General features: G+C 58.2%; 54 protein-coding genes and 1 tRNA gene (1 of these 55 running past the window's edge). 42 read left to right on the top strand and 13 right to left on the bottom strand.

Annotated elements, in window-relative coordinates; translation table 11 throughout:
* The 21 genes from G547_RS0111615 to G547_RS22710 all read left to right on the top strand — a co-directional run.
* A protein-coding gene (locus G547_RS0111615; RefSeq protein ID WP_027330004.1) for a glycoside hydrolase family 97 protein crosses the window boundary here: on the top strand, positions 1-901 show its 3' end. The gene continues 1,046 nt to the left of window position 1, outside the view; 901 of the gene's 1,947 nt are visible here — the last part of the coding sequence; its start codon lies off the left edge, out of view; the stop codon is at positions 899-901.
* Positions 902-1,005: 104 nt separating this feature from the next.
* Entirely contained in the window at positions 1,006-2,955 is a 1,950-nt protein-coding gene (locus tag G547_RS0111610) for a glycoside hydrolase family 97 protein (RefSeq protein WP_027330003.1), read from the top strand.
* Positions 2,956-3,100: 145 nt separating this feature from the next.
* Positions 3,101-4,276 (top strand): arabinan endo-1,5-alpha-L-arabinosidase, encoded by a 1,176-nt coding sequence (locus G547_RS21165; protein WP_051235315.1) that lies wholly within the window; start codon positions 3,101-3,103, stop codon positions 4,274-4,276.
* 40 nt (positions 4,277-4,316) lie between these two features.
* Positions 4,317-6,221: a family 43 glycosylhydrolase gene (locus G547_RS0111600; protein ID WP_027330002.1), complete on the top strand. Its 1,905-nt coding sequence runs from the start codon at positions 4,317-4,319 to the stop codon at positions 6,219-6,221.
* 659 nt (positions 6,222-6,880) lie between these two features.
* Positions 6,881-10,282, top strand: a complete 3,402-nt coding sequence (locus G547_RS0111595) for a LamG-like jellyroll fold domain-containing protein (RefSeq protein ID WP_027330001.1) — start codon at positions 6,881-6,883, stop codon at positions 10,280-10,282.
* A 127-nt stretch (positions 10,283-10,409) separates the two neighbouring features.
* A complete protein-coding gene (locus G547_RS0111590; RefSeq protein WP_027330000.1) occupies positions 10,410-13,217 on the top strand; it encodes a TonB-dependent receptor in 2,808 nt (935 codons plus the stop codon).
* A gap of 514 nt (positions 13,218-13,731) precedes the next feature.
* Positions 13,732-14,472, top strand: coding sequence for a FadR/GntR family transcriptional regulator (locus G547_RS0111580; protein ID WP_027329999.1), 741 nt, complete (start codon positions 13,732-13,734; stop codon positions 14,470-14,472).
* A gap of 75 nt (positions 14,473-14,547) precedes the next feature.
* A complete protein-coding gene (gene nrdR / locus G547_RS0111575) occupies positions 14,548-15,048 on the top strand; it encodes a transcriptional regulator NrdR (RefSeq protein WP_027329998.1) in 501 nt (166 codons plus the stop codon).
* 4 nt (positions 15,049-15,052) lie between these two features.
* A complete protein-coding gene (gene ribD / locus G547_RS0111570) occupies positions 15,053-16,168 on the top strand; it encodes a bifunctional diaminohydroxyphosphoribosylaminopyrimidine deaminase/5-amino-6-(5-phosphoribosylamino)uracil reductase RibD (protein WP_027329997.1) in 1,116 nt (371 codons plus the stop codon).
* A gap of 13 nt (positions 16,169-16,181) precedes the next feature.
* Complete coding sequence (locus tag G547_RS0111565; RefSeq protein WP_027329996.1) at positions 16,182-16,841, top strand: riboflavin synthase; 660 nt, start codon at positions 16,182-16,184, stop codon at positions 16,839-16,841.
* 28 nt (positions 16,842-16,869) lie between these two features.
* Positions 16,870-17,988: a bifunctional 3,4-dihydroxy-2-butanone-4-phosphate synthase/GTP cyclohydrolase II gene (gene ribBA / locus G547_RS0111560; protein ID WP_027329995.1), complete on the top strand. Its 1,119-nt coding sequence runs from the start codon at positions 16,870-16,872 to the stop codon at positions 17,986-17,988.
* A 58-nt stretch (positions 17,989-18,046) separates the two neighbouring features.
* Positions 18,047-18,517, top strand: a complete 471-nt coding sequence (gene ribH, locus G547_RS0111555) for a 6,7-dimethyl-8-ribityllumazine synthase (RefSeq protein WP_027329994.1) — start codon at positions 18,047-18,049, stop codon at positions 18,515-18,517.
* A 2-nt stretch (positions 18,518-18,519) separates the two neighbouring features.
* Positions 18,520-18,972: a transcription antitermination factor NusB gene (gene nusB, locus G547_RS0111550; protein WP_027329993.1), complete on the top strand. Its 453-nt coding sequence runs from the start codon at positions 18,520-18,522 to the stop codon at positions 18,970-18,972.
* 59 nt (positions 18,973-19,031) lie between these two features.
* Complete coding sequence (gene thiL / locus G547_RS0111545; RefSeq protein ID WP_027329992.1) at positions 19,032-19,997, top strand: thiamine-phosphate kinase; 966 nt, start codon at positions 19,032-19,034, stop codon at positions 19,995-19,997.
* Positions 19,997-20,488, top strand: a complete 492-nt coding sequence (locus G547_RS0111540) for a phosphatidylglycerophosphatase A family protein (RefSeq protein ID WP_051235313.1) — start codon at positions 19,997-19,999, stop codon at positions 20,486-20,488. The genes thiL and G547_RS0111540 overlap by 1 nt, the downstream gene beginning before the upstream one ends.
* 49 nt (positions 20,489-20,537) lie before the next feature.
* Positions 20,538-21,188, top strand: a complete 651-nt coding sequence (ribA, locus tag G547_RS21160; protein ID WP_051235311.1) for a GTP cyclohydrolase II — start codon at positions 20,538-20,540, stop codon at positions 21,186-21,188.
* Between the two features lie 238 nt (positions 21,189-21,426).
* Entirely contained in the window at positions 21,427-22,233 is an 807-nt protein-coding gene (gene dapB / locus G547_RS0111530; RefSeq protein WP_027329990.1) for a 4-hydroxy-tetrahydrodipicolinate reductase, read from the top strand.
* A 26-nt stretch (positions 22,234-22,259) separates the two neighbouring features.
* Positions 22,260-23,042, top strand: coding sequence for an endonuclease/exonuclease/phosphatase family protein (locus tag G547_RS0111525; RefSeq protein WP_027329989.1), 783 nt, complete (start codon positions 22,260-22,262; stop codon positions 23,040-23,042).
* Positions 23,043-23,079: 37 nt separating this feature from the next.
* On the top strand, positions 23,080-23,877 hold the full coding sequence (locus tag G547_RS0111520) for a transglutaminase-like domain-containing protein (RefSeq protein WP_027329988.1): 798 nt from the start codon (positions 23,080-23,082) through the stop codon (positions 23,875-23,877).
* Positions 23,878-24,058: 181 nt separating this feature from the next.
* Complete coding sequence (add, locus tag G547_RS0111515; RefSeq protein ID WP_027329987.1) at positions 24,059-25,069, top strand: adenosine deaminase; 1,011 nt, start codon at positions 24,059-24,061, stop codon at positions 25,067-25,069.
* A complete protein-coding gene (locus tag G547_RS22710; protein WP_027329986.1) occupies positions 25,066-26,061 on the top strand; it encodes a hypothetical protein in 996 nt (331 codons plus the stop codon). The genes add and G547_RS22710 overlap by 4 nt, the downstream gene beginning before the upstream one ends.
* 14 nt (positions 26,062-26,075) lie before the next feature.
* Here G547_RS22710 and G547_RS0111505 read toward each other — a convergent pair whose 3' ends face one another.
* Complete coding sequence (locus G547_RS0111505) at positions 26,076-26,654, bottom strand: NnrU family protein (RefSeq protein ID WP_027329985.1); 579 nt, start codon at positions 26,652-26,654, stop codon at positions 26,076-26,078.
* A gap of 59 nt (positions 26,655-26,713) precedes the next feature.
* Here G547_RS0111505 and G547_RS0111500 point away from each other — a divergent pair, with 59 nt between their 5' ends.
* A complete protein-coding gene (locus G547_RS0111500) occupies positions 26,714-27,124 on the top strand; it encodes an MAPEG family protein (protein ID WP_027329984.1) in 411 nt (136 codons plus the stop codon).
* Positions 27,125-27,176: 52 nt separating this feature from the next.
* Here G547_RS0111500 and G547_RS0111495 read toward each other — a convergent pair whose 3' ends face one another.
* Complete coding sequence (locus tag G547_RS0111495; protein WP_027329983.1) at positions 27,177-28,148, bottom strand: calcium/sodium antiporter; 972 nt, start codon at positions 28,146-28,148, stop codon at positions 27,177-27,179.
* Between the two features lie 151 nt (positions 28,149-28,299).
* On the bottom strand, positions 28,300-30,366 hold the full coding sequence (locus G547_RS0111490) for a catalase (protein ID WP_027329982.1): 2,067 nt from the start codon (positions 30,364-30,366) through the stop codon (positions 28,300-28,302).
* A gap of 235 nt (positions 30,367-30,601) precedes the next feature.
* On the opposite strand from G547_RS0111490, the gene G547_RS0111485 reads away from it, so the two are divergent.
* Both G547_RS0111485 and G547_RS0111480 read left to right on the top strand, forming a co-directional pair.
* Positions 30,602-30,832, top strand: coding sequence for a ChaB family protein (locus G547_RS0111485; protein ID WP_027329981.1), 231 nt, complete (start codon positions 30,602-30,604; stop codon positions 30,830-30,832).
* Between the two features lie 85 nt (positions 30,833-30,917).
* A complete protein-coding gene (locus tag G547_RS0111480) occupies positions 30,918-32,156 on the top strand; it encodes a permease (protein ID WP_027329980.1) in 1,239 nt (412 codons plus the stop codon).
* Positions 32,157-32,166: 10 nt separating this feature from the next.
* On the opposite strand, the gene G547_RS0111475 is transcribed toward G547_RS0111480, so the two are convergent.
* Positions 32,167-32,418 carry a DUF2798 domain-containing protein gene (locus tag G547_RS0111475; protein WP_036188261.1) on the bottom strand — a complete coding sequence of 84 codons (252 nt, stop codon included), beginning with the start codon at positions 32,416-32,418 and terminating at the stop codon, positions 32,167-32,169.
* Between the two features lie 123 nt (positions 32,419-32,541).
* Between G547_RS0111475 and G547_RS0111470 the strand changes: the two genes are divergently transcribed.
* Entirely contained in the window at positions 32,542-33,465 is a 924-nt protein-coding gene (locus tag G547_RS0111470; protein ID WP_027329978.1) for a LysR family transcriptional regulator, read from the top strand.
* 36 nt (positions 33,466-33,501) lie between these two features.
* Here G547_RS0111470 and G547_RS0111465 read toward each other — a convergent pair whose 3' ends face one another.
* The gene (locus tag G547_RS0111465; protein WP_027329977.1) at positions 33,502-34,485 is read right to left on the bottom strand and encodes a GGDEF domain-containing protein; all 984 of its coding nucleotides are present in this window, start codon (positions 34,483-34,485) and stop codon (positions 33,502-33,504) included.
* A gap of 376 nt (positions 34,486-34,861) precedes the next feature.
* Between G547_RS0111465 and carA the strand changes: the two genes are divergently transcribed.
* From carA to greA, 3 genes are all read left to right on the top strand, one after another.
* Positions 34,862-36,037 (top strand): glutamine-hydrolyzing carbamoyl-phosphate synthase small subunit, encoded by a 1,176-nt coding sequence (gene carA / locus G547_RS0111460; protein ID WP_211224551.1) that lies wholly within the window; start codon positions 34,862-34,864, stop codon positions 36,035-36,037.
* Positions 36,038-36,118: 81 nt separating this feature from the next.
* A complete protein-coding gene (carB, locus tag G547_RS0111455; RefSeq protein ID WP_027329975.1) occupies positions 36,119-39,340 on the top strand; it encodes a carbamoyl-phosphate synthase large subunit in 3,222 nt (1,073 codons plus the stop codon).
* Entirely contained in the window at positions 39,337-39,813 is a 477-nt protein-coding gene (gene greA / locus G547_RS0111450) for a transcription elongation factor GreA (RefSeq protein WP_027329974.1), read from the top strand. The genes carB and greA overlap by 4 nt, the downstream gene beginning before the upstream one ends.
* An 89-nt stretch (positions 39,814-39,902) precedes the next feature.
* Here the strand turns inward: greA and G547_RS0111445 are convergent, their stop codons facing one another.
* On the bottom strand, positions 39,903-40,205 hold the full coding sequence (locus G547_RS0111445; protein ID WP_027329973.1) for a YhbY family RNA-binding protein: 303 nt from the start codon (positions 40,203-40,205) through the stop codon (positions 39,903-39,905).
* Positions 40,206-40,272: 67 nt separating this feature from the next.
* Here G547_RS0111445 and rlmE point away from each other — a divergent pair, with 67 nt between their 5' ends.
* From rlmE to G547_RS0111405, 8 genes are all read left to right on the top strand, one after another.
* Positions 40,273-40,893: a 23S rRNA (uridine(2552)-2'-O)-methyltransferase RlmE gene (gene rlmE / locus G547_RS0111440; RefSeq protein WP_027329972.1), complete on the top strand. Its 621-nt coding sequence runs from the start codon at positions 40,273-40,275 to the stop codon at positions 40,891-40,893.
* A gap of 101 nt (positions 40,894-40,994) precedes the next feature.
* Positions 40,995-42,941, top strand: a complete 1,947-nt coding sequence (gene ftsH, locus G547_RS0111435; RefSeq protein ID WP_281167771.1) for an ATP-dependent zinc metalloprotease FtsH — start codon at positions 40,995-40,997, stop codon at positions 42,939-42,941.
* A gap of 129 nt (positions 42,942-43,070) precedes the next feature.
* Positions 43,071-43,907 carry a dihydropteroate synthase gene (folP, locus tag G547_RS0111430; RefSeq protein ID WP_051235309.1) on the top strand — a complete coding sequence of 279 codons (837 nt, stop codon included), beginning with the start codon at positions 43,071-43,073 and terminating at the stop codon, positions 43,905-43,907.
* Positions 43,908-43,945: 38 nt separating this feature from the next.
* Positions 43,946-45,283, top strand: coding sequence for a phosphoglucosamine mutase (gene glmM, locus G547_RS0111425; protein ID WP_027329969.1), 1,338 nt, complete (start codon positions 43,946-43,948; stop codon positions 45,281-45,283).
* Positions 45,284-45,459: 176 nt separating this feature from the next.
* Positions 45,460-46,212, top strand: a complete 753-nt coding sequence (gene tpiA, locus G547_RS0111420) for a triose-phosphate isomerase (RefSeq protein WP_027329968.1) — start codon at positions 45,460-45,462, stop codon at positions 46,210-46,212.
* 56 nt (positions 46,213-46,268) lie between these two features.
* Positions 46,269-46,643 (top strand): preprotein translocase subunit SecG, encoded by a 375-nt coding sequence (gene secG / locus G547_RS21150; RefSeq protein WP_036188258.1) that lies wholly within the window; start codon positions 46,269-46,271, stop codon positions 46,641-46,643.
* A 37-nt stretch (positions 46,644-46,680) separates the two neighbouring features.
* Positions 46,681-46,765 (top strand) — tRNA-Leu (locus G547_RS0111410).
* A gap of 145 nt (positions 46,766-46,910) precedes the next feature.
* Positions 46,911-48,146: a tyrosine-type recombinase/integrase gene (locus tag G547_RS0111405; RefSeq protein ID WP_245573470.1), complete on the top strand. Its 1,236-nt coding sequence runs from the start codon at positions 46,911-46,913 to the stop codon at positions 48,144-48,146.
* A gap of 43 nt (positions 48,147-48,189) precedes the next feature.
* Here the strand turns inward: G547_RS0111405 and G547_RS0111400 are convergent, their stop codons facing one another.
* Complete coding sequence (locus G547_RS0111400; protein ID WP_157209849.1) at positions 48,190-48,885, bottom strand: hypothetical protein; 696 nt, start codon at positions 48,883-48,885, stop codon at positions 48,190-48,192.
* 434 nt (positions 48,886-49,319) lie between these two features.
* Here G547_RS0111400 and G547_RS0111395 point away from each other — a divergent pair, with 434 nt between their 5' ends.
* The 5 genes from G547_RS0111395 to G547_RS0111375 all read left to right on the top strand — a co-directional run bounded on the left by G547_RS0111395 (position 49,320) and on the right by G547_RS0111375 (position 52,568).
* Positions 49,320-49,535: a helix-turn-helix transcriptional regulator gene (locus G547_RS0111395; protein ID WP_027329965.1), complete on the top strand. Its 216-nt coding sequence runs from the start codon at positions 49,320-49,322 to the stop codon at positions 49,533-49,535.
* Between the two features lie 233 nt (positions 49,536-49,768).
* The gene (locus tag G547_RS0111390; protein ID WP_027329964.1) at positions 49,769-50,347 is read left to right on the top strand and encodes an AHH domain-containing protein; all 579 of its coding nucleotides are present in this window, start codon (positions 49,769-49,771) and stop codon (positions 50,345-50,347) included.
* Positions 50,344-50,925, top strand: coding sequence for a hypothetical protein (locus G547_RS0111385; RefSeq protein WP_027329963.1), 582 nt, complete (start codon positions 50,344-50,346; stop codon positions 50,923-50,925). Before G547_RS0111390 ends, G547_RS0111385 begins: the two co-directional genes overlap by 4 nt.
* Before the next feature lie 349 nt (positions 50,926-51,274).
* Positions 51,275-51,964 (top strand): inovirus Gp2 family protein, encoded by a 690-nt coding sequence (locus G547_RS0111380; RefSeq protein WP_027329962.1) that lies wholly within the window; start codon positions 51,275-51,277, stop codon positions 51,962-51,964.
* A gap of 97 nt (positions 51,965-52,061) precedes the next feature.
* Positions 52,062-52,568, top strand: a complete 507-nt coding sequence (locus G547_RS0111375; protein WP_027329961.1) for a hypothetical protein — start codon at positions 52,062-52,064, stop codon at positions 52,566-52,568.
* Positions 52,569-52,649: 81 nt separating this feature from the next.
* Here G547_RS0111375 and G547_RS0111370 read toward each other — a convergent pair whose 3' ends face one another.
* The 6 genes from G547_RS0111370 to G547_RS0111345 form a co-directional block, all read right to left on the bottom strand.
* Positions 52,650-53,018, bottom strand: a complete 369-nt coding sequence (locus G547_RS0111370) for a hypothetical protein (protein WP_027329960.1) — start codon at positions 53,016-53,018, stop codon at positions 52,650-52,652.
* A gap of 122 nt (positions 53,019-53,140) precedes the next feature.
* Complete coding sequence (gene radC / locus G547_RS0111365; RefSeq protein ID WP_084645937.1) at positions 53,141-53,650, bottom strand: RadC family protein; 510 nt, start codon at positions 53,648-53,650, stop codon at positions 53,141-53,143.
* A gap of 84 nt (positions 53,651-53,734) precedes the next feature.
* On the bottom strand, positions 53,735-54,616 hold the full coding sequence (locus G547_RS0111360) for a recombination directionality factor (RefSeq protein WP_027329958.1): 882 nt from the start codon (positions 54,614-54,616) through the stop codon (positions 53,735-53,737).
* An 84-nt stretch (positions 54,617-54,700) separates the two neighbouring features.
* On the bottom strand, positions 54,701-55,702 hold the full coding sequence (locus G547_RS0111355; protein ID WP_027329957.1) for a YqaJ viral recombinase family nuclease: 1,002 nt from the start codon (positions 55,700-55,702) through the stop codon (positions 54,701-54,703).
* Positions 55,703-55,793: 91 nt separating this feature from the next.
* On the bottom strand, positions 55,794-56,753 hold the full coding sequence (locus G547_RS0111350) for a DUF932 domain-containing protein (protein WP_027329956.1): 960 nt from the start codon (positions 56,751-56,753) through the stop codon (positions 55,794-55,796).
* A gap of 57 nt (positions 56,754-56,810) precedes the next feature.
* Positions 56,811-57,134, bottom strand: a complete 324-nt coding sequence (locus G547_RS0111345) for a hypothetical protein (RefSeq protein ID WP_027329955.1) — start codon at positions 57,132-57,134, stop codon at positions 56,811-56,813.
* A gap of 280 nt (positions 57,135-57,414) precedes the next feature.
* On the opposite strand from G547_RS0111345, the gene G547_RS0111340 reads away from it, so the two are divergent.
* The coding region (locus tag G547_RS0111340; RefSeq protein WP_027330052.1) for a transposase at positions 57,415-57,671 on the top strand (257 nt) is incomplete at its 3' end.

Below are 57,671 nucleotides of genomic sequence, written 5' to 3'. Positions count from 1 at the left end.
CATCGGCTACGAGCGCATGCAGGAGTTGGTGGACTATGCGGCCTCAAAAGACGTGGGCCTGATTCTCTGGTACAACTCCGCCGGAGGCTGGAACACCGCCCCCTATACGCCCCGCAATAAACTGCTCACCCGAGAGTCCCGCCGAGAAGAGTTTGCTCGGTTGCAAGAGATGGGGGTGCGTGGGGTCAAAGTGGATTTCTTTCCCGGCGACGGGCAATCGGCCATTGCGTACTATCGGGACGTACTTCAGGACGCGGCTGATTTTGAGCTGATGGTCAACCACCACGGTTCCACGCTGCCGCGCGGCATCCAGCGTACCTTTCCCAACATGATGACCATGGAGTCCGTACACGGCATGGAAATGGTGACCTTCTTCCAGGAAACCGCGGACAAAGAACCCAGCCATGCGGCCATGCTGCCCTTCGCCCGCAACGTGTTCGACCCCATGGACTATACGCCGACCGCCTTCAATGACCTGCATAACCCGGAAGTGACTCGCAAAAGTCGCAACGGCATGCAACTGGCCATGCCGGTGGTGTTCGTTTCGGGGCAGACCCACATCGTGGAAACCCCGGATGGCATGGCCAAGGTACCGGAGTATGTGAGGGACTTTTTACGGGATCTGCCCGTCGCCTGGGATGAGTCCCGGCTGTTGAGCGGGTATCCGGGAAAACACGCCGTCTTCGCTCGTCGTTCCGGTGACCGTTGGTACATTGCCGGCATCAATGGTGAGTATGAACCCAAGGTCCTGCAGTTGGACTTGTCATTCATCGGTGAGAAGAAGGGCACCTTGATCACCGATGGCGAGGAGCCACGCTCGTTCCAGCGGCGGGCCGTTGAAGCGGGTCCTCTGGAACTGACGCTGCAGCCGGCTGGCGGCTTTGTGGCGGTATTCGAGTAACGCGCTGCTCTTTCTTTTCTTAAGCGTCCGGCCGTTTGGGGCGGGCGCTTTTTTTATGATGAAGCATACAGTGTGGCCAAACAAAATAATCAGGAGGCAGTAAATTGATACGAATCAGTATGGCGATAGTCGCGGTGATACTCCTCGGCGCTTGTGGTTTGATCTCGCCCGGAAAGGACGATAATGCGTTACGCGCGGTGAGCAGCCCGGACCAGTCGATTGTTGTGGCTTTTGCGCTGGATGAAGAGGGGCGGGCAAGCTACGAAGTTAGCCGCAGGGGGAAGCCAGTGCTGGTGACCTCCTCTCTGGGTCTGGCTCTGAATGATCGTGTATTCACTCGCGATTTGAGCATCGTTTCTGTTTCGGATATTGAGCGAGTGAACGATCACTACACGCTGGTGCACGGCAAGCAGGGTGAGATCGATTATCGGGCCAACCAGCGGACGGTCTCGTTGGAAAACGCTCAAGGGCAGCTTTTGAATATCGTATTTCGTGTGTCCGATGACGGGGTGGCCTTTCGCTACGAAGTAGTGGGTCGTTCGTCCGAGGAAAAACAGGTGGTGGAGGAGTCCACTTCATTCCATTTCCCGGATACCGCCAAAGGCTGGTTGCAACCCATGCAGATGGTCAAAACCGGCTGGAAGCGCACCAATCCCGCCTATGAAGAGCATTATGAAATGGGCGTTCCCGTGGGTACACCGTCGCCCTCCGAGGCCGGATGGGTCTTCCCCGCACTGTTTCAGCAAGGTGACAACTGGGCGCTGATTACCGAGGCGGGTATGGATGGACGTTTTCATGCGTCCCGTCTGCAGGCGGAATCGGCTGGTGGTGAATACCACATCGGCTCCCCGGCGAAGGGAGAAACCACGACGGGAGGGGCGCGTCTCGCCCACGGCACGCTGCCACTGCACTCTCCCTGGCGGGTGATCGCCATTGGTGATCTGGCCACGGTGTTCGAGTCGACGCTGGGGACCGATCTCGCAGCGCCGCGTATCGAGATGGACACCGATTTCGTCAAGCCGGGTTTGGCCAGTTGGAGCTGGGCGTTGCTGAAAGACGACTCGATTACCTTCGACGACCAGAAGCGCTTCGTCGACTACGCCGCGGCTATGGGGTGGCGCTATACCCTGGTGGATGCCGCCTGGGACACCAAGATCGGTTACGAGAAAATGCAGGAACTTGTCGATTATGCGGCGAAAAAGGATGTCGAGATACTGCTCTGGTACAACTCCTCCGGTGACTGGAACGACACCGAGCTGACCCCGAAAAGCGAACTGTTGACCCGCGAGAGCCGCCGCCGCGTTTTCGCTCGTCTTGAAAGCATGGGGGTGAGCGGCATCAAAGTGGATTTCTTCCCCGGAGATGGCCAGTCGGTCATTCAGTACTACATCGATATTCTGGAAGATGCGGCGGACTTCAGTCAGCTTGTGAACTTCCATGGCGCCACCCTGCCGCGCGGCCTGCACCGGACCTATCCGCACTTCATGACTGCCGAAGGTGTCCACGGCTTTGAAATGATCAGCTTCATGCAATCCAGCGCTGACCTTGAACCCAGTCATGCCGCCGCGCTCGTATACACGCGCAACGTCTTCGACCCCATGGACTTCACTCCGACCGTCTTCCATGAGATTCCCAATATCGAGCGAAAAACGACCAACGGGTTCCAGCTGGCGCTACCGGTCCTGTTTGTCTCGGGCATTCAGCACATTGCGGAAACCCCTGAAGGCATGGCGACCGTGCCGGATTATGTGCGGGACTTTATGCGAGAGCTGCCCGGTACCTGGGACGAATCCCGCCTGTTATCCGGCTATCCGGGAAAATACGCGGTTTTCGCCCGCCGCTCCGGCGAGCGCTGGTTTATCGGCGGTATCAATGGGGAGGATGAGCCGAAGACCCTGGCGTTGGATCTGTCATTCATCGGTAAGGCCGAGGGCACTTTGATCACCGATGGCGAGGCGCTACGTTCATTCGAGCGTCGGTCCGTTGAGGCCGGGCCGCTGGAGTTGACCCTTCAGCCGGCCGGAGGCTTTGTGGTGGTATTCGACGTCCTCTGAGGTCTTGGCGCTCCAAAGGTCGCCTCGGCATCGATAATGTCTTCAGAGCCGGGGCGGCTTATTGGTAATACAAATTATCATAGTATATTATAGGTGCACCTGAAGGATCGATAATGCCGAATAATTCAGACGACACAGGTGCTTTATGCGTATCACCCCCCGTTTTTTGTTGACCGCGGCGCTCGCGTTTACCGGTCTTTCCAGCCAGGTTTCGGCGATTGAGCTGACCGGCGTGACCAATGCCCACGATCCTTCCGCTATTGTCCGTGAGGGCGATACCTACTTCTATTTCACGACCGGTGCGGGCATCTGGTACAACACGTCGACCAACCTGACCCACTGGGGCAACTCCGACACCGTTTTTACCGCCGCTACGGCCCCCGACTGGATTGACACTCAGGTGCCTGAAAACCTCGGCAATGATTTCTGGGCGCCGGATGTGATCCGCATGGGCGACTATTACTACGTTTACTACTCGGTTTCGAGCTTTGGTTCCCAGCAGTCCGCTATCGGCGTGGTGCGGACCCCGTCGTTGCTTGAACCCGAATGGGAAGATCTCGGCCCGGTTGTGACATCCCAGGAATCAGACGACGACAACAACGACTTTAACGCGATTGATCCGGCGTTGTTTGAGGACGACGACGGGCGGGTCTACATGACTTACGGCTCGTTTTTCGGCGGCATCGCCCTGGTGGAGATCGACCCGCAAACGGGACTGTTGCTGAATCCAGAGACTGAACCCACCCGCATCTACGCTGGCAACTTCGACGACATTGAAGCGCCCTATCTGATTCGGGAAGGGGACTATTATTATCTGTACTTTAACGAGGGCCGCTGTTGCGACGGCCTGAATAGCACCTACGAAATTCGCGTTGCCTGGTCCGAGAACATCGAGGGGCCCTACACCGGCGCCTATACCATTCTGGAAAACGACACGGGTACCCGCCATGTTGGCCCCGGTCACGTGGGCTTGCTGCGTGAAGGCAGTTGCGAGTATGTGTCCACTCACTACTACGACCGCCAGAGCGAAGGTTTTCCGAGAGTGGACATCCTCGCATTGGGTTACGACGCCAGCGGCATGCCCTTCCTGACGCGGGACTTCACGGTGGGCGAGTGTGCCAACCTCAGCGCTGAGGAGCCGGTGGAGGATGCACCCGAGGAAGAAGAGACTCAGGAACCGGAAGAAGAACCAGCGCCCGAACCCGAACCGGCGACGCCCAGTTCGGGCAGCTCGGGTGGCGGTATGGGCAGCCTTGCGTGGTTCGGCCTTCTGCTGTTGATGGGCCTGCGCCGTACCGGTTTGCCAGCTCGCTCTGAATGAATAAGTAACCATATTGACTAAAAACAGTAAGAGGTAGAGCATGAGAAAGTCTTTACAATATTGGTGGCGCAGCGCAGCGGCGGTCACCCTGGCGACGCTTCTGGTGTCCGGTTGCGCGACCCAGAACGATGCCAATAACGATGAGGGTGACGTCACCTCCCGCGACGGCACCTTCACCAACCCGTTGTTTCCCAATGGCGCGGATCCCTGGCTGGAATACTGGGACGGTAACTACTACCTGACCACCACCACCTGGACCGCTGAACTGGTGATGCGTAAGTCGCCCACCCTGGCGGGCCTGGCCGATGCGACCCCGGTCAACATCTGGTCTGATACCGATCCAGTGCGAAACGCCAACTTCTGGGCGTTTGAATTTCACCGTCTGAAAGGTCCTGATGGCTATCGATGGTACGTCATGTACACCGCAGGTGAGGACGGCACCCTGGACCACCAGCACCTGAACGTGCTGGAAAGCGTGGGGGACGACCCCATGGGCCCCTACGAATACAAGGCATCCATCATGCCGGACCAGTGGAATATTGACGGTACGTACTTGAAGCACGACGGCAAGCTGTACCTGCTGTATTCCCAGTGGCACGGTGACGAGCAACTGAACCTGATCACCGAGATGGAAAACCCCTGGACTCTGAAAGAAGGGTCGCCCAAAACCGTGGTCACCCGTCCTGAGCTGGACTGGGAAATCAGTGGCCGCAAGGTGACCGAAGCGGCGCAGATTCTCCAGCGCCACGGGCGGACCTTCCTGATCTACTCGGCCAGCTACTGCAACACGCCCGACTACAAACTGGGCATGCTCGAGCTGGTGGGTGAGAACCCACTCAACGCCGATCACTGGAAACAGTATCCGGAGCCCGTCTTCCAGCGTGGCAATGGCGTTTACGGACCGGGCCACAATGGCTTCTTTCAGTCGCCCGACGGCACCGAAGATTGGCTGGTGTACCACGGCAACTCGTCCGTGGAGCACGGCTGCAGTGCGACCCGTTCACTCCGTGCCCAGAAGTTCACCTGGAACGAAGACGGCACGCCGAACTTTGGCGAACCGGTGCCCGAAGGCGAGCCGGTCCAGCGTCCCTCTGGTGAAAATGGCCCCTTGGTCACCCGTATTCAGGGTCAGCACTACCAAATCGTGAACGCTACCACCGACCTGTGCCTGGACATCGCCACCGCGCCGGAAGACAACCGCACTCGACAGGCGACCTGTAACCCCAACAACGGCCAGTGGGTGCTGGATCCGGTGACCGACGGCTACTTCCGTATCGCCAATAACCATGACAGCAAGTTCCTGGAAGTGGAAAACTGCAGCACCGGGAACAGCGCCCGTGTGCAGCAAGCGGCCTGGCGCAACAATGCTTGTCAGGAGTGGAGCCTGGAAATGGGCGAGGGCGGTCATAGCGTCATTAGTAACCGCGCCACCGGCAAACCGTTGGCGGTGGCCGGTTGCTCCGCCAACGAGAACCAGTCGGTGCTGCAGCAGAGCACAGACAGTGTTTGCAAACAGTGGCGCCTTCAGCCGATGAACGCGGTGGCGATCATCAGCGAGCAGAGCGGTCGGGTGATTAGCGTTGCCGGAGGCGAGAATAACGTTGAGCAGCACGCCTGGAGCTACGGCGACAACCAGAAATGGCACTTCACGCCCACCGATTCTGGCTACTATGAGCTGAGCCCGGCGGGTGCCGACGACCTCTGCCTTGCGGTAACCGATGAAGCAGTTGTTCCCGGGGCGAACCTGGAAGTCGATGAGTGCGGCACTAAAACCAGCCAGTGGGGCCTGAAGTACCTGAACGGCGGCGCTGTGAGTTTGGTGAACCGCTACACCACCGAGGTGGTGGACTTGGCCAACTGCGGCCTAGCCGATGGCACCAACCTGGCCTTGGGGCCGGACCTGGAAAGCAAGTGCCAGCGGTTCCATCTGCGGGCTGCCGACTAACTAGTCAGTCTGGCGGCAAAAGGGTCGAAAAGCCGGAATCGTCCAGGCTTCTCGACCCTTTTGCTCAGCTTTATTAGTAAAGCTGATGAGCAATGGTGTCTTGTGGCTGGCTCTGGTCGGCCATTTCTGCAAATATCGTATGAAGTAGTAAGAAATCCTTCCCATAAAAGTGATGGATGCTGTTGTGCCCTCTCCCTAATACTATTCATCGCCGGCCCGAACCAGATATCCGCTCTCTGCATCAGCGCTTCCCACCTTAAGTGACTCAGAGTTTCGCCTTGAAGCAGGCTCCCTGAAGGAGGAAGGAGCTGTTTGATGGGCAGTCCATTGATAGCAATTACTGGACCTATGCCTGGGCGTTTGTTGTACGTCTTGATCCTCCCCTTGGTTTGGCTAAAAAAGAGCAGATTGTGGTCTAATTTATATTATAAATATGTAAGCATCTGATTTTAAAGGGAAAATAAACATTTTGGCGAGGCCGTTTCAGGGGGCTTATGTGGTCTTTATGGCTTTACTTGGGAGTATTAATGTGACAATATATTAACATAGTATTATTGTCATACATTATAAGATCAATGATACTTCTATCGAATAAGTATCGGTGCCACCGGTACGTGATTATTGAAATAACAAATAACAACCCATAGAGGTACAACCACATGAAGCGTAAAAGCCTAGTGTTTGTCGCGGGCAGCCTGCTGATTTTAGGTGGCTGCGGTGGTAGCGATGACGGCAAGACCTACACCACTTCTCCCGCTTCGGAGGAGCCCACCTATAGCAAACCTTCTCTATCGAGCGAAGTTGAGCTCAATCAGGAGGGGTCGATTGGCTGGCAGGATATCAGCGTTCATGACCCATCGGTCATTGAGGCGAATGGCCAGTATTACATCTTCGGATCTCACTTGGCGGCCGCAGAATCTGAGGATCTGGTTCACTGGGACGTTTTCGCCGAGCTCACCAGAAATGATTTGGTCGATGAGAGCACGCTGTTTGGTCAGAACTACACGGGCGAAATAGCGGAAGGCATCGCCTGGACCGACGGCTATACCGGAAACTGGGCGGCGGATGTGGTCCAGGCTCCGAATGGCAAATACTGGTTCTATTATAACCACTGCGCACAAACCGAAGCCGAAGGTGGTTGCTGGAACCGTTCCTACTTGGGTTTGGCCGAGTCTGACTCCGTCAAGGGGCCTTACGAAAATAAAGGCATATTTCTGCGGAGCGGCTACCGCACGGCGGCTGAGTTCGAAGAGTTTCCACTCGACGATGGCCAAACGACCTGGGACGGGGCGGTTGATCCCAACGTGATTGACCCGACCGCTTTCTACGATAGAGACGACAATCTCTGGATGGTCTACGGCTCTTACTCCGGTGGCATTTTTGTTTTGGCGATGGATGAAACCACCGGCATGCCCGAAGAGGGGCAGGGCTATGGTACCCGTCTTGTCGGTGGTGACTTCAGAGCCATTGAAGGCGCTTTCGTGATGTACAGTCCGGAAAGCGACTATTTCTACCTGTTCTACTCCGTTGCCGGTTTTGCGGCGAACGATGGGTACAACATCCGCATCGCACGCTCCAGAAACCCGCAAGGTCCTTACATGGACCCGGCTGGTAACAATATCGCGGATATAGGCGGTACCCTGGAAATTGGTGGCAAGTTGATGGGGGGCTTTGAGTTTAACAAGGCGCTCGGCGAAGAAGGGGAGTCATGGGGCTACCAGTCTCCCGGCCATAACTCCGCCCTATATGACGAGGAAACCGGGCGTCATATCCTGATTACGCACACCCGCTTCCCTTCGACCTCCACTGATTATCCCGGCAATGCGGAAGCTCATGCGGTTCGTGTGCACGAAATGTTCGTGAACAAGGCCGGCTGGTTGGTTGCGTCGCCGCATCGCTATGTTCCGCTGGAGGGCGAGAATGTTCCTGACGTGGCAGAAATCCCCGGCTACTACAAGTTTATCAACCACGGTATCGAAAGTAATACCAGTGCGATTGATTCGGAGTACGTCACTCTGCATGAGGACCGTTCTGTCACAGGTGCGGATACGGGTTCCTGGTTTCCTCAAGGCGGCGACGCCATTCGCCTGGAGCTGGAGTCCGGCACTTACAACGGTGTCGTGAAGTGGCAGTGGAACGATGCGAAAGGCGAGCTGGTACCAACATTCTCTGCCTTGTCTGCGACGGGTGCGACCGTCTGGGGTAGCCGAGTCGATCCAATTTCAGCGACTGCTGACGTAGTGGCAACTGTGGAAGAGACGCTGAATATCAAGACCGAACTCACCGTCGCCGATGACGGCTATTCTCTGCCGACGATTGGTAGAAGCGGCGCTACCATCTCCTGGGAGAGCAGTAACGAGTATTACATCGGAACGGATGGTTCGGTATTTATCCCAACGCCGGATCGTGGTGATCAATCCGTCATTCTAATGGCGACGATTGAGCTCAATGGTCAGACTACGACTAAAGAGTTCGTCGTAACCCTGGAGGCCCGGCCTGAATTCCAGAATGCCGTGGCGCATTACACCTTTGACGGCCTGATGTCAGACACGCTGGGTGACTATGCCGATGCCCTCACAACCGATAACAATCTCGCCAACGTGAATGCGACGGCGGAGACTTACGGTGAGGGTATCGATGGACAAGCGTATGACTTTAGCGGTGCCAACGGGGTAAGGCTGCCGGACAATATCATTCAGTCCGATGCCTATTCCGTTTCCTTCTGGATGAGGTCCGAAGCGAACACAATTTTTTCACCCGCGTTTTTCGCAGCTGAGACAGGTTCGCGGTGGATTAGCTATATCCCAGGACATGTTCACTTTACTCCCAACTCAACACTTTGGAGCCGGCTAATTGATGTAGAGGACGATGCGTGGATCGCAAATACGACCACCGCTCCTTTGAACGAATGGCAGCACGTGGCAATTACTTATGGCGAAGGCACCATGACCCTTTACATCGACGGTGTGCTGGTAGGAACCATGCCTCGCCCCGATATGTTCGGTGAAACTGGAGGCGATTTCGCACTGGGTGTGAACTACGGCTGGGACACACCGTTTAACGGTCAAATCGACGAGTTTATCGTGTATGACTACGCCTTGAGTGGGCTGGATATTCGTGGCGCCGCCATGAACAACTTGACCAATCCCGCCGATTTTGCAGGTTTCGTAAAAGATGCTCTGGAACTGGGCGACCTATCCGCTGTTCGCGCGAACTTCGAGTTGCCCCGCGTTGGTCCGTTCGTCTCCGGCATCAGTTGGGAGTCAGACAATGAAGCCTTCCTGAATCCTGTGAACGGAACTGCGGTCGTCAACCAGCCTACAGCCCTGGAGGGGGATCAAACAGTCACGCTGACCGCGACCATTACCTACAAAGATGTGACCGACTCGAAAGAGTTTGAGGTGATCGTTAAGTCCATGGCGCCGGCTGAGTATAGTTTCGAGGGCGACCTGGATGAGCTTGCTGGTGCTTACGCTTCTGGATCAGTGACCGGCAACCGTATCGATAACACGGCGAGCAACATTGATTACGTCGATGGTGTGCAAGGTCTCGCGGTCAATCTCAACGGTGCTAACGGTGTGCGGTTGCCTAACAACTTGATCACCAGCAGTAATTATTCGGTATCACTCTGGCTGAAGCCTACCGCGTTTACGGACTACACTACCGCGTTTTTTGCCGGGGCTTCTGCTTCCGCATGGATCAGCCTGGTTCCTTCGATGGTCGACTCCAACACTACGCGACTGTGGGCCAATATGGGCAGCTTCTTTGATGCTGGCGCTCTGGACTATCGTATCCCAGCCAATGAATGGACACACATTGTCATTGTTGCTGAGGGTGATAGCGCAGGCACGCTTAAGATCTACGTCAATGGCGCGCTGGAGCTGGATACTACTGGGCTGCCAAGTGTATTTACCGTGCTTGGTGAAACCAACGAGTTTGCGCTTGGTGTCAACTACTGGGATACGCCGTTTAATGGCGCCATTGATGAGCTGAAAGTATACGCCGAAGCCATCAGTGCCGACACGGTAGGGGAACTGTACCAAGAGGGTGCGAGCGAGTAAGAAGGCTTGGGGGCTATGGCCCCCTCTGCCCGCTAGCCCAATATTTGCCAATGAGCGTATGAACAATAGTTTTGAAAATGCTTCCTGGCAGAAAAGTGAATTTTAATAAAAATTCTGGAGTCGAATAATGTACTCAAAAACAGCTTTGTCCAGTGCAATATTGGCGGCCATACTGGCCCAGTCAGTGTCCGCCCAAGAAACGGAAGAGCCGCTTCTCGAAGAGATTGTGGTAACCGGTATTCGCAGCAGTTTGAATAAGGCGCTTGATATCAAGCGTGACAGCACACAAATTGTAGATGCAATTGTTGCTGAAGATATTGGTAAGTTTCCCGATAACAACGTCATTGAATCCCTCCAGCGCGTCACTGGTGTGCAAACCACTGGTCGCGGAGCGGGAGAGGTAAGTGCCGTGTCTATCCGTGGCCTGTCGGATGTTCATACCACTGTTAACGGTCGTGATGTTTTCACCGGGGCAGGTCGTGCGGTTGCACTTCAAGACATTCCGGCCAGCCTGCTGGCTGGTGTTACGGTTTACAAAACACGTTCAGCGGAGCAGGTTGAGCGCGGTATCGCTGGCTCGATCGACGTTCTCACGCACCGTCCCTTCAACTTTGATGGTTCGAAAGTGGTTGTCGCTGGGCGTGCGATCTATGCCGACCAGGCAAAGGAAGTGGATCCGAATATCAGTGCATTGTTCAGTAACCGCTGGGACCTGGGTGCTGCCGGGGAATTTGGCGCCCTGCTGAATGTTTCCTACGCTGAAACCAACTATCGCGACGATACAATGACGGCCGGCGCAGTCTTCCCGTTCTTTACCGCGGACCCGCACTATCAGTACGCGCCGTATGAAAGAATCCCCAATAATCATTCCGATGGCAGTCCTATCTGGCAGGCCGGTCTGGAACAGGGCATCCCCTATGCGGAGGGTTCCACCCTCAATGTCGGCGGAACAGACGTTGAATACCTGATGATGCGCGATGCGATCTTCGGTACGGCATTTACCGGCAAACGTGAGCGTCCGGCGGCCAGTGTTTCGCTGCAGTGGGCACCGAACGATGAGCTGGAGTTTGTCGGCGAGATGTTTTACACCGGCTACAGAAACTCTTCGCAGAATGCCATGTGGTTCAGTAATACCTTCGAGAACCAGAATGGCAACATCGAAATACCCACCATTTACGATGGCACCAATGTCGTGAAGGAGCATCAGGGTAAGCGAAATGGTGGCTTTCAAAGTGGGGATTATTCCTATGGTGAAACTGACAGCTTCCTTTACGCTCTGGGTGCTACCTGGGAACCGACTGATAGCTTGACCATCAACTCGGAACTGATTTATCAGGACAGCGAGTTCACCACCGACTTCTTCGCAATGCGTTTTGATCGAGTGTCTTACGGTCTTGATGTCGACTACAACGACAACGATGGTGTTCCGAGCTTGACGTTGTGGGACAACCCGGAAACGACGGATGTGGATGAGTCAGACATGGCGGCGGTCGCCAACTGGAATGCCGGAACCATTTATGACAATGGTGGCGGCAACAGCGGTGACGCATCGACCTTCACCGTCGACGCGGATTGGCAATTGGATAACCGCTTTATCAATGCCGTTAAAGTCGGTGGACGTTATGAAGTTCGCACGGCGGAAGAGTTCACGCGCGCGCAGGATGCCGGTGGCAGCCAGCCGCTTCAGGCGTTGATGGATGAGTTGGCTGAGGCGGGAGCGGGTGACGGTTCTGGCTTGGTGTTCACGGTTAACGATTACTTTGATGGGCGAGCGGATATCTTCGACAGTTATATAACGGCCGATGGCTCTTACATGTTGGACAATGCTTCTGCGGTTCGCTCTGCTTATGGGCTGGAGGCAGAGGCAGTTTACAAAACGTTCGACATCGAAGAAACGTCCGCGGCGGCGTATGTCACTGCTGATTTCACCCTTGGGGATCGCGTGAGTGGCGAACTGGGCGCTCGCTACGTCTCTTATGAGCAGGACATGCAGTTCTGGGCAGAGACGGCAGCCCAAACCAACGAGTATGAGTTCAGTGAGGACACCGCCGAAGTCAGCGATGTGCTGCCAAGCGTAGTCGTCAACTGGGATATCACTAACGACGTTGTAGCCCGGCTGGCTTACACGCAAACCCTGCGTATGCCCAACTTTGCCGATTTGAACGCTCTACAGTACTGGCAGGATCCGCTGACGGAAGGTGCTGTATACGGCACAGGTACTGGCGGTAACCCAGACCTGGAGCCGACTGAGTCCACCAACTATGATTTGTCGCTGGAGTGGTACTTTGCCGAAGGTAGTTCGCTCTATGGCGCCGTATTCAAGCGTGAAATTGAAGGGCTGGTGATTCCCGGTCGGACCACCATTGTCAGAACTGGGAATGACGGCGTTGAGCGCCCCTACGTTCTCAGTGCCCCGGTAAACGCGGCGGATGGTGAGCTGTCCGGGGTGGAACTCGGGTTGGTATACTTCCCTGATAACCTGCCAGAGGTTTTGGATGGATTGGGCGTTCAGGCGAGTTATACCGCGCTTGACTCTTCGCAGCAAACGCCCGAGTTCGCTGAAGATGGTAGCGTCAGTGGCTATGTTGACTCAGAGATGAGCGGCGTATCCGACTCTTCTTACAGCGTTGTGCTGGCGTACGACAAAGAGGTGTTTGACGCTCGTCTTTCCTATGTATGGCGTGAAGCCTTCTATACAGGAAACGAGGCAGCCATTTTCGCCAACCCCATCCAGTTCTGGAATCGTCCCGAGCAAAGTCTGGATTTCCAGTTCAGCTATGACGTAACGGACAGTTTGGTGGTTTCTTTCGACGCCACCAACCTGTTGGATGACGTTTACCAGAGCTATTACGGGGAAGGAAATCAGAACCTGTTCAACTTCAGCAATGGTATTTACTCAAGAACCTTTGCGCTTGGAGCCCGCTACTCGTTCTAAATCGAGTAAGTGCAACGGCCCCCGTCCTCGACGGGGGCGCGCCCAAAAAGCCCGGCCTTTGTGCCGGGCTTTTTTGTCAACAGGGGGATGACCCTACACGACGATGGATTTGCGATGAGATGGTTGACGATTTTGGTTATTGTATTATAATACGAGGTATCCAAAGGCAATTCGGAAATTGGGCCGAAGCGCTGGAGCAGCGGTGATCTCCTCTCCCACGAGGTCACCGGGGTTCATTTGGATTCTCCTTAAGGCTTTGAAAGCCGTCGGCGATGACAGGCAGGTCGACGGGTTTCGTGTCTCTCACTCGATGTTGGTTGATATCGAGGTCTCCCTCGCCCTTGTACCGAAAGGTACGAGGGCTTTTTTTACCAGTGGTAATCATTCTCGCCAAAACGTCCTATTGTCTGATAATCCCTTTATTGAACTTTGTTGAGTAACGCGCTACCTTTGCAGGCTTAGATCTCGATACCAATAATTCAAGCTTAACCCCAATACACCTGGATTCACCGTTATGGCCGTATTTGAACGCAATTTTAACCTATCCCAGCGTATGACCCAGGAGCTGGGCAAGGCGATCGTGTGCGGTGTCTACCCCAAGGACGAAAGTCTGCCCACCGAGGCGGAGTTGTGCGAGCAGTTTGGCGTCAGCCGTACTGCCGTGCGCGAAGCGGTGAAAATGCTCTCGGCCAAAGGGTTGATATCCAGCCGCCCGCGCCAGGGCATTCGTATTCTGCCTGAGCAGGAGTGGAACATCTTCGACTCCGACCTGCTGCGCTGGTCCCTGGAAGGCAACCCCTCCCTGCGTGTGCTGCGCGAGTTTCTGCAGATGCGCATCGCCATCGAGCCCGAAGCGGCCTCGCTCGCGGCGCGCTTCGCGGATGATGCCAGTATCCAACGGATCGAGGATGCACTGGAGGGGATGCGTCAGGCCAAGTTCAAACCGGAAGAGGGCTTGCAGGCCGATATTAACTTCCATGTCAGTATTCTTTACGCCAGCCAGAACCGGTTCTATATCCGCCTTCGCGACTTTATCCAGACGGCGCTCAACGTGAGTATTCGCCATACCAATGTGATCAAGGGAGACCAGGACGCGGTGATTGAAGACCACGCCAAGGTCTATCATGCGATCAAAAACCGCAACCCCGATCGGGCCAAGGCGGCCATGCTGCTATTGATTGATGAGGCCCTCACCTTTATCGAAGGGGAGCTGGTTGAGGCGGGCGAAGTCGTACCGGCGCCCACGGCAAGCTGACAAGCCCCGTTCTGGGGCGTTAGTGGCAACTGTGCTAAGATGCGCGCAGTTTGAGAACCCACGAGGCCCCGTGCCATGCACTGTCCTTTCTGCGGCGCTGAAGACACCAAAGTGGTCGACTCCCGACTGGTTGCCGAAGGCGACCAGGTTCGGCGTCGTCGCCAGTGTCTTTCCTGCAACGAGCGTTTTACCACCTATGAAATCGCCGAGCTGGTGATGCCCCGCATCATCAAGCAGGACGGTACCCGCGAACCTTTCGATGAAGCCAAGTTGCGCGCCGGCCTGTTGCGGGCGCTGGAAAAGCGGCCCGTCAGCATTGAGTCCATCGAGTCGGCCATCAATCAGATCAAGCACTTCCTCCAGGCCACTGGTGAGCGCGAAGTGCCTTCGCTGAAAGTGGGCGAAAAGGTGATGGATGAACTGCGCAAGCTCGATGAAGTGGCCTATGTGCGCTTTGCGTCCGTATACCGCCGGTTCAAAGACCTGAACGAATTCCGCCAGGAAATCGATCGGCTCGAGCGGCATGAACCCGACACCCGAACCTCTGACGTTCACGACACCAAGGCAAAGATTTAACCCCATGCCCCTGACGGAGCTGGACAGCCACTACATGGCGCACGCCCTGCGCCTGGCGGAGCGCGGTCGGTATACCACCATGCCCAACCCTCGGGTCGGTTGCGTGTTGGTGCGCGACGGCGAGCAGGTTGCTGAAGGCTGGCATGAGTGGGCAGGCAAGGCCCATGCGGAAATCAACGCGATCAACAACGCCGGTTCCCGGGCGCCGGGGGCAACCGCATACGTCACGCTCGAACCCTGCAACCATACCGGCCGCACCGGCCCCTGCAGTCAGGCGCTGGTGGATGCCGGTATTGCCCGGGTGGTCTATGCCATGGAAGATCCGAACCCGCGGGTGGCCGGTGAGGGGCTGGACACGCTGCGTCGGGCCGGCGTCGAGGTCGAAGGCCCGCTGATGGAAGACGAGGCCCGAGCCCTGAATGCTGGCTTCATTAAGCGCATGGAACGAGGGCTGCCCCTGGTACGCTGCAAGCTGGCCATGAGCCTGGACGGACGTACTGCCATGGCCAGTGGTGAAAGCAAATGGGTAACCTCCCGCCGCTCCCGGGAAGATGTGCAGCGGCTGCGCGCCCGCAGCTGTGCGATTGTCACCGGGGTGGATACGGTACTGATGGACCAGGCGGCACTGACGGTGCGCGCCGCCGAGTTGAAGCTGGATGATGCCGAACGCATTGCCCGGCGCCAGCCGCTGCGAGTGGTGCTGGATTCTCGCGGCCGGATGACGCCCGATGCGCCACTGTTGCAGCATCCAGGGCCGGTATTGCTGGTGCATGGGAGCGAACCGCGACCGCAGGCCTGGCCCGAGCAGGTGGAAACACTGATCCTGCCGGGGCGGGGTGGGCGTATCGACCTGAGGGCGCTGCTGGAAGAGCTGGCCCGACGGGAGTGCAACGACGTGCTGGTCGAGTCCGGCGCGACTCTCGCCGGGGCGTTTCTTGGGCTGGGGCTGCTGGATGAGGCGATCATTTACATGGCGCCGAAGCTGCTGGGTAGCAACGCCCGGCCTCTGTTTCAGTTACCGCTGGATACCATGGCGGCGCAGTTGCCCCTGAAAATTCACGACATTCGTGCCATCGGACAGGACTGGCGCATTACCGCCAGCCCCGACCCGGAAGGCTAGACGAGACAACCACATGTTCACAGGCATTATCGAAGCCAAGGGCCGGGTGGCCCGCCTTGAACCCAAGGGCGGAGACCTTCGGCTGCTGGTTGAAACCGGTGACCTGCCGCTGGCGGACGTGCAGCTGGGCGACTCCATTGCCACCAACGGCGTCTGCCTGACGGTGGTGGATTTGCCGGGCAATGGCTACTGGGCCGACGTCTCCGGCGAGACCCTGGAACATACCACCGTCGGCGACTGGTCGACGGGGCAGGCGGTCAACCTGGAAAAGGCACTGACGCCCACCACCCGCCTGGGCGGCCATATTGTCAGCGGTCACGTCGATGGCGTCGGCGAAGTCGTTGAGCGCCACCGTGATGCCCGCTCGGAGCGCTTCACCATTCGCGCCCCGGACGCGCTGGCAAAATACATCGCGCACAAAGGTTCCATTACGGTGGACGGCACCAGCCTGACCGTCAACAAAGTGGACGGCGCACAGTTTGAGTTGAATATCGTCCCCCATACCCTCAAATGGACCATCATGGACAGCTATCAGCCGGGCACACAGGTCAACCTGGAAGTCGATGTTCTGGCCCGTTACCTGGAGCGGTTATTATTGGGAGACAAGGCGGCGGAAAGCGCGGGGGGCATTACCCTGGACTTTCTGGCCGAGCATGGTTTTACGCGCCGCTGAGTGCAGCGGCCTTGAAATGAAGGTAGGTATGGAACTGAATACGCCGGAAGAGCTGATCGACGACCTGCGGCAGGGCAAAATGGTCATCCTGATGGATGACGAGGATCGGGAAAACGAAGGGGACCTGATCATGGTCGCCGAGCAGGTGCGGGCGGAGGACATCAACTTCATGTCCACCCATGCCCGTGGGCTGATCTGCCTGACCCTGACCCCCGAGCGCTGCCAGCAGTTGGGGTTGCCCCTGATGGTGTCCGACAACCAGGCCCGCTACTCGACCAACTTCACGGTCTCCATTGAGGCGGCCGAAGGGGTGACCACCGGTATTTCCGCGGCGGACCGGGCCCGCACCGTGCGCGTGGCGGTCGACCGGGACGCCAAGCCGCGGGATATCGTCCAGCCCGGGCATATATTCCCGATCATGTCCCAGCCCGGAGGGGTAATGAGCCGGGCGGGGCATACCGAGGCTGGCTGCGACCTGGCCCGTCTGGCGGGGTTTGAACCGGCGGCAGTGATCGTGGAAGTGATGAACGCCGACGGCTCCATGGCGCGGCGCTCCGATCTGGAAGCATTCGCCCAGACACACAACCTGAAAATCGGTACCATAGCGGACCTGATCCACTACCGGGCCGTGAAAGAAAAAACGGTTGAATGCATCAACCGCCGTCAGGTCGAAACCGAGTTTGGCCCCTTTGAGCTGCTGACTTACCGTGACCTGGCCCGCGGCGACCTGCACTTTGTCATGCTCAAAGGCCATGTGGACCCGGCTGAGCCGACGCTGGTACGGGTGCACGTCATGGATATGGCCCGGGATCTGATTGGCCTTAAGCGCCCGGGTGAGGGAGCCAGTCGCTCCTGGAGCTATCGGGAGGCGCTCAAGACCATTGCCGAGGAAGGGCAGGGTGTCATGGTCCTGATTTGCCATGATGAGAGCACCGGCAACGTCGAGGAGGGCATTGACTGGATGCTCTCCGGCAAGCAGCCGGTGCGCAGCCCGGACCAGGTCTACAAGCAGGTGGGCACCGGCTCGCAGATCCTGCGGGACCTGGGGGTGCGCAAAATGCGCCTGATGTCCGCGCCCATGCGCTTTACCGCGCTGTCGGGCTTTGACCTGGAAATTGTTGAACATCTGGAGCCGGGCGACCACTGAGGCAGCCCGCCTCCTCAATTATTGATCGCTACTAATTATAGAGACAAGAGACACCGCTATGAGTCAAATCAAGGTTGTAGAAGGCGATTTCGCCGCCAGCAAGGGCCGCTACGCACTGCTGGTCAGCCGCTGGAACAGTTTTGTGGTCGAGAGTCTGAAAGAAGGCGCCCTGGATACCCTGCGCCGCCACGGCATCAAAGACGATCAGGTGACCCTATACTACGCGCCGGGCGCGTTTGAGTTTCCGCTGGTTGCACAACGTATTGCCGCCAAAGGAGAGTTCGACGCGATCATTGCCCTGGGAGCGGTGATCCGCGGTGGCACCCCTCATTTCGACTATGTGGCGGGAGAGTGCACCAAAGGCCTGGCCCAGGTTTCCCTGAATGCCAACGTGCCGGTCACCTTCGGTGTGCTGACCGTGGATACCATTGAGCAGGCGATCGAGCGTTCCGGCACCAAGGCCGGTAACAAAGGGGTGGAGGCCGCTACGACCGCCCTGGAAATGGTTTCACTGCTGGGACGAGTCTGATCATGGCGGAAGCATCCAAAGCCCCCACCCCCGCTGCTCGCCGAAAGGCCCGGCACTATGCCATGCAGGGGCTGTATCAATGGCAGATGGCGGGCGCCAACCTGGGCGCCATCGAGGCGGAGTTTCGCACGGACAACGACATGACCCATGTGGACGTCGACTACTTCCACGAGTTGCTGCACGGGGTGCCCCAGTACCTGAGCGAGGTGGAGTCGGTGTTTGTGCCTCACCTGCAGGGCCGTAGCCTGGAAGAGCTGGACCCGGTCACACTGGCGTTGTTGCGCCTGGGCAGTTACGAGCTCAAATACCGCATTGACGTCCCCTACAAGGTGGTCATTAACGAAGCGGTGTCTCTTGCCAAAAAATTTGGCGCCGCCGAAAGCCACAAATTCATCAATGGGGTGCTGGACCACGCGGCCAACGACGCCCGTGCCATCGAAAAAAGCGCTCGATAGCGCTGCCGGGCCCGCTTGGCTCTCCCCCTTCGAAAAGGTCGCCAATCGAACAAAACACCATGGGTGAATTCGAACTGATCCGCCATTACTTCCGCCAACACAGCGTCGAGTCCACCCCGGAGTCGGTGCTGCTCGGCGTCGGGGACGATGCCGCTCTGTTGCAGCCACCGGCGGGCGAAGCGTTGGCAGTAACGGTGGATACCCTGGTGGCAGGCTCTCACTTCCCCGAGGACGCGCCCGCCGAGGAAATTGCCCAGAGAGCCCTGCGGGTCAACCTCAGTGACCTCGCTGCCATGGGCGCCAAGCCGCTGTGGTTCACCCTGGCTCTGACATTGCCCGAGGCCTCTGATGAGTGGCTGAGGGATTTCAGCCGGGGCCTGTTCGCCGCCGCCGAAGAATTTGGTTGTACGCTGGTGGGGGGGGACACCACCCGGGGGCCCCTGTCCATTACCATTCAGCTCATGGGGTCGGTTCCGGCGGGGCAGGCGCTGCGCCGCGATGGCGCCAGTGCCGGCGATTACGTGTTGGTGACCCACACTCTCGGGGATTCCGCCGCCGGTCTGGCGGTACTCCTGCACCGGCTGACCAAGGACCCGGGCGAAGACGCGAGCGCCTTCCTCTCCGGCCGCTACTGGCGGCCCACCCCGCGCCTGGAAGCCGCGAAGCAACTGACCGGCATCGCCAGCGCCGCCCTGGATATTTCCGACGGGCTGGTGGCGGACCTCGGCCACATCTGCGAAGCCAGCGACCTGGGTGCCGAGCTGTTTGTGGAGGATCTGCCACTGTCCCCCGCGCTACAGGCCGCGACCGATCACGCCCAGGCCCGTGAATGGGCGCTGTGCGGCGGCGATGATTACGAGCTGTGCTTTACCGTCCCCGAAAACCGTATGGACGAACTCGGTATGCTCATCGCCTCCGGCGCGCTTCAGGCGAGCGTTGTCGGCCGCATGCGAGCGGGAACTGGCGTAGACTGTCGGCTGCACGGCGAACCCTTTGCGACCCAACAAGGCTATACCCATTTCTGATGCGTAAACCCAAGCCCGAATACCCGACCCTGGGCGCCCTCTGGCGCAACCCGGACCACCTGTTCGCCTTTGGCTTCGGCAGTGGGCTCCTGCGCCCGGCTTCCGGCACCTTTGGCACTGTGGCGGCGGTGCCGATTTACTGGCTGATTCAGGACCTCCCGGTGCCCATTTACGGGTTGTGGCTGCTGGTGACCTTTGTCCTGGGTGTCTACTGGTGTGATCGCAGCTCCAAAGCCTTGGGCGTGCACGACCACGGCGGCATCGTCTGGGATGAGATGGTGGGCTACTGGCTCACCCTGTTTCTCGCCCCGGCGGGCTGGGAGTGGATGCTCCTCGGGTTTGTCCTGTTCCGGTTTTTCGACATCCTCAAACCCTGGCCCATCAGCTGGCTGGATCGGCGCGTTCACGGCGGTTTCGGCATCATGATCGATGACGTCCTGGCCGCGGTCTACGCCTGGTTGGGGCTTCAACTGGTGGTTTACTTTGTTTAACGGTTTGTTGGTTTAGAATGGCGAGCCACCCCGTTCGAGAGGATTGTGCGTGACCATACGCTTTGTAGAATCATCCAAGTTGCCGACGCCCTGGGGCATGTTCACCATGCACGGGTTCTCCGACGATCAGTCCGATAAAGAGCACTTGGTCCTGACCATGGGCGACATCAGTGGCGATGCGCCTCTGCTGGCGCGCATTCACTCGGAGTGTCTGACCGGGGATGCGCTGTTCAGCATGCGCTGTGACTGCGGACCCCAACTGCAGGCGGCCATGCACAAAATTGCATTGGAAGGACGGGGCGTAATTTTTTATCTGCGCCAGGAAGGGCGGGGCATCGGCCTGTTGAACAAAATCCGCGCCTATCACCTGCAGGACTGTGGGGCGGATACCGTGGAGGCCAACGAACGTCTCGGTTTTGGCGCCGACATGCGTGATTACAGCATCCTCAAGCCGATGCTGGAGCATCTGAATATTAAATCTCTGAAGTTGATGACCAACAACCCACGTAAGGTGAAAGCGCTACGGGATATGGGCATCACCGTGGCAGAGCGCATTTCCCACCAGACCGGGCGCAACCCACACAATGCCCGCTACCTGGAAACCAAACGGGGCAAGCTTGGGCATCTGTTTGAAGAGAGCGACGATAGTTGGATTTCCCAGGAGCCTCCGCCCTCGAAGGAGAATGACTCCGGCGTGTGAGGTGAAGATATTCCTGGGTGCTGAGGGGCGGTTCGGGGCAAAGCCTTCCAGGACCGTAAGCCGTGGGACTAGCGCTTTCGAGCGTACAGGGGCCGCTCTTTGGCTCCTGCCAACGCGGCATTAGTACATCCATGTACGTCATGTACTTGCAGCGTGTCCTGGAAGGCTTTGCCCCGAAGCGACCCGGACGTGATGAGATGACACGATTTCTACCAGTACCCAGATTGAAGGAAACACTATGACCATCAAGATTGCCATCAGTGGCGCTTCCGGCCGTATGGGGAAAGCCCTGATTGAAGCCGTCAGCGCCAATGACCAGACCGCTCTGACCGCCGCCATCGAACGCCCCGAGAGCACGCTGATCGGCGCGGATGCCGGTGAGCTGGCCGGTATCGGTAAGCTCGGCGTTGCCCTCAGTGGCGATGTCGAAGCGGTCATTGAGCAGTTCGACGTGCTGATCGACTTCAGCGCACCGGCAGCAACGCTGAAAAATGCCGCCCTGTGCGCCGAGCACGGCAAGGGCCTGGTGGTCGGAACTACCGGCTTTAGCGACCCGGAAAAGGCCGAGCTGGAAGGGCGAGGTAAAGCCACGCCGCTGTGCATCGCCGCCAACTACAGCACCGGCGTCAACCTCTGCCTGAAGTTGCTCGACACGGCCGCGCGGGTCATGGGTAATGATGTCGATGTGGAAATCTACGAAGCCCACCACCGGCACAAGGTGGATGCCCCCTCCGGTACTGCTCTGCGCATGGGTGAAGTGGTCGCGGACGCGCTGGGGCGCGATCTGAACAAAACCGCCGTCTACGGCCGAGAGGGCCAGACCGGTGCCCGAGACCGGGACACCATCGGCTTCGCCACCGTGCGCGGCGGTGACGTGGTGGGTGATCACACCGTGATGTTCATGGCCGATGGCGAGCGTGTGGAAATCACTCACAAAGCCTCCAGTCGACAATCCTTCGCCCGTGGCGCGGTGCGCGCCGCGCTCTGGTTGGCCGCGCAAAGGCCCGGCCTGTATGACATGCAGGACGTACTGGACCTGCACTGAATGCGTCTCCGGCGCGAGGTCCGACGATGAGTTGCACGCTGCGCATTCTGACGGTGAACACCCACAAGGGCTTCAGCTTGTTTAACCGTCGCTTTATCCTGCCGGAACTGCGTGAGGCGGTCCGGTCGGTGGGGGCGGATATTGTTTTCCTGCAGGAAGTGCTGGGAGAGCATGAGGGGTGGTCCCGCCGCCTCGGCCATCAATGGCCCTCGGCCTCCCAGTACGAATTTCTCGCCGACACCATCTGGCAGGACTTTGCCTACGGGCGTAACGCCGTCTACCCCAAAGGGCATCACGGCAATGCCTTGCTCAGTAAGTACCCGATCAGGCAATGGGATAATCACGATATTTCCCTCAACCGTTTCGAGCAGCGCGGAATGCTGCACTGCACCCTGGACCTGGTGACCGAGCCGGTACCGTTACACGCCATCTGTGTGCACCTGAATTTGCGGGAGCATCACCGCCAGCGGCAATTGCGTCGCCTGTGTGAGCTGGTCAACAGCATTCCGGAGAACGAACCGGTAGTGGTGGCGGGGGACTTCAATGACTGGCGTGGTCGTGCTCAGAAACTGTTGGCAGAGCACGCCGGCCTGCGGGAGGTCTTCACTCAGGAGCATGGCCGCCCGGCCCGCTCGTTCCCCGCCGGTTGGCCCCTGTTGCGGCTGGATCGAATCTACGTGCGCTCGGCCCGGGGCCATGCGCCCATCGTATTGCCCCGCAAGCCCTGGTCCGGATTATCCGATCATAAGCCCCTATTGGCCGAAATTGAGTTAGAGTGGGAGCAGGACCACTACAAAACCGTTCCCTAAACCCGAACGTCTAGAACCCAAAAGCCTGGAGGCCGAGATGTGGCTACGCGCCGGTTGCGAAATTCAGTTTGACGAGAGTGAGCCCGCGCCGTTTATCCTGATGTTGCGCCCGCGCAGTGGCACGCACCAGTGGGTGGCCAAAGAGACCTATACTTTTTCGCCGAGCATTCCGGCGATTGAATACACCGACCCTTACGACAACCTTTGCCAGCGGCTGATTTCCCCGCCGGGCAAGTTTGTCATCCGCACTTCGGCGGAAGTGCTGACGGAGGACTCCATCGAAGTGGCCCCCGGTGCGCCCTTCGTACCCGTGCAGGACTTGCCCAACGATGTGCTGACCTACCTGCTGCCCAGCCGCTACTGCGAGTCGGACCAATTTATTTTGATGGGGCGGGAAATCGTCGGCGACGCCAAGCCGGGCTATGATCAGGTGGCCCGCATTGAACAGTGGATTCGTAACCAGTTTTTGTATAACCCGGACGCCGCGCACTTCCAGCTTTCCGCGGCGGATTTCAACCAGATGAGCGAAGGCGTGTGCCGGGATTTTGCCCACCTGGGCATTGCCCTGTGCCGTGGGCTCTGCATTCCAGCGCGTATGGTGGTGGGCTACCTCTACAAGCTCGAACCGATGGATTTCCACGCCTGGTTCGAGGCCTACGTGGATGGCCGCTGGTACACTTTTGACCCGACTCAGTCAGAGCCCCGGGGCGGGCGAGTGCGCGTGGCCTACGGGCGCGACGCGGCGGATGTGGCCCTGTTCAACCAGTTTGGGCCGGCTCTGTACCCCACGCGCATGAAAGTTCATGTGGAAGAGCTGGAGCATCCTCCCGAATAGCGAACCCTGCGTGAGGCTGTCTTTTTTGGTGCAGGCCCCGCACTTTTTGGGGCAGTGCCAGGGGTGTTTCAAGGCCTGAACGGTCAGCTTTTTGTAAATATTGGCCTTCTGGTCAGGAAATAGGTGAAAAGGCACAGATGTTGCTGAGCTCCAGTCACCCTTGCTGACTGGAGCCCGCCCCATGCAAACTTTCATCGAAAACATGCCCAAGGCCGAATTGCACGTCCACCTGGAGGGCACCCTCGAGCCCGAACTCAGTTTTGAACTGGCCCAACGAAACGGTATCGACATCCCCTATCGTACGCCGGAGGAAATGATTCAGGCGTACGACTTTCACGACCTGCCGTCCTTTCTGAAAATCTACTACGCCGCCATGGCCGTGTTACAGAAAGAGCAAGACTTCTATCAGTTAACCTGGCAATACCTCAAAAAAGCGCAGTCGCAAAAAACCCTCTATGTGGAGTTGTTCTTCGACCCCCAGGCGCACACCAGCCGGGGCGTGTCCTTCGATACTGTCATCACCGGTATCCGTCGTGCTCAGGAGCAGGCCCGGGTGGAGCTGGGGGTGGAAAGCCAACTGATCATGTGCTTCCTGCGGGATATGGATGCCGACTCCGCGTGGGAGCATTTGCAGCTGGTCAAACCTTACCGCGACTGGATTGTGGGTGTCGGGCTGGATTCCGATGAGAAAGACAACCCGCCCATCAAGTTCGAGCGCGTCTTCCGGGAGGCCAGGGGCATGGGCCTCAAGCTGACCATGCACTGCGACGTCAACCAGAAGAACACGCTCGCCCATATCGGGCAATGTCTGGACGAGATCGGTGTGGACCGGATCGACCACGGCGTCAACTCATTGGAAGACGAGCGCCTGTGGCGATCCATCCGGGACAAAGGGCTGGGTTTGACCGTATGCCCGGTGTCCAACCGTTTTGTGGTCCAGTCGCTCACGTCCGGGGAAATACGCCAGATGCTGGCAAACGGTATGAAAGCCACCATCAACTCCGACGACCCCGCCTATTTCAGAGCCTACCTCAATGAAAATCTGTTGGAGCTGCAGGCCGAGGGTGATTTCACCCGGGATGAAATTGCTACCTTGGTCGCCAACGCTTTTGAAGTTTCCTGGTTGCCCGAAGAGCGCAAACGTCATTACCTGACACAGCTTAACCAGTACCTGACGGCGGTGGCCGCATGATGACTGTGGTCCGTCGGGTTCTATGGATCATCGCGCTGGCCTTGGCCAGCCCTCCAGGCTGGGCCGAGACTTATCGGGACGCCGTCGCGCTTCTCGGCTTCGAGGCGCTGGGTGAAACCTTTACAGAGCAGAAAGTTGAGGCCATTCTCTCGCCCAATATGCCCGAAGGGTTACCCGCAGAGGAGCGGCGCGCGCTGGCGGTATTGCGAGTGCTCGGCGCGCCCGAAACCGAGCCGGCACTCTCTCTCTATGTAACGCAAGCCGCCGAGCCGGACGGGGCTTTTCTGGGATACCTGGGAGAGGCTTCGATATACCAACGGTTGGCGGCGGTGTGGTCGTTAAGCGGTCACCGCCCCCGTTCGGATTTCTCCTACGATTTGCGAGCCCTGATTCAGCGGGGGGTGGCCAACGGCTACAACATCGTGACCACCCCTTGGCCCGCGTTTGACCCGGAGCGCCACCTGATTTACGGCCATAGTGATATCGCTCATGCGCAGCAATTGTTGGCATTGTTGGCCAGCGAAGGGTTACAGGCGCGGGTGGGCTTTTCGTTAAAAACTTCGGCGTTTCGACATCGCGAAGGCTGGGGCGAAGTGCCCGCCGGTGCGGTTGACTTGGGGGGCGGTCGGTTCCTGATCGAGGCGATGGAGTTTGATCTGCACTTCGAGCTCACTTCAGCGCACGATAAGGCCAGGTTTATGGCCATCATCAATCGCTATGCCAAAAAGGCCGAGGGACAAAGCCAGCCCTTGATCGCCGGGGCCTGGTGGCAGCCATTCTACCGAAGTCGAGTGGCGGCCCCAGCCTTTGGCGAAGTGGCCAGCGTTGCGCTGAGCGATGGTCGGGAAACCGCGAGAATCCTGGTCTTGCCGGCCCAGGCAGAGGCGCTTGTTCGAGACATCAATGCCTTGGGCCGACCCTGGGAAACCGAACGTTCGGCGGTCTGGGTCAACCCCGCGTTCTATCGTTACCTGCAGGGCGACTTCCAGTAGCCGGAGTCGTCGGTTTAACCCATCGGCGAGACGCCGATCAGGACCCGATGCAAGTAAAAGGCGAACAGCGCCCAGCCGACCAGCGCCACGACAAGAGTGATGCCGTCGCGCCCGATTGACCCGGGGCCACGATCCACCCCGGCGAGCCGGTCGCGCCGACGCATGATGGCGAAGGAGGCGATCGACCATACAAGAAAAGCGCCGAACAATAGAAGGTCCGCCAGGGTTCCATTCGCCAGCAAATGGGCAAACGCCCAGATCTTCACCCCAAGAACCATGGGATGGCCGACTTTGGCTTTGATCCGGCTGGCCGGTACATACGTAGCCGCAAGGAAGATAAAGGCCGGTAGGGTCAGCAGCGCTGCCAGGTGACGGGTCCACACCGGTGGGTGCCACAGCCAGATGGGCTCGCCGCGGGCTGCGCCGTAACCCCAGATGATCAATATAAAACCGATCAGCGAGACCACGGAGAAGGCGATTTTCCAGGTTGGCTCGCCCAGGCGGTTTACCATATGATCACGCCAGCCGTGAGCAAACAGTCCGATTGAGTGGACTCCGAGAAAAATTACCAGGCCGAGAAGCAGAATTTCCATACGGGTTTCCTTAAAGGGAAGCTTTGAAACGGTCACAATCGTAACAGGAGGATAGCGCAATGAGTGAGGAATACCAGCCGGCGTTCTGGGGGCTGTACTTGGTACTGATCACCCTCGTGGTCCAGATGTTGGCGGCAAGCGTTAGCAAGGGCAGTCAACCGGGGGCGGTGCCCGGTAAAATCGATGAGTCTCTCTCGCATGACTCTTTTGTGTTCCGGTCACATCGAACTTTCATGAATTCTCTGGAAAACCTGCCGCTGTTTCTGGGTACAGTGTTTCTGGCGTTGTTTGTCGGAACCGACCCCACCTGGGTGGGGGTGCTGGTGTGGGCGTTCGCCGTGTCCCGTCTCGCCCACATGCTGCTGTATTACGCCATTGCCACGGAACGCAACCCGAGCCCGCGCAGCTATTTTTATCTGCTGGGGCTGTTGGCGAATTTGATTTTGCTCGGGGCGATATTCGTGGTGTAGTGATGGAGGGAATAGCAGCCCGCGGCTTTCTTTGCCGCGGGCTTGGCTTGCGTCAGGCAAACATGGTGTAAATCAAATAGGTGGTGTAACCGGCATAGGCCAGCACGAGAAGGCTACCTTCGATGCGGTTGATGCGCCCCTGGCGGCCCCGAATACCGTAACCGAATACAAACAGTGAAAGCGTCAGTGCGCTCATGACAACCACGTCCCGGCTCAATACATCGGGATCGACCACCATCGGCTGAATGACACCGGCAATACCCACCACGGCCAATGTGTTGAACAGGTTGGAGCCGATGACGTTGCCCAGCGCCAGGTCGTGTTCGCCCTTGCGAACCGCCGCAATGGATGAGGCCAATTCCGGCAGTGAGGTGCCGATGGCAACAATGGTCAAGCCGATAATCACGTCGCTCACACCCAGCGCCGTGGCGATATCCACCGCCCCCCAGACCAGCAGGCGCGAACTGGCCACCAGCAGCACCAGCCCGATGGTCAGCCACATCAATGATTTGGGCAGTGGCATGGGATGCTCCTGAAGCTCCTTATCCACCTCACCGCCGAGCATGTCGCCTTTCCCACGCATGCCTTGCCAGATGCTCCAGCCCATGATCACGGCGAACACCACCAGTAGGCCAATGGCATCGAACCGGCTGATATCCAGGTTCCACACCACCCAGACGGACAGAGCCGTTACCAGCGCCAGTATCGGCAGCTCTTTGCGTAACACCTGAGAGTGCACCGCAATCGGGCTGAGGATGGCCGTCAGGCCGAGGATCAAGGCAATGTTGGTAATGTTGGAGCCATAGGCGTTGCCCAGGGCGAGGCCAGGGCTGCCTTGGGAGGCCGCCAAAGCGGAGACCACCATTTCCGGGGCGGAGGTCCCAAAGCCGATGATCACCATACCGATCAACAGTGGGGGCATGCCCAGGTGACTGGCCGTGGAAACGGCCCCGTCCACAAAGCGGTCGGCGCTCCAGACCAGGATGATCAAGCCGACAATAACGGCGCCTAAGGCAAGCAACATTGGGAAAACCTCATCAGAAAACAGAGCGCCGCATGATCCAGCGTCGTTGTGACGCTGTCAAGCGCCCACGACCGGCGTGAAAAGGCACAAAGGAAGGCCGTCAGCCAAGAAGAGTTCCCCCAGGCTGACGGTCAAAGGGGCAGGGTAGAGGTTATCCGCGGGCCCAGTGCCGGAGCTCGGCGCATTGCCGAAGAAAGGCCTGAACCGAAGCCTCATCCTTCAGTGACAGACATCCCTGGTCCTTCGCGTAGGCGATGCCAACGCTGTCCAGAAGTGTTTGCCCTTGGGCGTTGAAACCGATGAATTTTTTGTGATGGAAGGCATCCCGCACAAAATTCTGCGCTGGTGGCAGAGCACCCAGTACCTTGGCGCCCTCTTTACCCGGCACCACCACGACCGCATCAAACAAGACCGAGGGGCCGCCGTCCACCTTGTGGGTGACTGCTACGGCCCGTCCCCTGTCATCCCTGATCTCGCCACTGTGGGGCGCGACGGTTTCTCCGACGGCGCCCTCCTTTTTCAGGGCTCTTTCAATCGTGGAGAGCAACTCGCCGTCGGCGCCGTCACTAAGAAGAATGCCGAGCTTTCGTCCCTGAAAGCGTTTGGGCCCGTTTTTCAGGATGCTGAGTGCGTCCGAGGCCGGGAGATCATCGCGAGGGGGCACCGCTGGTTCAGCCGCGTTTGGCAGCGGGTCGATCCCTAGCCCCTTGGCGACGGCGCGGGCCAGTGCTGTGTCCACATTGAGCAAGTGCGCCACCATCCGTTCGCGGATGGCCACTTTTTCCACCTTGCTGAGCTCAAAGACAAAGGCGTCGGCAATGTGGGTCTGCTCCTCCTCGGTTTGGCTGATATAAAACTGGCGTGCCTGGCTGTAGTGGTCGGCAAAGGTCTCAGAGCGAATGCGCTGCTTGTCGCCACTGACATTCGCAGGGTAGCTGGTGAAGCCTTTCTCCGGATTCTCCCGCGGACCGCCTGTCTCTTTGCCCCAACTGTTGGGCTCGTAGTTGGCCCGACCGGTTGGGTTTTTCATGGCCATGTGCCCGTCCTGCTGAAAGTGGTGCATCGGGCACTTGGGGGCGTTGATGGGGATGTGGGTGAAGTTGGGGCCGCCAAGGCGTTTAAGCTGGGTGTCCAGGTAGGAAAAGTTTCGGCCCTGGAGCAGAGGGTCGTCGGTAAAGTCGATGCCGGGAACGATGTTCTGGGTACAGAACGCGACCTGTTCGGTTTCCGCGAAGAAGTTGTCGACCACGCGGTCCAACACCAGACGCCCGACGGGGCGAACGGGTACCTGCTCTTCAGGAATGATTTTGGTAGGGTCGAGAACGTCGAACTCGAATTTTTCCGCGAACGCCTCGTCGAACACCTGAAGGCCCAGCTCCCATTCCGGGTAGTGGCCATTGCAGATCGCATCCCAGAGGTCCCGCCGGTGGAAATCCGGGTCGGCGCCGTTCAGCTTGACGGCCTCATCCCAAACAACGGACTGGAGCCCCCCTTTGGGCTTCCAGTGGAATTTCACGAACGTGGATTTTCCTTTGGCGTCCACCATCCGAAAGGTATGTACGCCGAATCCTTCCATAAATCGAAACGAGCGGGGAATGGCGCGGTCCGACATGGTCCACATCAGCATGTGAACACTTTCTGGCGTCAAAGTCACAAAATCCCAGAAATTATCGTGGGCCGTTTGTGCTTGCGGGAAACCGCGATCGGGTTCCTGTTTGGCGGCGTGGACCAGGTCGGGGAATTTGATGGCGTCCTGTATAAAAAAGACCGGAATATTGTTGCCCACAATGTCCCAGTTGCCCTCTTGTGTGTAGAGCTTGACCGCGAAACCTCGAACATCGCGGGCCAGGTCGCCGGAACCCTTGTTGCCCGCCACCGTGGAAAATCGAACGAAGGCTGGGGTTTTCTCACCTTTGCGCTGAAACAGGTCGGCGCAGGTCAGGTCCGCCAGCGAGTCGTAGGTTTCAAAATAACCGTGCGCGCCGAACCCACGGGCGTGAACCACCCGCTCCGGTATGCGTTCGTGGTCGAAGTGAAACAGTTTTTCACGCAGGATTTGGTCTTCCAATAGCGTGGGGCCACGCTGGCCTGCGCTCAGGGAGCTTTGATCGTCAGCAATGGGCGCGCCCTGCTGAGTAGTCATGGTATTGGCATCAGTTTCGGCTTGTTGATGTAGCTCGCCGCCCTTGCCTTGCTTGCTGGGGTAATCGTCGCTCATGGTAAATTCTCCAATGTGTGGCACGTATGTGTGCATTCTCAGGAGTTGACCGGTAGCCCGGACCGCTGAGGAACGTGGTTGCTTTCTCTGTGTCCAAAGCCATAACTCGGATGCGGGTTATGGCCAGACCATTAACATCGTGACCTGACAGTTCTCGCGTGGTTCACAGCGAGGAAAACAATGGTGTTGAGTGCGCGCTTTTTTTCTTGGCTCGCTCAGTTTAGGAGGAAAATCCATGCCTTACCAAAACAATTCAGAATTGCCGGATGGAGTGAAAAATAACGTGCCATCTCACGGGCAGACCATTTATCGAAAGGCGTTTAATTCCGCCTGGGATGAATATAAAGACAGCGAAGACCGGCGAGGGAACGCAAGCCGGGAAGAGGTCGCGCACCGCGTTGCCTGGGCCGCCGTCAAAGAGGAGTATCACAAAGAGGGAGACCAGTGGGTCCGAGATAAATCGTGAAATGTGACAGTCGTCCGTTTGTGTTTCAAGAGCGTGACGCTTAAAGTGAGGAGCTTTATCGCTGGCGGAAAAACAGGAGATGAGGATGGATCAGTTTCTCTCATTGTGGCATGAAGCGGCCCGCACCTCCGTGGGCTTCTTTTGGATGGCGCTGTGGGCGTTTGCACTCGGCTACTTGATCAGCAGTCTGATCCAAGTGCTCGTCACCCAGGAGCGAATGCAGCGACTGATGGGCAAAGATGGACCGCGTAGCGTCGGGCTCGGCACCTTCTTTGGGTTTCTCTCCAGCTCCTGCAGCTTTGCGGCGCTTTCCACCACTCGGGCGCTGTTCAACAAAGGCGCCGGCTTGGCGCCCTCTCTCGCGTTTATGTTGGCCTCCACCAACCTGGTGATTGAGCTCGGCATGGTCATTGCGATTTTTCTGGGCTGGCAGTTTGTGGTGGGCGAGTACGTCGGCGGCATATTGTTGATTCTGGTGGTCTGGCTGTTGGTCCGTATAACGCGCCCACGCCGCCTCGAAGCGCAGGCCCGGAAAAAGATGGATGACGGTGACCATGACGAGCACGGGGAGCATAAAAGCTGGAAGGAAAAAGCCACGAGTCTCGCCGGTTGGCAACAGATCGGGCAGACCTACGTCATGGAGTGGCAGATGGTCTGGAAAGACGTTCTGATTGGGTTCACCGTCGCCGGCATCATCTCCGCCATGGTGCCGGAGAGTTTCTTTCAGGCGCTGTTTGTCGGTTCCGGCGCAGAGAATTCCGCCAACCCCGGTTTTGGGGCCGTGCTGGCGCAAACCCTGGTAGGGCCGTTGGCAGCCTTCTTTACCTTTATCGGCTCCATGGGCAACATCCCCCTCGCTGCCGTGCTGTTCGCCCAGGGTGTGACCTTTGCGGGCGTCATGGCGTTTATCTTTTCTGACTTGGTGGTTCTTCCGGTGCTGCGCATCAACGCCGCCTATTACGGCTGGAAAATGGCGCTGTATATCCTCGCCCTGATGCTGACGGGCATCGTCGTCGTTGCCCTGGTAATGCACTACGGCCTGGCGGCGCTGGACTTATTGCCGGACTCCTCCGCCGCAAAGAGCCCGGGTGAGCGCGAGTTTTTCCAGGTGAATTATCAACTGGTTCTGAACCTGGTATTCGCGGCGGTCACAGGGGTGTTGCTGTGGCTGTGGCGACGCGCCCAAAAAGCGCATTCCCACGGCGGCCATGAGCACCACCATCATCACGGTGGCAGCTCGCTCACGGACCGGGTGTTGCAGGTTCTGGCGAGTATTGCTGCTTTGTGGCTGGCTGGGGGCTGGCTGGCCGGTACCGTGGCGTAAACGCGAACGGTCAGGTATACACACTCCACTGGACCAGTCGGGTGACCAGTGGGCGTACCCCGAGAATACAGACGAAAGCGCAAGGCATGGCCACTCGGTAGGCGTCCCACACCTGGTTCAGGTAGTGGTGAGTGATACCGCTGTTTAATGCGGTAATGAGCAGTGTCATCAAGAAGGCCATTATGGCGGCCATGTAAAGGGCGAACACGACTGAAGTGAGCCGTGGATGCAGCTTTCCCGCTTTGAGCAAATAACGTGTCATAAGAATTCTCCCGTGTGGATTGACCGGCACTTTACGGGGGGCTCTGACCAAACAGAAGACGAGGTCACTTGATTGGAGTGTTAAGCTAAGCTTACGAATCGTATTTGATGAAAGGTTTAGCTTATGGCTCCGTTGCGTGGCATCGAAAGTTTTGTCAAAGCCGTCGAGGCGGGCAGTATCGCGGCGGGCGCTCGCATTCTGGGTATCAGTGCCGCCGCCGCCAGCCAGAACATTGCCCGCCTTGAGACCCATCTCGGGGTGCGCCTGCTGACGCGCACCACCCGGAGCTTGGCGTTAACCGAAGGCGGCTCGGCGTATTACTCGCGGGTCCGCGAACTGGTTCAGGAGCTCGAGCTGGCCAGCCAGGCGGTTGATGCGCTGCACGCAGAGCCGCGCGGGCGCCTGCGCGTGGCGGCGACTGGCGCTTTCGCGCGCCACGTATTGGCGCCGATGATTCCCGGGTTCAGCCGTCGCTATCCCGATGTTCTGGTGGAGCTGATGGTGACGGACCGCAACGTCAATCATATCGCCGAGTCCGTGGATGCCAGTATCCGAATCCGTCCGGCGCTGGAGGAAGGGTTGATCGCGCGGCCGGTGGCCAAGGTCCCTTCAATTTTTTGCGCGTCCCCCGAGTACCTGGCTAAAGCCGGTCGGCCCGAAGCTCCGGAGCAGCTGAGCGAGCACGATTGCCTGGTGTTCCGTTTTCCGGTGGACGGTCGCATCCTGCGCTGGGGGTTTGTTCGCAATGGCCTGCGCTTTGACGCCCCGGTGCGAGCGACCCTGATCAGCGATGATATCGACACCTTGGCGCAAATGGCGGTGGCTGGTGGTGGCATAACCCGATTGGGCGCCTTCATCGCCGAACCGCTGATCGAGCGGGGCCAGTTGGTGGAGCTGTTTACCCCGACTTCTGAGGCCGACGTGCAGGCTGAAATCGAGCCTTTGGAGTTCTACCTCTGTGTGCGTCACAGAAGAGAACTGACGCCCAAAGTCCGGGCGTTCAGTGACTATCTCGTTGAACAGCTACCAGAGCGGTGGAGGGTTTGAGAGCTTCTGGTTGGTTTTGCGTTTTATGTCGCAGCCTCAAGCGTGACCCTCAATCACGATCCGGTCCCGCCCTTCTTTCTTGGCCTGATACAGCGCTCGATCGGCGCGCTCCAGCACGCTTTGGGGAGAGTCGGACGGGCGCAGGAGCGTAACGCCGAAAGAGGCTGTCACGTCGCCGGAAGGGCTTTTTAGCGATCGACGAACCGCTTGCTGCAGGTGGTCCACGGCGGCGGTCAGCGTCTGTTCGGTGACGCCGGAGAGCAACAGAACAAACTCTTCGCCGCCGAAACGGAATACCTGGTCCGAACGGCGCGTATTCGACGTCAGTAGGCTGGAGAACTCCACCAGAATACGGTCGCCCACACTGTGTCCGTGCTGGTCGTTAACAGCTTTGAAATGATCAAGGTCTACCAACGCCAGGGCGTAATCCCCGGTCTGGCGGTCGCGATCCCCCAACGCCTGCTCCAGGGCCGCATCCATTGCGCGGCGATTCTTTGTGTCGGTCAGTGGGTCGATGAGCGCCAGTTGCTGCAGGGTGACGCGTTGGTCCTCGTTGCGACGGGCAAAGACGTAGGCGCAAATGCTCACGACCGCCACTGTGGTGACGAAGGACCATTGCTGCGTCGAAGAGTTGAACGCTGAGCCCTCGATAACCAGGAAAACCAGTGCCGTCAGTGCCAGCGTCGTGGCAATCCAGGGGCGGGTCATGAAGTAGGAGCAGATCAGTGCCGGGTAGAGCCAGAACAGACCCGCCTCACCGACCAGGGTGGCGACGGCGATGCCCCCCATGGTGCACGGGACGGCGGCCAGGAAGAAGCCGACGTGGTCGTTTTGGCCGGTGCGCCAGGCGTAGGCCACCGCAAAAATGATGCTAAGTAGGATGGTGGTATCAATAACGCCGATCAGCGTATCACCGACCAAGAACCGCCAGATGGCGAACGGTGTGATGCCAAGAATGGCAAAAATACCCAATAAGGAGATGACGGATAGTTGAAAATCGTTCCGCAACCGGTAAAGCATGGAGGCTCGCTGAGTCGTGTGGGCGGTACGGGGTTTGCTCTTGCTCTTATTGTAGCCGCGAATCGTGGCAGATGCCGCGCTGGGCGGCAAACCGGCGGACAGGTTGGGCGGGATTTTTTATTGGACAGCAGGGGCCTCCTCGCGTAAAATTGCCGGCGAAATTACACTTGGCCTAAACGCCGGTCAGCAGGAATGTATTAAGCGAGATGGGCTTAGAAACCCTCACCAAGGGGTGTTCGATGTCATCTCGCTTTTTTGCACCCGCGGCCGGGCTTTCACTCGCGCGCAGTCCGTCTAGCACACCGCTGATTTCGCACCCCTCGGGTTGTGCGGCTGCCTCGCTGAGCCTGTCGAAAGGCGTGAAATGCCCGGCACCATGGCCGCTGTTACCATGCTTGAGGAGGTTGACTTGACTACTGGGGCTCCCACACCCGCTGTACTTGTACTAGAAGACGGCAGTATTTTCCGCGGCACCGCCATTGGTGCTGAAGGCCTGTCGGTGGGCGAGGTGGTGTTCAATACCTCCATGACCGGCTACCAGGAAATCGTGACCGATCCCTCCTACGCGCGTCAGATCGTGACCCTGACCTATCCCCACATCGGCAATACCGGTACCACCTCCGAGGACTCGGAGTGTGAAAAGAGCTGGGCCGCCGGCCTGGTGATTCGGGACCTGCCGCTGCTGGCGAGCAACTTTCGCAGTGAACAGACGCTGCCGGAATGGCTGAAGTCGCAGAACATCATCGGGATTGCCGATATCGACACCCGCCATCTGACCCGTATCCTGCGGGATAAGGGCGCCCAGAATGGCTGCATCATGGCCGGGGACATCGATGAAGACCGGGCGCTGGCGCAGGCCAAGGGCTTTGCGGGCCTCAAGGGGATGGATCTGGCGAAAGAGGTCAGCGTCAAAGAGTCCTATCAGTGGACCGAGGGTACCTGGAAGCTGGGCGAAGGCCATGTCACGCCGAGCGGCGAGCGCCCCTACAAGGTTGTGGCCTACGATTACGGCGTGAAGCGCAATATTCTGCGTATGCTCGTCGATCGCGGTTGCGATATTACCGTGGTCCCGGCCCAGACCTCCGCCCGGGACGTACTGGCGATGAAGCCGGACGGCGTATTCCTGGCCAATGGCCCCGGCGACCCGGAGCCCTGCACCTACGCCATTGAGGCGATCAAAGAGATCGTGGACACCAACCTCCCGGTGTTCGGCATTTGCCTGGGGCACCAGTTGCTGGCCCTGGCCTCCGGCGCCAAAACCCTGAAGATGAAGTTCGGTCACCACGGCGCCAACCACCCGGTTCAGGATCTGGAGACCGGGCGGGTGATGATCACCGCCCAGAACCACGGTTTTGCCGCCGACGAGGCTACCTTGCCGGATAACCTGAAGGCGACCCATCGCTCACTCTTTGACGGTTCTCTGCAGGGCATCCACCGCACCGACAGACCTGCCTTCAGCTTCCAGGGCCACCCGGAAGCGAGCCCTGGCCCACACGACGCCGACGGCCTGTTTGACCACTTTATTGATTTGATGAAAGACGCGAAACGGTGAACGGGAGGCGCTGAAGCTGGCGCCCAGGCACCGATAGAGGCACCTAAAACCCTTTGAACCGATTCGCAGAGCGAGACTGAAATGCCAAAACGTACCGACATCAACAGCATTCTGATTCTGGGCGCGGGCCCCATCGTGATCGGCCAGGCCTGTGAGTTTGACTACTCCGGCGCCCAGGCCTGCAAGGCCCTGCGCGAAGAGGGCTACCGGGTGATTCTGGTGAACTCCAACCCGGCCACCATCATGACCGATCCGGCCATGGCCGATGCCACCTACATCGAGCCGATCGAGTGGCAGACGGTGGAGAAAATCATCGAGAAGGAAAATCCGGATGTGGTCCTGCCCACCATGGGCGGTCAAACCGCGCTGAACTGTGCCCTGGACCTGGCCAAACACGGCGTGTTGGAAAAGTATGGCGTCGAGTTGATTGGTGCCAATGAAGCCGCCATCAACATGGCCGAGGACCGCGACCTGTTTGACCAGGCCATGAAACGCATCGGTCTGGAATGTGCCAAAGCCAAAATCGTGCACTCCATGGAAGAAGCCCTGGAAGTGCCCAAGGAATTCGGTTTCCCCTGCATTATCCGCCCCTCTTTCACCATGGGCGGCTCCGGCGGCGGCATTGCCTATAACTGGGAAGAGTTTGAGGAAATCTGCCAGCGCGGTATCGACCTCTCACCCGTCAACGAGCTGTTGATCGACGAATCCCTGCTGGGATGGAAAGAGTACGAGATGGAGGTTGTTCGGGATAAGAACGACAACTGCATCATTGTCTGCGCGATCGAGAACTTTGATCCCATGGGCGTGCACACCGGTGACTCCATTACCGTGGCCCCGTCCCAGACCCTGACCGACAAGGAATACCAGATCATGCGCAACGCCTCCCTGGCGGTGCTGCGTGAAATCGGCGTGGAAACCGGCGGGTCCAACGTCCAGTTTGCCGTGAACCCGGAAGATGGCCGCATGGTGGTCATTGAAATGAACCCGCGCGTGTCCCGCTCCTCTGCGCTGGCCTCCAAGGCCACCGGCTTCCCGATCGCCAAGGTCGCGGCCAAGCTGGCGGTGGGTTACACCCTGGATGAGCTGCAGAACGACATTACCGGTGGGGCAACCCCCGCGTCGTTCGAGCCGACCATCGATTATGTGGTCACCAAAATCCCGCGCTTCACCTTCGAAAAATTTGGCGACGCTGACGCCCGTCTGACCACCCAGATGAAATCCGTGGGTGAAGTCATGGCCATCGGTCGCACGTTTCAGGAGTCCCTGCAGAAAGCCATGCGCGGACTGGAGGTGGGCTCTGCCGGCTTTGAATCCCGGGTGGACCTGCAGGACAGTGATACCCCCTCTCGCCTGCGGCGCGAGCTGAGCACCCCGGGCGCCGAGCGCCTCTGGTACCTGGGAGACGCTTTCCGCACCGGAATGAGCGTGGAAGAGGCGTACGAGCTGTCCAAAATTGACCCCTGGTTCCTGGTTCAGGTCAAAGACCTCATTGACTCGGAGCGAGCGCTCGAGGGTAAGGCCGTGCAGGATCTGGACAACGACCTGTTGTTCCGGCTGAAGCGCAAAGGTTTCTCCGACAAGCGTCTGTCCAAGCTGCTTAACACCAGTGAGCAGGCGGTACGCCGCCATCGTCACGAGCTGAACATCCGCCCGGCCTACAAGCGTGTGGATACCTGCGCAGCCGAGTTCTCCACCTCCACTGCCTACATGTATTCCACCTACGAGAAAGAGTGCGAGGCCAACCCGAGCGACAAGCAGAAGATCCTGGTAATCGGCGGGGGCCCCAACCGTATCGGTCAGGGCATTGAGTTCGACTATTGCTGCGTGCACGCGGCCTTCGCCATGCGCGATGAGGGCTACGAGACCATCATGGTCAACTGTAACCCCGAGACGGTCTCCACCGATTACGACACCTCCGACCGCCTGTTCTTCGAACCGGTCACGCTTGAGGATGTGCTGGAGATCGTTCACAAAGAAAAGCCCAAGGGCGTGATTGTCCAGTTCGGCGGTCAGACCCCGCTGAAACTCGCCCGCGCGCTGGAAGCCGAAGGCGTTCCCATTATTGGCACCACGCCCGACGCCATTGACCGGGCGGAAGATCGCGAGCGCTTCCAGGGCATGATTCAGAAGCTCGACCTGAAGCAGCCGCCCAATGCCATTGTCCGCTCCTTCGAGGAGGCGTTGATCGCCGCCAAGGAAGTGGGCTACCCGCTGGTGGTTCGCCCCTCCTATGTGCTGGGTGGCCGGGCGATGGAAATCGTGTATAAAGAAGATGAGCTGCGCGGGTACATGACCACCGCGGTGGAAGTGTCGGAAGACGCGCCGGTACTGCTCGACCACTTCCTGAGTTCGGCCATTGAAGTCGACGTGGACGCGGTGTGTGACGGCAAAGACGTCGTGATTGGCGGCATCATGCAGCATATTGAGCAATGTGGGGTGCACTCCGGTGACTCCGCCTGCTCCCTGCCGCCCTATTCGCTGCCCCATGCGGTGCAGGATGAAATGCGCGAGCAGATCAAAGCCATGGCGCTGGAGCTGGGTGTGATCGGCCTGATGAACACCCAGTTGGCCTACCAGGATGGTGTGATCTATGTGATTGAAGTGAACCCGCGCGCCTCGCGTACCGTGCCGTTTGTCTCCAAGTGCATCGGTGTCTCCCTGGCCAAGGTGGCCGCGCGCTGCCAGGCTGGTATCAGCCTGAAAGATCAGGGTTTCACCAAAGAAATCGTGCCGGATTACTACAGCGTGAAAGAAGCGGTGTTCCCCTTCAACAAATTCCCGGCGGTGGATCCGATCCTCGGGCCGGAAATGAAATCCACCGGCGAGGTGATGGGCGTGGGCGACACCTTTGGTGAAGCCTTCGCCAAATCCCAGCTCGGGGCGGGCAGTAAGCTGCCCACCAGTGGCACCGCCTTTATCAGCGTGCGCGATGTCGACAAGCCCGGCGTCGTGGTGGTGGGTAAGGAGCTGAACAGCCTTGGCTTTAAGCTGGTTGCGACCCGTGGTACCGCCGCTGTCCTCAAAGAGGCAGGGCTGGATGTTGAGATTGTGAACAAGGTCGTGGAGGGGCGCCCTCATATCGTGGACATGATCAAGAACGACCAGATCAACCTGATCGTCAACACCACCGAAGGGCGGCAAGCCACACGCGATTCCGCTTCCATTCGTCGCAGTGCTGAAAATCACCGGGTCTACTACACGACGACCCTGGCTGCCGGTGAGGCGGTCTGTATGGCGCTGCGTTTTGGTCAATTTACAGAAGTGCGGCGCCTGCAGGAGCTGCACGGGAGGATTGGTGCATGATCAAGGTACCGATGACAGTGGAAGGCGCGGAAGCTCTGCGCCACGAGTTGGATGATCTGAAAAAGGTTCAGCGCCCACGCATTATTCAGGCCATTGCCGAAGCGCGCGAGCACGGGGACCTGAAAGAGAACGCCGAATACCATGCGGCGCGCGAGCAGCAGAGTTTCTGCGAAGGCCGCATTCAGGAAATCGAGGGCAAGCTGAGCAATGCCCAGGTTATCGATGTGAAGGCCATTCAGCCCTCGGGCAAAGTGATCTTCGGCACCACGGTGACCATCGTCAACACGGAAACCGAACAGGAAGTGCGCTACAAGATCGTGGGGGACGATGAGTCCGACGTGAAGAACAACAAAATCTCCATCAACTCACCCATCGCCCGCGCCCTGATCGGCAAGGAAGAAGGGGACGTCGCCATGGTGAAAACCCCGGGCGGCGAAGTCGAATACGAAATCGACAAAGTGGAGCACATTTAAGAAGTGCGAAAGCGTCGCGTAGGCGTAGGGTAGGTAAGCGCGCGGAGCGCGCGCCACCTACCATCCCGGCCCAATGAACCCGTTCCGCTCTACCGCAACAAATTCGACAACTTCGGATTGGGCTTCGGATTCGCCCGATACAGCAGCGCGACCTTGCCCACCTGCTGCACCAGCTCCACCCCGGGCAGGGCCGCCAGTTCATCGAGCAGGGTTTTGCGGTCGTCGCGCTCGGCCACCGCGATCTTGACCTTGATCAACTCGTGGTCATCCAGGGCGCGGTTAAGCTCGGCGCGTACCCCGTCGCTCAAGCCATTGTCGCCCAGAGTGACAATGGGTTTGAGGTTGTGTCCCAGGGCTCGGAACTGTTTCTTGCGGTCGGCGCTCAGCGGCATGACAATACCTTCAAATCGTTCGGGTGGAAAAAGCCCGTCATTGTAACCCATCTCCGCCGGAACCATCATGGCCAGATCGAAAAGCAGCAACCGCTGGTTGGACGAGCACTTCAAAGACCCCTACGTCAAGCAATCCCAGAAGGACGGCTACCGCTCCCGTGCCAGCTACAAGCTGGTGGAGCTGGACAAAAAAGACAAGCTCTTCAAGCCGGGAATGACCGTGGTGGACCTGGGTTCGGCGCCCGGCGGCTGGTCCCAGGTGGCGGCGGAACGGGTCGGGGACCATGGCAAAGTACTGGCCTCGGACATACTCCCCATGGATGCCGTTGCCGGAGTGACGTTCATCCAGGGTGATTTTACCGAAGAAGCCGTGCTGGAGCAGCTTCTGGCTGGGTTGGGGGAGAGCAAAGCCGACCTTGTAATCTCCGATATGGCCCCCAACATGAGTGGTATGAACGCTGTGGACCAGCCTGCCGCCATGTATCTGGTGGAGCTGGCCCTGGATATGGCCCGCCAGGTGTTGAAACCTGGGGGGCATTTTGTTGCCAAAGTCTTCCATGGCGAGGGGTTTGACCCCCTCCTGCAGGATACACGCAACGCCTTTGCCAAGGTGGCAGTGCGCAAGCCCGATGCCTCTCGCGCCCGTTCCCGGGAAGTTTACTTGGTCGCGCGGGGCTATAAAGGCTGATCTATTGCCTGATAGGGTGCGTTTATTGGTATGCGGGCGCCTTTGGGCACTATACTGTCACCGACTTGCTGTAAAAAAACGAGGGTACCTCCTTGAACGACATGACCAAGAATCTCATCCTCTGGCTGATTATCGCCGCCGTCCTCTTTACGGTGTTCCAGGGGTTCAATCAGCCGACCACGAGCGAGTCCCTCAGCTACTCGGATTTCGTTCAGGCCGTGCAGAATGACCGTGTGCGTGAGGTTACGCTTCAGGGGTTGACTGCCCGGGGTACCTACTCGGACGGCACTGATTTCAAGACCACCCTGCCGCAGATTGGTGACCAGCAGTTGATGAACGATCTGCTGAACAACAATGTGACGGTCTTCAACAAGGAGCCAGAGCGCCCAAGCCTCTGGCATCAGCTGTTGGTGGCGAGCTTCCCGATCCTGATCATTATTGCGGTCTTCCTGTTTTTCATGCGCCAGATGCAAGGTGGCATGGGGGGTAAGAGCGGCCCGATGAGCTTCGGCAAGAGTAAAGCCAAGCTCCTGGGGGAAGACCAGGTCAAAACCACCTTTTCCGATGTGGCCGGCGTGGACGAAGCCAAGGAAGAGGTACAGGAACTGGTGGAGTACCTGAAAGACCCGACCAAATTCCAGCGTCTCGGCGGCCAGATTCCGCGCGGCGTGCTGATGGCGGGCCCTCCGGGTACCGGTAAAACCCTGCTCGCCAAGGCGATCGCAGGTGAGGCCAAGGTCCCCTTCTTCTCGATTTCCGGCTCCGACTTCGTGGAAATGTTCGTCGGCGTGGGCGCCTCGCGCGTGCGCGACATGTTCGATCAGGCGAAAAAGCAGGCGCCCTGCATCATCTTCATCGATGAAATCGACGCAGTGGGTCGCCATCGTGGCGGTGGCCACGGCGGTGGTCACGACGAACGTGAACAGACGCTCAACCAGTTGCTGGTGGAAATGGATGGTTTCGAGGGCAACGAAGGCGTCATTGTCATCGCCGCCACCAACCGCCCGGACGTGTTGGATAAGGCATTGCTGCGCCCCGGCCGCTTTGACCGTCAGGTCGTGGTCGGACTGCCCGACATTCGCGGGCGCGAACAGATCCTGAAAGTTCATATGCGCAAGGTGCCGATCGATGAGAGCGTTGAAGCCAACGTGATCGCTCGCGGCACGCCCGGTTTCTCCGGGGCAGACCTGTCCAATCTGGTCAATGAAGCTGCGCTGTTCGCCGCCCGCGGCAACAAGCGTCTGGTCAGCATGGAGGAGTTCGAAAAAGCCCGTGACAAAATCATGATGGGCGCCGAGCGCCGTTCCATGGTCATGAGCGAGCAGGAAAAGAGAAACACCGCTTACCACGAGGCTGGCCACGCCATTGTGGGCAAGATCGTGCCCGAGCACGATCCCATCCACAAAGTGACCATCATCCCCCGGGGGCGGGCATTGGGTGTCACCCAGTTTCTGCCCGAAGGCGACAAGTACAGCATGAGCCGACGTTCGATCGAATCCAGCATCTGCACGCTGTTCGGCGGTCGTATCGCGGAGGATATGACCCTCGGTGCGGAAGGGATTACGACCGGTGCCTCCAACGACATCGAGCGGGCCACCGAGCTGGCGCGCAACATGGTCACCAAGTGGGGGCTGTCCGAACGACTGGGGCCGTTGCACTACGGTGAAGACGAAGGCGTGATGCCCGGCACCGGTTCGGTCAATTACTCGGGCGAAACCTCGAAGATGATTGACCAGGAAGTGCGCCGCATCATTGACGAATGTTACAAGCGGGCCGAGCAGATCCTGCGCGAAAATCGCGATATTCTGGAAGCCATGAAAGACGCGCTGATGGAGTACGAGACCATCGACTCCGAGCAGGTGGATGACTTGATGAACCGCCGCAAAGTGCGCCCCCCGCGCGACTGGCATGACGATGACTTCAATAGCCATCTTCAAGGCAAAGGCGGCGAGAGCGGTGGCGGCAAATCCGCCGACGGCAAGTCATCTGATAAAGGCGCCGACGACAAAAAGTCCGGTCCGATCGGTGGCCCTGCCGAAGATCACTAAGTCGTCTGTTATAATCCCCGGTCAACGTGTCCTTGATGAGTCATTGAGGGCGCTGGCCGGGGATTTGTTTTTGCGCCCCTTACTGCCAGCCAATAGTTTGGAACCATAGTTTTGCCGACACCTCAGCCCATGCGTTTTGGCCGCCATACACTGGACCTGTCTCAGCCCCGGATCATGGGCATTCTGAATACCACGCCCGACTCGTTTTCCGACGGCGGCAGCTACTACCGTGACGGTCGCTTGGCCTTGGACCTGGCGCTGGAGCGGGCCCGAATAATGCTGGCCGAGGGTGCTGATATCATTGATGTCGGCGGCGAGTCGACCCGTCCGGGTTCAACACCGGTGAGCGAGGCGGAAGAGCTCGATCGAGTCGTCCCGGTGGTTGAGGCCCTGGTGAACGAGCTTGGCGCGCTGGTGTCCGTGGATACCAGCAGTCCCGCGGTCATTCGCGAAACCGCCCGGGCCGGTGCCGGTTTGATCAATGACGTTAGGGCGCTCCAGCGAGAGGGCGCCCTGGAGGCCGTGGCCGCTACGGGGTTGCCGGCCTGCCTGATGCATATGCAGGGCACACCGGAAACCATGCAGGCCCACCCGCGCTATGAGGATCCGGTGGACGATGTGAAGTCCTTCCTCGCCGCGCGGGTTGACGCGTGCCTGGCCGCAGGCATCACCGCGGACCGTATCCTGCTGGACCCGGGGTTCGGGTTCGGCAAAACATTGGATCACAACCTGTCGCTCTTGCGCCGGTTGGAGGAGTTCGGGGCCATGGGCTTTCCGGTCCTTGTGGGGTTGTCCCGAAAGTCCATGCTGGGCAAATTGTTGGGGCGGGACGTTGATGAGCGCCTTCCCGGCAGCCTGGCGTTGGCGCTGGCCGCGGTTCATCGCGGCGCGTCGGTCATTCGGGTTCACGATGTCGCAGCTACGCGCGATGTCCTGAGCGTTCAGGCGGCCCTGGCGGGTGTGTAAGATTAACAAGCAAAAATTCTAGGGGAGCAAGGATCCTTATGGCGCGACAATATTTCGGAACCGACGGTATCCGCGGTGAAGTGGGCGAACCGCCCATCACCCCCGACTTCATGCTGAAGCTGGGTTGGGCCGCCGGTCGGGTACTGGTGGACCGCTTCTCCGGCCCCAACATGATCCTGATTGGCAAAGATACCCGGATTTCCGGCTACATGTTCGAGTCGGCCCTGCAGGCCGGGCTGATCAATGCCGGTGTCGATGTGGGCCTTCTGGGCCCCATGCCCACTCCCGGCATCGCCTACCTGACCCGAACCTTCCAGGCCCAGGCCGGCATCGTGATCAGTGCCTCTCACAACGCCTACGGCGATAACGGCATCAAGTTCTTCAGTGGTAATGGCACCAAGCTGCCGGACGATGTGGAGCTCGCCATCGAAGAGCAGCTCCAGCAGCCCATGACCACCGCCGAACGCCTGGGCAAGGCCCGTCGGATTGAAGATGCCTCCGGCCGGTACATCGAATTCTGTAAAGGCACCATGCCCTGGGGCTTCAGTCTCCAGGGGCTTCAGGTGGTGGTGGATTGCGCCAACGGCGCGACCTACCACATCGCTCCCAGCGTGTTCAGCGAACTCGGCGCCAAGGTGATTCCGGTCGCGACCGACCCCAATGGCACCAATATCAATCGCGGTTGTGGCTCCACCAAGACCGACATGGTGAAAGAGAAAGTGATGGAACTGGGCGCGGACCTGGGCATCGCTTTTGACGGCGACGGCGATCGGGTCATGTTCGTGGACCATCGCGGAGAGATTGTGGACGGTGACGAGTTGCTCTACATCATTGCCGATTACCAGCAGCGCTACAGCGGTGGCTGCGATGGTGTGGCCGGCACCCTGATGAGCAACTTCGGCATGGAGCTGGCGCTGAAGGAAATCGGTGTTCCCTTTGGTCGCGCCAAAGTCGGCGACCGCTACGTGATTGAAATGATGCGCGAAAAGGGCTGGACCCTCGGCGGGGAATCCTCAGGCCATATTGTCTGCAGCAACGTCACCACCACCGGAGACGGCATTATTTCTGCCCTGCAAGTATTGTTAGCGCTCACTACCATGGGCGACTCACTGCATAACATCAAAAAAGGCATGCACAAAATGCCGCAAACCATGATCAATGTGCGCCGGTCCCGCCAGATCGACCTCGACCAGGACGCCGCCATCCAGGCGGCGATTGCCGACGTCGAGGCGCAGCTGGCGGGCAGCGGTCGGGTGCTGTTGCGCCCGTCCGGCACGGAGCCCGTGGTTCGGGTAATGGTAGAGGGAGAGGACAAAGCCAAGGTCAAGGAACTGTGCCAGGAACTGGCCGCCACAGTGGAAAAAGCACTCAACTAGAAGCGCTACACTGAAAACAAGAAAGCAAGGGCACAGCGTGCCCAGAGAGATCGAGAAACCAAAATCAACCAACTGAGAGAAAAGCGGGGCCCGGGGGCGATTTGGGATTGTATGTTCCCCCCAACTTCGCTAACATTGGCGCCCGCTTTAAGGGGGACCCCTTGAACGAGAGAACAATACGCCGCCGCTTGGTCGTCGGCAACTGGAAAATGAACGGTAACCTGGCCGATAATGCCGCGTTGCTGAAAGGCATCACCACCCAGTGGCCTGTCGCTGGTGAAGGTAAGGGCAATGTGGATACCGCCGTGTGTCCTCCGTTTGTCTACCTCAGCCAAGCGGCTCAAGCGCTGAAAGACAGCGTGGTTGAGCTGGGAGCCCAAACCGTCAACGAACACGACGCGGGCGCCTTCACCGGAGAGGTTTCTGGGGAGATGCTGGTGGATGTAGGCTGCCGTTATGTGATCGTCGGTCACAATGAACGGCGCCGGATGCAGGTGGAAACCGACGCCCAGGTGGCGGATAAGTTTCACGCCGCGCTTCAGGTCGGGCTGACACCCATCCTTTGTGTGGGAGAGTCCGAGCAAGAGCGGGACGCCGGCCAGGCACTGGAAACCATCGGCCGCCAGTTGAGGGTCGTGGTGGAGCGAGTCGGCCTTGAGGCCTTCGAGCACGCCGTGGTGGCCTATGAGCCAGTATGGGCCGTAGGAACCGGAAAAGTGGCCAGCCCGGAGCAGGCGGAAGAAGTGCATCGCTTCATTCGCGCCGAACTGGGCAAGTTGGGGCCACAAACGCAGATACTGTACGGAGGCAGCGTCAAGCCGGGTAATGCCGAACAACTGTTCGCACTGCCGGATATTGACGGAGCCTTACTCGGCGGCGCTTCATTAAACGCCGACGACTTTGTCGCCATTTGCAAAGCCGCCGCTTGATGCGGTGGCTTTGAAACGCTCCCGGAGCGTTATTGCTTAGAGAGAAGAGAAATACCATGGAAAACCTCGTTCTCGCGGTACACGTATTGGCAGCCCTGGCCATCATCGCTCTGATTCTGCTTCAGCAGGGCAAGGGCGCGGTCGCCGGTGCTTCCTTCGGTGCAGGCGCCTCGCAAACCGTATTCGGTAGCCAGGGCGGCGGCAGCTTCTTCACCCGCATGACGGCGATCTTCGCCGTCGTGTTCTTCGCCACCAGCTTTGGCTTGGCCATCATCGCCAAAAACAAAGCCGGTGTCGCAGGCGACGCCGACATCCCGTCAGCGGTAGAGCAGGGTGCCCCCGCCGCGGAAGAATCAGAAGTTCCTCAGGTAGAGGGCAGCTCAACCGCCCCGGCGGACGAAGTGCCCGAAGTACCGGAATCTTCAAACTAAGCAAGTTAAACAAGTAGTTAGATTGACCCCTTATTATGCCCAAGTGGTGGAATTGGTAGACACGCTATCTTGAGGGGGTAGTGGCGCAAGCCGTGCCGGTTCAAGTCCGGCCTTGGGCACCATTTCAACATCCGATACCGTCCGGTATCGTCCTAAAAGCCCCGCCATGCGGGGCTTTTTTGTGTCTTTTCAGTCCGTTAGCGTCCGGTAAAATCCATTGCCATCCGACCCCTCTGGCGGTATCGTTGGCGGTATCAGGGTTCAATTTTGAGTGATACCGCCATGCCTGCCCAAATGCTCACAGACGCCAAGGTCAAAAACGCCAAACCCAAGGCGGACCGTAAGGCCTACAAGCTCACCGACGGAAACGGCCTCTACCTGCTGGTACAGGCTAACGGCACCAAATGCTGGCGGTACAACTATCGGTTTGCCAGCAAGCGTAAAACGCTGGCCATGGGTACTTACCCGTTGGTTGGGCTCAAGGACGCCAGAGGCGCGCTGGATGAGGCCCGGCGTCAACTGCTTGATGGTCGTGACCCTGCTCAGGAAAAACGCCGCAAGCGCGCCGAGGCGGTCGTGACGGACACCAACCGGTTTTCAAACCTGGCTCGCGACTGGTGGGAGCAACAAAAAGGTACCTGGACCGAAGACCACGCGGATCGGATCTGGGGACGAATGGAAAACGACGTTGTGCCCCATATCGGCCATCTGCTCATCTCCGAAATTCGGCCACAAGACATTATCGAGGTCATACGGAAGATTGAGGGCCGGGGCTCCCTGGATGTCGCGTCCCGTGTCCAGCAAGATATCCGGCGAGTATGCCGCTACGCCACCCATATGGGCCTGCTGACCAACAACCCGGCGGGTGACCTTGGGGGTGTACTTAAATCCCGGAAACGGTCACACAGGCCCGCATTGGGACGAGAAGAGCTGCCGGGCTTCCTGCAGGAGCTGGAAACCTACGAACTGCGTGGCCGGCTGCTCACCAAGCTTGCCATCAAGCTGCTGGTCCTCACGTTCGTGCGCTCTGGTGAGCTGCGAGGCGCCCGGTGGGACGAGTTCGACCTAAAGGGCGCCGTCTGGCACATTCCAGCCGAGCGCATGAAAATGGGTACCCCTCACATTGTCCCGCTGTCTCGGCAGGCAATAGGCGTCATAGAAGCCATACGCCCAATAACCGGTAAATATTCGCTGCTGTTCCCCTCAGAGCGGCGCCGTACCGAATGCATGAGCGACAACACGATGAGGCGGGCCATCTTCAAAATGGGCTATGACGGTAAAACGCCAGGCAAGAGCAAGGCGGTGCCTCATGGTTTCCGGGCCACGGCATCTTCAATCCTCAACGAGGAGGGCTTCAAGCCCGACGCCATTGAACGCCAGCTCTCCCACCAGGAGCGGAACGGTGTGCGCGCCGCCTACACACACCAAGCTGAGTATCTGGAGGAGAGGGCCACGATGATGCAGTGGTGGGCCGATTATCTTGATGGAGTAAGAGGGGTTTAGGTGTTCGCGTTCTATCGCGAAGCGATCTGTGATTCATCGCTCCTTAGATGCTGTGCGGTGGGTGCTTGGAGGAGTAGTAACGCTCTTTGAACTCACCGTCGACCAGTAGCTGGATCAATTGGTTCCGGTGTATCCCCAGCTCCTCTGACAGCCGGTGAATCTTCTCGTTTGTGTCCTGGTTGAGGCTAAAATTGTATTGCTTTTTGCCCTCCTTTTTTTGCTTTTCCTGGTATTTATGCTGGCTCCAACCTCTCTTTATTTTCTCCAAAAAGTATGCCTTTTCCTTGGTTGTGTAGTTGGAGCAGTCGAAGGCCGACAGCACGCATGTAAAGACGTCGTTGTCGCTGGTTGGTGCTTTGCGTCCCCAAGCCATTTTCTGCCGATTTAGCCAGGTCCATGCAAACCACGCTTTTTCTGCTTTGCTCTCTTGGCACCAAATCTCCCAGCTTTTGTCGGTCAAGAGAGTGGACCACTCACCTCGGAGCTGTGCCATTGTGGCTTTCTTGAGTTGGAGGCCGGTCTCAGCGGTATCGATTGCTGCGATGAGGCGGTCCTTGAGTGGGAGCTGTGCTGGCAAGTGAAAACCACTGTAGCTACTTTCCTTCGATAGTCGCCACTCCAGCCACGTTAGCAGCCTCGAATCATCTTGAATCCAATCGAGCTCTCCGCTCGGAACAATGTGAGAACGCATCTCACCCATCAGCTCAGCTTTCGCTGCGTGCGGGTTGGGTAAGGTCAATAGTTGCGACCCAATGTGCTCCCGTCGGCTAAACAAGGTTCCAAACCTTTCCTCTTGCATTGGCATCTGCCGCTTTAGCAAAGCTACCCAGAGCCAAGTTGACTCCCGATGGTTAATGGGCCCAATGAAGCGTTCTTCCTCTGGAGCGTCATCTCTAGTGATTCCCATTTTTATGCCTTTAAGTTATATCTATAGGTGACTAATTAGGTTCATTCAACAATCATCTTAGCATTATTGAATGTAGCATATAGCGGTAATATGACAGATCTATACAAGATTAAATAATAAATGATTCGTTCTATAAGCCGCAATTTTACTAGGGTGTGCCTATGATTTTACTAAGAATAATTGGGAATGAATAAAGGTCCCTCGATTTGGTGCGTAATTCCGTACTGATGAGGCACATCTCATGAACGGATTTACAGGAGTCCACCATGAGATTTTTACGCCTCAAAGAAGTCATTGAGCTGACCGGTCTGAGCCGGTCCACTATCTATAAATACATCGAAGACGGGCTATTCCCTCGGTCAGTCTCTTTAGGAGGACGGGCCGTTGCCTGGGTAGACCAGGAGGTCCACGACTGGGTGCTAGCCCGGATTGAGGAGCGGGACCAGAACAAGCCGGCATTCGCCGACCGAGCAGTTGCCTGAGCCGGCGGCCCTGGGCAAGTCGTTGAAATGTGATCAGAAACCAATGTGGGTTGGTTGAGCACGTGTCATAGGGTGGGGCTGAGCCCCACCCTATGACGCTAGATGCGTCCATCGCAGAGAAAGGCTGTGTGACGGTCTTCACATCCGTGAATTTGGCAGATTATGGCTCGTTGCAACCTTGGACTTCTTCGGACAAACTTTCCGGCTCTGGAGACCACAAAAGGGACCTGTGTATGCCGTTACCCCACGAGCACGTTGTTGACCACGCCATCAGCAACTTCGCCAACAAAGAACAGCCCAGTCTGCTGGACTGGAACCACCTGAAAACCCTCTCTCAAGTCCAGCGGGGATTGGCGGAATATGAGGCCAAGGGCCGGGGAATGACCTTCGAGCAGCTCATGAACGAGAGCCACGACTGCAAGCGCCTAGCTCGCCATATGGCGGCCAACGGAGATCCCAGGCCCAGCCAGAAGTGTGACTGTCACGCCATCATCGCCGGTAAGGACCCCAGATCAGTGCCGATGCGAGCGGTTATGGCCTGGGTGAAGATGAGAATCGATTTCCCGCTGAACGGCGCCTGGCTCCCCCACAATACGGCGGCGAAGCCCCATATGCCTAGACACCTAAATCAAGCCATCCCCCACAGCCGCATCCACCGGAACGGTTACTACCGTTGGCTGGGCACAATCATTGACCATGTGCGGATCAAGGACGACCGCTCTCTGGCCGAGGCGCTACGCATGATCCGCTTCAAGCTCCAGACCTCCAGCTTTCCCAGTTACGTGATGCTTCCAGCGAGCCAACTCAAATGATCTACCGAATTCTGCACGATGAGTCATACCTGATGCATGTCATTCCCCCTGTGGAGTCTATGGCCAAGCTGGGAGAGGAGCATGGCACCTTTGCCTTTAACGCTGAGCCCAAGCCTTACCAGGAGGTCTGGAAACCGCTGGAGATTGAGTTTCGCCCCTGTGAGGGCTCCAAGGCGACTGAAGTGCCGGACGTGTCGGAAAACTTCGGGCGGCTATTCCTGTCCGAAAGAGCGTTTTCGGTCCTGGGCGAGCTGCTGGAACAGAACGGGGAGTGTCTGCCGGTGACGTTCGGTGGCCGCAAAGGGTACATTTTCAACCCCACTGCCACGGCGGAGCAGCACGATGCAGCTATTCAGTCTGTGATCGCCTATGATGAGCACGGGAACCTTGCTCATTTCGCTTTCGACGAGGAAAGGCTGGCCAGCGTCTCGGTGTTCAAGACCAATCTGGACCTCTATAAGGGGGTCTTTTGCGGAGAGCGATTAAGGGACCTCAGCATCGCGGAAGGCTTGACAGGCGTGACTTTTAGTCCCGATGTGTCCAACCCCGTCGGGGAGTCGTTCGGGTCGGTTCAGTAATCAGATTGCACCCCCACTTATCGGTGGCTTTTCCAAAAACTCTTCAAAATGGTCCTTAGTCCGCAATTGCCAGTGTTTTACTGGAATCCAATATCTGGGATTCAGTCTCCGCCTAGTGTCCGACCGGAAGGGAGTGTAGGGAAATAATAATATACGCCCACCAGTGCAGGTAGAATCATGCACGATAGTAAGCATGAATAGGGGGTAGCAGCGGAGTAATGGGCTGCCCCAACAGCAGCCCTAATTGACGTCGATGATGGGAGAGAGCAGAGCAGGGAGAAAACACAGTAAAAGCTGACAACACCTCCTCACGGTATGTAACTAACACACATACCCACCGGAGGTAAGCATGAGCAACACGCCAACAGACGACCAGAACACCAAGCAAGGTCACCTGAACCTATTTCACGAACACTACTACCGAGGCTTGCCAGTGCAGGTAAGCCGTGGTCCCCTCATTGAAGAATACTTGGAACGGCTCTATCAGGTTGTTCAAGAAGCGCTGATGGACAATAGCCGTATATTCGCCGTTAGGGTCGACTTAAGGTTTCCGGCGGCGTACTGGCCGCTTGAGGGAGAGGCGCTGGGCAACAGCTATATCCGGCGTTTTTGGGATGTACTCAAATACAAACTCTCTCGATACGAGGATAGGGAGCATCGCATGCACCCGGCCAACCTCCGCTATGCCTGGGCACGTGAATACAAAGCAGGAGAGGCCAAGCCCCACTTTCACCTACTGATTCTGTTAAACGGTCATGCCTTCAATAGATTGGGTAGTTTCAACTACGGGGGAGATAACCTGTACAACCTCATTACCGAGTCCTGGGCGAATGCCTTGATGCTGCCGGAGCTGGAAGGGAAAGGCTTGGCTTACTTTCCGCATCACGGTCAGTACCTTTTGCGCCGAGGGGTGGAGTGGGAGCTACAAGAGTTGTTTCTGAGAGGGAGCTACTTGACCAAAGCAGCAACCAAGCGCTTTGACGATCGCTTACACTCATTCCGGACCAGCCAGGTGTCCATCAGAAGAAGCTTTTGGTAATTAAGGATGGGCGCCTCACTGGCGCCCTTATGCCCGAGAGTAGTAAATCTGTACGGGCAACCCTGTAGATATGTAGACGTATTTACAGGAGCCCATCATGAACACTGATTATCAAACCGTAGCGACCGGAACCGTCACCCCGCTGAATAACGTATTCGTCGAGAACGTTAGCGGCGCTGAACATAAGGCTTGCCGGGAAAAGAGAGAGAAATGGCTAAAAAAAATAGGTGATTCATTCATTACGGTGGATATCATCACCGAATTCCCGGACTACGAGAGCCTGGGAGAGGGCTCTTGGCGACATCAGATAGTAGAGCGTATCTATCACGCAGTAATTGCCAGAACGAACAGCCGTTTGCGGCGCATAGATCCAAAACGGTATGTTGTTCCGGAAAAGTCGGTACGGGCTTATTTGTCATGGGAGCGGCTACATGACAACAAATCGGGAAGGCCGATTTACAGCCAGCGCTGGTACATCCAAAAAGAGGTGGTAGCGCTACTCGGCTATCCAGGCCGCCTCGGAGAGGAGTGCTTTGAGGATATCATTCTAGCGACCTGGAATGCCGGGACGGATGAGGCAGAGGCATGGGTGTCCCATCAATGATTCGGCGTGAAGCGGCGATGAGAGCTTAGCTAATCCGAGGAGTCCGTTCCTCGGGAAATGTTTGACTTTAAGTCCCCGCCCCTAGTTCTTCTGGACCCGATATAGGAGAGAGCCGTCTTCATCACGGTAGGCCATAATGGACAGGCTTTCTCTCTCTTTCCCCCCAGTTTCGTGGTGGTGCTTAACGAGCTCAGCCAAACACAGAGAACGGTTGGTCTCTTCGTCTTTCTCGTGTGTGACAATACTCTCTAGGTAGTAGGTGTAGTCGCTGTCATACTTCTGGCCACGCTCTTCACTGAACCATTTGGTGACATTATCAATGGACTGCTGCTTGTAACTAGCTAAAAAATCTTCTTTGAGATCGCTGTCAGTGCACGAAGGAGCACCACTGTTAGAACAGGCCGACACAAGAAAAGCCATTGAGGCGATAACGGTGAGTTTTAGTTTCATGGGATTTCTCCGCTTTGTTTGATTACTAGTCCTAGGGTTTAATTGCAGTGGTTATTCTGGGGCTCCTTAAGCGATAGGGTCTGTTGAGGCTAAGGGTTGGCTAGTTGGGAGTACTTGAAAGATCAAATCAATCCCCGCTCCGCAAAACTCACCACCTCATCACTCCCAATTACCATATGGTCAATGACCCGAACACCCACCAACTGAAGGGCTTCTTTCAGCCGGTCTGTCAGTCGCCGGTCGGCGGTACTGGGCTCGGGATTACCGCTGGGGTGGTTGTGAACCAGCAGCACCGCTGCAGCGTTGTGGCTCAGCGCCGTCTTCACCACCTCGCGGGGATGAACGGACGCGCCGTCGATGGTGCCGTAGAACAGCTTGGTAATATCCAGCACGCCATGGCGGTTGTCGAGCAACACCATGCCAAATACTTCACGGTCTTCCTTGCCGAACGCTACCCGCAGGTAGCTGCGGGCAAGGTCGGGGCTGACCAGGTAGTTGCTGCGCAAAAAGCGCTCGTGAAGGATGACCTCGGCCCAGTCCAGTACCAGAGCTTCGGACAGGCAGTGTTCGGTATCGGCTTTGTGAGCCGGTGCGTAGAAGGGCAGGGCCTCAGGGGCATTACAGTCAGTCATGAGAATGTCCTCATACAGGGCGGCCCCCGGCAGCGATGCAACGCTGTCGGTTTCAGTAAGGGCCGGTTCAAAGGGGGAAAGGGGTTATTGCGCAGAAGCACGTTGTTCAAGCTTGTCCGCTAGGGTGAGTGGTCGAGGCTTATTAGGAGTGGGTGCTTTCGGTGTCTCTGGATAGAACTCCTCCAGAATGACCGGGGTCTCTTCGTCGTCTTCTTCGAACTCCGAGTTGAGCAACGCCGTGCGGGCCGCCTGATCCAGGGCATCCTGGTCATAGCCGGACGCCGCGCGCGCCTGATGGGTTTGCCTGGCCTGCTCAATGGCCTGCTCCAGCGTCAGCCCCTCCCGAATGCCCAGGTCCACGTAGTAGATGGGTGCGCGGTGGCTTTGGGTGGTGCTTTTGCCGCGTAGGCGCAGTTCCAGAGGCATGCAGGCGAGCAGTCCGCCGGAGACGGCGTCGAAGTACATCAGCCGGGCCATCAGGGTGCGGATGCTGTTGAAGCCCGTGGTACGGAAGATGAAGGTACCCAGTGGGTCGTAATCGCCCACCGTTACGTTGAGCCGCCCATAGGGCTTGCACTTGCCGTTGGCGCCAAAGGCGCAGTGTGTCGGGCCCGGGCAGGGCAGTTGCTCTATGCTCTCGTCGTGGCGACGGCGACACTGCTGGCCGTCACCGGCACACACGGGGCGACCGTTGGTGCGATCGAACAGGGTGTACTCCGCCCGGAAGTTCAGCTCCGGATCGTTGAAGGACAGGGTGACGGGAATCACCCGCAGCTTGCCGCTTTCGGTCTGGTCCCGCAGCTCGGCATCGAGTGGATGTAGCACCCAACCGTCCGGGCGCTGCACTTGGGTGGTTAAGGTGAATTGGTCGTCTTTCTCCGGCAGGCGCATGTCGTTTTTCTCGGTCACGCGCCCAATACTGATCCGGCCAATCACCGGCGGGGTAATCGCTAGGCCTTTAATCATGGTGTGGTCCTCATAGGCGTGCGGGCAGGCCAGAGCTGGCTCGCCCGGTTGTGCGTGAATAAATGGAACAAGAAGGGAAAGGAGTCAGGAGCGAATCAAAAACCGTCGACTGCCGGGGCGGGTGATCCGGTATTCGCGCATCAGCTCGGGCAGGTCCCGCTGAACGGCATCAATATCCAATACCTGGCTATCCTTGCTGCGCTTCCAGGAAATCGACCCTTTGGCAAAGGTCGCCCGGCTTGCCTCGCCCATGACCTGTTGCAGCGTTTGCTTTAACAGCGACTCCTGCTTCTCCAGGGTCTTGAGCTTGTGGCGTGCGGTGACCAGTTGGTCGAACACGTTGCACAGGTGCGGGTCGTCGGTAAGATCCACCGTCTCGTTATCGTCGTGTGGGTAGAGGTAGCGCAAGGCGGCACCGGCCGACTCGGAACCATCCGCCGGGGGCGGCGTGTCGGTTTCCACGTACTCCCAGAAACGACGCTCCAGCTCGATCAACCGTTCGATCAGAGCCTCGTCCCGCTCAATGCGGTGAATCTGGATCTCCTGGCCGCAGAGCAGCACACGAACATCGGCGGCCGCTTTACCGGTGACCGCCAATTGATGCTGTACCTGGCACTCCACATACTCCGGCACACCGTCTCGCCACAACCGCGCACCAAACTCTCCAGCGGTTTTGCACTCGAGGATCTGAACATCGGAGGCGCCTACGACGGAGTAATCCAGGTTGGCCAGCATCCAGGCTTTGTCTTTGTCCGGGTGCTGCAATACCGAGTTCACCCGGCGCACCTTGTGGCCGGTGCGCTTGGTGTAGTGCGTGGCCACAATCGGCTCCAGGATGTGGCCCCAGTACATGGGGGTGCTGTCATCCTCCGGGTCGATGCTCGGCAGTTGATCCTCCCGGCCGGTCTTGATCATCCACAGCTCCAATTGGGACTGGTAGGGGTTCAGGCCCACGGCCGCAGCGGCATCGCTCGCGCCAATGCCGGTCTGGCGTACCTTGAGCCACTGCTCCCGGCTCATGGCTTTGGTGGATACCAGGCGCAGCGCGGGCCGTGCTTTGGGGGTGTTCAATCTTGGGGCTTTCATAAGCAAGTCTCCTAAACGCAAAAAGCCCCTGCCACGATCGCGCGGCAGGGGCTTTATGGTCTTGAGTGAGTGAAGGGGTAATAGAGAACGGTCAGGCCACCATCAACAGCGCCTCGTCCAGCGCCTTGTTCTTCAACGCTGCGCCCTGGCCGAACCACGCCGAATCCAACCGATTGTCTTGGCTGCGCGCCCGGCGCTCGTGGTCCACAAACTGCGTTACGGCATTGAGCAGTCCATAGGCGGTGCCTTGCGAGGAGGCGAGGTCCGCGCCCAGCCCCTGGCCGTCGTACAGGGCCTGCACTCGCGCCATGTTGCGCTCCGCGCCCTTGCTGATGGAGGCCTTCTCCGGGTCGGCCATTACCCGCAGCAAATAGTTGCGGGCCTCGCTGTCTTTGACGGGGCGGTTACTCAGACTCTTGAGCCGGTACATGAAATCGTCCCAGGCCGAGACGGTAATGCCGAGCGAGCGCTTCACGGCCTCAGCGTCGAACACCGAGCGGTGGGGCACTTTCACGGCACCGGCGCCGCTACCCAGCGCGACTGCCAGGGTGTTGTTGCACACCACCCGCACACTGGTGAACTGAGCAGTTGTGGCCATGGTGCCGTCACAAGCCGTGGCCAGCAGCACATAGCCGTTGGTGGTGTCCTTGCCTTTTAGGGTGGTGGATTGGCCGGTGCGCGCCAGGGCCCAGAGTTTGCGCCCGCCCTTGAGCACGCCCGCCGTCTCCAGCGCAAAGCCGGAGCGCTCGGTCAGGTCCCGGTAGAACTCCAGGATCTCCCGGGGCTGCACCACCTTGTACCGGCTGCCCACCACCGACAGCGGATCGTGGGTGTCCGAGCGGTAGAGCACCTTGTGATCGGAGAAGGGCTTGATCTCCCCCAGGTACTCCCGCTGCCCGGCGATAAAACGCACCGGGGATTCCTGGACCTCCCAGTCCATCCCGGCCTGGACGACCCAGTCATCAATGGGTAGACCGGTGTCCAGCTCACGGCCCAGGCCGTGCCAAGGGGCTTGGCCTACATAGGCCATAGAGTCGATTAAATGTGCCATAGTGTTCTCCAAGGGCATAAAGGGCCCAGGCGCCGAAGCGACCTGAGCAAAAAGTGATCAAGAGGAGGGGTGAGGCGAAAAACGGTGTTCACAGGCCAGACAGCGATAGCCTTGCAGGACGTCCTCATCCAGCTTCTCGCCGAGCCTGACGCCCACCACGCAGCCGGAGAGGCCGCCGACAATGGCGCCCAGGACGGCGCCGGATGCCGCGCCGGTAGGACCGGCAATAGCGCCGACGGTGTAGCCCAAGCGGGCGCCCTTGGAGGCGCTTACAGCTCCGCTGATCGCGCCAGCGGTGGTGCCAACAGTGCCACCGACCTTGCGGCCGTAGTGGGTTTGAATAATGCGGTGAGAATCACATCGAGGGCATGCGGTGTGCATAGCCGTATCTCCTATATCAACCAGGGTTTACCGGCGTGCTGGGGCCGGGGTCATGGGGGTGATATAGGTTTGAAAAATGCTGGTGTGTACCGATCAGTATTAGCAATGTGCTGATAACCCTATGAAAAGCCCTTGCCAGATTTTTATAACTATGGTTTTGTCGCCCCCAAATCCCAATCCATTACCTTGAGTGGGTTTCGGTGCCGCGTTATAGTGCCGTGTTACCCACAATTGGTGGACACCTTCTATAGTTAGATAAACCACTATTGAGGTGTTCAAAATGGCACGTAAAAAGAGACAAGCCTACACAGAAGAGTTTCGCCGGGAAGCGGTTAATCGCTCCCAGAAAGAAGGCTGCACGACGGCCTCGGTCGCCAGAGAATTGGGAATAAGCCCACAGCAGATATATAACTGGAGACGTCAGTTTAACCGATTATCTGATAAACAGTTCAACTCGGTTGATGGGATCGATTATTCGAAGAAGGAAAGCGCTGAGCTTAGAAAGCTCCGCCGGGAGAAGGCCGAGCTGGAAAAGGA

This window comes from Marinimicrobium agarilyticum DSM 16975 (genome assembly GCF_000423345.1).
Taxonomy (GTDB): domain Bacteria; phylum Pseudomonadota; class Gammaproteobacteria; order Pseudomonadales; family Cellvibrionaceae; genus Marinimicrobium; species Marinimicrobium agarilyticum.
Note: the sequence above shows the minus strand (reverse complement) of the source record. Positions and strands in the feature narration are given on the sequence as shown.

Excerpts from the sequence above, each read along its gene's own strand:
- G547_RS21165 (WP_051235315.1), top strand. The coding sequence starts at position 3,101 with ATGCGTATCACCCCCCGTTTTTTGTTGACCGCGGCGCTCGCGTTTACC.
- G547_RS0111600 (WP_027330002.1), top strand. The coding sequence starts at position 4,317 with ATGAGAAAGTCTTTACAATATTGGTGGCGCAGCGCAGCGGCGGTCACC.
- G547_RS0111595 (WP_027330001.1), top strand. The coding sequence starts at position 6,881 with ATGAAGCGTAAAAGCCTAGTGTTTGTCGCGGGCAGCCTGCTGATTTTA.
- G547_RS0111590 (WP_027330000.1), top strand. The coding sequence starts at position 10,410 with ATGTACTCAAAAACAGCTTTGTCCAGTGCAATATTGGCGGCCATACTG.
- G547_RS0111580 (WP_027329999.1), top strand. The coding sequence starts at position 13,732 with ATGGCCGTATTTGAACGCAATTTTAACCTATCCCAGCGTATGACCCAG.
- nrdR (WP_027329998.1), top strand. The coding sequence starts at position 14,548 with ATGCACTGTCCTTTCTGCGGCGCTGAAGACACCAAAGTGGTCGACTCC.
- ribD (WP_027329997.1), top strand. The coding sequence starts at position 15,053 with ATGCCCCTGACGGAGCTGGACAGCCACTACATGGCGCACGCCCTGCGC.
- G547_RS0111565 (WP_027329996.1), top strand. The coding sequence starts at position 16,182 with ATGTTCACAGGCATTATCGAAGCCAAGGGCCGGGTGGCCCGCCTTGAA.
- ribBA (WP_027329995.1), top strand. The coding sequence starts at position 16,870 with ATGGAACTGAATACGCCGGAAGAGCTGATCGACGACCTGCGGCAGGGC.
- ribH (WP_027329994.1), top strand. The coding sequence starts at position 18,047 with ATGAGTCAAATCAAGGTTGTAGAAGGCGATTTCGCCGCCAGCAAGGGC.
- nusB (WP_027329993.1), top strand. The coding sequence starts at position 18,520 with ATGGCGGAAGCATCCAAAGCCCCCACCCCCGCTGCTCGCCGAAAGGCC.
- thiL (WP_027329992.1), top strand. The coding sequence starts at position 19,032 with ATGGGTGAATTCGAACTGATCCGCCATTACTTCCGCCAACACAGCGTC.
- G547_RS0111540 (WP_051235313.1), top strand. The coding sequence starts at position 19,997 with ATGCGTAAACCCAAGCCCGAATACCCGACCCTGGGCGCCCTCTGGCGC.
- dapB (WP_027329990.1), top strand. The coding sequence starts at position 21,427 with ATGACCATCAAGATTGCCATCAGTGGCGCTTCCGGCCGTATGGGGAAA.
- G547_RS0111525 (WP_027329989.1), top strand. The coding sequence starts at position 22,260 with ATGAGTTGCACGCTGCGCATTCTGACGGTGAACACCCACAAGGGCTTC.
- G547_RS0111520 (WP_027329988.1), top strand. The coding sequence starts at position 23,080 with ATGTGGCTACGCGCCGGTTGCGAAATTCAGTTTGACGAGAGTGAGCCC.
- add (WP_027329987.1), top strand. The coding sequence starts at position 24,059 with ATGCAAACTTTCATCGAAAACATGCCCAAGGCCGAATTGCACGTCCAC.
- G547_RS22710 (WP_027329986.1), top strand. The coding sequence starts at position 25,066 with ATGATGACTGTGGTCCGTCGGGTTCTATGGATCATCGCGCTGGCCTTG.
- G547_RS0111505 (WP_027329985.1), bottom strand. The coding sequence starts at position 26,654 with ATGGAAATTCTGCTTCTCGGCCTGGTAATTTTTCTCGGAGTCCACTCA.
- G547_RS0111500 (WP_027329984.1), top strand. The coding sequence starts at position 26,714 with ATGAGTGAGGAATACCAGCCGGCGTTCTGGGGGCTGTACTTGGTACTG.
- G547_RS0111495 (WP_027329983.1), bottom strand. The coding sequence starts at position 28,148 with ATGTTGCTTGCCTTAGGCGCCGTTATTGTCGGCTTGATCATCCTGGTC.
- G547_RS0111490 (WP_027329982.1), bottom strand. The coding sequence starts at position 30,366 with ATGAGCGACGATTACCCCAGCAAGCAAGGCAAGGGCGGCGAGCTACAT.
- G547_RS0111485 (WP_027329981.1), top strand. The coding sequence starts at position 30,602 with ATGCCTTACCAAAACAATTCAGAATTGCCGGATGGAGTGAAAAATAAC.
- G547_RS0111480 (WP_027329980.1), top strand. The coding sequence starts at position 30,918 with ATGGATCAGTTTCTCTCATTGTGGCATGAAGCGGCCCGCACCTCCGTG.
- G547_RS0111475 (WP_036188261.1), bottom strand. The coding sequence starts at position 32,418 with ATGACACGTTATTTGCTCAAAGCGGGAAAGCTGCATCCACGGCTCACT.
- G547_RS0111470 (WP_027329978.1), top strand. The coding sequence starts at position 32,542 with ATGGCTCCGTTGCGTGGCATCGAAAGTTTTGTCAAAGCCGTCGAGGCG.
- G547_RS0111465 (WP_027329977.1), bottom strand. The coding sequence starts at position 34,485 with ATGCTTTACCGGTTGCGGAACGATTTTCAACTATCCGTCATCTCCTTA.
- carA (WP_211224551.1), top strand. The coding sequence starts at position 34,862 with ATGGCCGCTGTTACCATGCTTGAGGAGGTTGACTTGACTACTGGGGCT.
- carB (WP_027329975.1), top strand. The coding sequence starts at position 36,119 with ATGCCAAAACGTACCGACATCAACAGCATTCTGATTCTGGGCGCGGGC.
- greA (WP_027329974.1), top strand. The coding sequence starts at position 39,337 with ATGATCAAGGTACCGATGACAGTGGAAGGCGCGGAAGCTCTGCGCCAC.
- G547_RS0111445 (WP_027329973.1), bottom strand. The coding sequence starts at position 40,205 with ATGCCGCTGAGCGCCGACCGCAAGAAACAGTTCCGAGCCCTGGGACAC.
- rlmE (WP_027329972.1), top strand. The coding sequence starts at position 40,273 with ATGGCCAGATCGAAAAGCAGCAACCGCTGGTTGGACGAGCACTTCAAA.
- ftsH (WP_281167771.1), top strand. The coding sequence starts at position 40,995 with ATGACCAAGAATCTCATCCTCTGGCTGATTATCGCCGCCGTCCTCTTT.
- folP (WP_051235309.1), top strand. The coding sequence starts at position 43,071 with ATGCGTTTTGGCCGCCATACACTGGACCTGTCTCAGCCCCGGATCATG.
- glmM (WP_027329969.1), top strand. The coding sequence starts at position 43,946 with ATGGCGCGACAATATTTCGGAACCGACGGTATCCGCGGTGAAGTGGGC.
- secG (WP_036188258.1), top strand. The coding sequence starts at position 46,269 with ATGGAAAACCTCGTTCTCGCGGTACACGTATTGGCAGCCCTGGCCATC.
- G547_RS0111395 (WP_027329965.1), top strand. The coding sequence starts at position 49,320 with ATGAGATTTTTACGCCTCAAAGAAGTCATTGAGCTGACCGGTCTGAGC.
- G547_RS0111390 (WP_027329964.1), top strand. The coding sequence starts at position 49,769 with ATGCCGTTACCCCACGAGCACGTTGTTGACCACGCCATCAGCAACTTC.
- G547_RS0111385 (WP_027329963.1), top strand. The coding sequence starts at position 50,344 with ATGATCTACCGAATTCTGCACGATGAGTCATACCTGATGCATGTCATT.
- G547_RS0111380 (WP_027329962.1), top strand. The coding sequence starts at position 51,275 with ATGAGCAACACGCCAACAGACGACCAGAACACCAAGCAAGGTCACCTG.
- G547_RS0111375 (WP_027329961.1), top strand. The coding sequence starts at position 52,062 with ATGAACACTGATTATCAAACCGTAGCGACCGGAACCGTCACCCCGCTG.
- G547_RS0111370 (WP_027329960.1), bottom strand. The coding sequence starts at position 53,018 with ATGAAACTAAAACTCACCGTTATCGCCTCAATGGCTTTTCTTGTGTCG.
- radC (WP_084645937.1), bottom strand. The coding sequence starts at position 53,650 with ATGACTGACTGTAATGCCCCTGAGGCCCTGCCCTTCTACGCACCGGCT.
- G547_RS0111360 (WP_027329958.1), bottom strand. The coding sequence starts at position 54,616 with ATGATTAAAGGCCTAGCGATTACCCCGCCGGTGATTGGCCGGATCAGT.
- G547_RS0111355 (WP_027329957.1), bottom strand. The coding sequence starts at position 55,702 with ATGAAAGCCCCAAGATTGAACACCCCCAAAGCACGGCCCGCGCTGCGC.
- G547_RS0111350 (WP_027329956.1), bottom strand. The coding sequence starts at position 56,753 with ATGGCACATTTAATCGACTCTATGGCCTATGTAGGCCAAGCCCCTTGG.
- G547_RS0111345 (WP_027329955.1), bottom strand. The coding sequence starts at position 57,134 with ATGCACACCGCATGCCCTCGATGTGATTCTCACCGCATTATTCAAACC.